The organism is Ensifer sp. GW101-20A05 (genome assembly GCF_059424735.1).
This window is the reverse complement of sequence record NZ_JBWKZT010000020.1, coordinates 1-57,671: the sequence shown is the minus strand read 5'-3', so window position 1 is coordinate 57,671 and position 57,671 is coordinate 1. Positions and strand designations below refer to the sequence as shown.

The 57,671-nt window shown below is 61.6% G+C and carries 46 protein-coding genes and 1 tRNA gene (1 of these 47 running past the window's edge); 21 read left to right on the top strand and 26 right to left on the bottom strand.

Features of this window, described 5'->3' with window-relative positions; all coding sequences use genetic code 11:
- The 4 genes from AC070A_RS30635 to AC070A_RS30620 form a co-directional block, all read right to left on the bottom strand.
- Positions 1-1,701 carry the 5' portion of a GH36-type glycosyl hydrolase domain-containing protein gene (locus AC070A_RS30635; RefSeq protein WP_113479521.1) on the bottom strand. It extends 2,151 nt beyond the left edge of the window, so the window shows 1,701 of its 3,852 coding nt (coding positions 1-1,701); it begins with the start codon at positions 1,699-1,701; its stop codon lies beyond the left edge, outside the window.
- A gap of 22 nt (positions 1,702-1,723) precedes the next feature.
- Entirely contained in the window at positions 1,724-4,186 is a 2,463-nt protein-coding gene (locus AC070A_RS30630) for a phosphoketolase family protein (RefSeq protein WP_113479520.1), read from the bottom strand.
- Between the two features lie 211 nt (positions 4,187-4,397).
- Positions 4,398-5,063, bottom strand: coding sequence for a CBS domain-containing protein (locus tag AC070A_RS30625; protein ID WP_113479519.1), 666 nt, complete (start codon positions 5,061-5,063; stop codon positions 4,398-4,400).
- Positions 5,064-5,272: 209 nt separating this feature from the next.
- Positions 5,273-5,348: transfer RNA gene (locus AC070A_RS30620), tRNA-Ala, on the bottom strand.
- A 464-nt stretch (positions 5,349-5,812) separates the two neighbouring features.
- On the opposite strand from AC070A_RS30620, the gene adhP reads away from it, so the two are divergent.
- Together adhP and AC070A_RS30610 are read left to right on the top strand one after the other, a co-directional pair.
- A complete protein-coding gene (gene adhP / locus AC070A_RS30615; protein ID WP_058328222.1) occupies positions 5,813-6,838 on the top strand; it encodes an alcohol dehydrogenase AdhP in 1,026 nt (341 codons plus the stop codon).
- Between the two features lie 205 nt (positions 6,839-7,043).
- The gene (locus AC070A_RS30610; RefSeq protein ID WP_113479518.1) at positions 7,044-9,392 is read left to right on the top strand and encodes an ethanolamine ammonia-lyase; all 2,349 of its coding nucleotides are present in this window, start codon (positions 7,044-7,046) and stop codon (positions 9,390-9,392) included.
- Positions 9,393-9,637: 245 nt separating this feature from the next.
- On the opposite strand, the gene AC070A_RS30605 is transcribed toward AC070A_RS30610, so the two are convergent.
- The 4 genes from AC070A_RS30605 to uvrA form a co-directional block, all read right to left on the bottom strand.
- Positions 9,638-13,441: a vitamin B12-dependent ribonucleotide reductase gene (locus tag AC070A_RS30605; RefSeq protein WP_218373998.1), complete on the bottom strand. Its 3,804-nt coding sequence runs from the start codon at positions 13,439-13,441 to the stop codon at positions 9,638-9,640.
- Between the two features lie 781 nt (positions 13,442-14,222).
- The gene (locus AC070A_RS30600; RefSeq protein ID WP_113479516.1) at positions 14,223-15,026 is read right to left on the bottom strand and encodes a DUF72 domain-containing protein; all 804 of its coding nucleotides are present in this window, start codon (positions 15,024-15,026) and stop codon (positions 14,223-14,225) included.
- 42 nt (positions 15,027-15,068) lie between these two features.
- The gene (locus AC070A_RS30595; protein ID WP_255571447.1) at positions 15,069-15,524 is read right to left on the bottom strand and encodes a GNAT family N-acetyltransferase; all 456 of its coding nucleotides are present in this window, start codon (positions 15,522-15,524) and stop codon (positions 15,069-15,071) included.
- 42 nt (positions 15,525-15,566) lie between these two features.
- Positions 15,567-18,488, bottom strand: a complete 2,922-nt coding sequence (gene uvrA, locus AC070A_RS30590; protein WP_113479515.1) for an excinuclease ABC subunit UvrA — start codon at positions 18,486-18,488, stop codon at positions 15,567-15,569.
- Positions 18,489-18,767: 279 nt separating this feature from the next.
- Between uvrA and AC070A_RS30585 the strand changes: the two genes are divergently transcribed.
- Positions 18,768-19,334, top strand: a complete 567-nt coding sequence (locus tag AC070A_RS30585) for a single-stranded DNA-binding protein (protein ID WP_112996153.1) — start codon at positions 18,768-18,770, stop codon at positions 19,332-19,334.
- 122 nt (positions 19,335-19,456) lie between these two features.
- Here AC070A_RS30585 and AC070A_RS30580 read toward each other — a convergent pair whose 3' ends face one another.
- Positions 19,457-20,086 (bottom strand): MarC family protein, encoded by a 630-nt coding sequence (locus AC070A_RS30580; RefSeq protein WP_057250268.1) that lies wholly within the window; start codon positions 20,084-20,086, stop codon positions 19,457-19,459.
- 422 nt (positions 20,087-20,508) lie between these two features.
- On the opposite strand from AC070A_RS30580, the gene gyrA reads away from it, so the two are divergent.
- Positions 20,509-23,286, top strand: a complete 2,778-nt coding sequence (gyrA, locus tag AC070A_RS30575; RefSeq protein ID WP_113479513.1) for a DNA gyrase subunit A — start codon at positions 20,509-20,511, stop codon at positions 23,284-23,286.
- 274 nt (positions 23,287-23,560) lie between these two features.
- Complete coding sequence (locus AC070A_RS30570; protein ID WP_112996154.1) at positions 23,561-23,956, top strand: YybH family protein; 396 nt, start codon at positions 23,561-23,563, stop codon at positions 23,954-23,956.
- 8 nt (positions 23,957-23,964) lie between these two features.
- On the opposite strand, the gene AC070A_RS30565 is transcribed toward AC070A_RS30570, so the two are convergent.
- Complete coding sequence (locus AC070A_RS30565) at positions 23,965-24,894, bottom strand: LysR family transcriptional regulator (RefSeq protein WP_113479512.1); 930 nt, start codon at positions 24,892-24,894, stop codon at positions 23,965-23,967.
- A 92-nt stretch (positions 24,895-24,986) separates the two neighbouring features.
- Between AC070A_RS30565 and AC070A_RS30560 the strand changes: the two genes are divergently transcribed.
- Positions 24,987-26,003 carry an NAD(P)H-binding protein gene (locus tag AC070A_RS30560; RefSeq protein WP_255571448.1) on the top strand — a complete coding sequence of 339 codons (1,017 nt, stop codon included), beginning with the start codon at positions 24,987-24,989 and terminating at the stop codon, positions 26,001-26,003.
- A 55-nt stretch (positions 26,004-26,058) separates the two neighbouring features.
- Here AC070A_RS30560 and AC070A_RS30555 read toward each other — a convergent pair whose 3' ends face one another.
- Together AC070A_RS30555 and AC070A_RS30550 are read right to left on the bottom strand one after the other, a co-directional pair.
- Positions 26,059-27,021 (bottom strand): lytic transglycosylase domain-containing protein, encoded by a 963-nt coding sequence (locus AC070A_RS30555; protein WP_162728118.1) that lies wholly within the window; start codon positions 27,019-27,021, stop codon positions 26,059-26,061.
- A gap of 80 nt (positions 27,022-27,101) precedes the next feature.
- Positions 27,102-27,611: a GNAT family N-acetyltransferase gene (locus tag AC070A_RS30550; protein WP_113479510.1), complete on the bottom strand. Its 510-nt coding sequence runs from the start codon at positions 27,609-27,611 to the stop codon at positions 27,102-27,104.
- Between the two features lie 37 nt (positions 27,612-27,648).
- On the opposite strand from AC070A_RS30550, the gene AC070A_RS30545 reads away from it, so the two are divergent.
- Positions 27,649-28,218 (top strand): helix-turn-helix domain-containing protein, encoded by a 570-nt coding sequence (locus tag AC070A_RS30545; protein ID WP_113479509.1) that lies wholly within the window; start codon positions 27,649-27,651, stop codon positions 28,216-28,218.
- 2 nt (positions 28,219-28,220) lie between these two features.
- On the opposite strand, the gene AC070A_RS30540 is transcribed toward AC070A_RS30545, so the two are convergent.
- From AC070A_RS30540 to trxB, 5 genes are all read right to left on the bottom strand, one after another.
- Positions 28,221-29,024: an aminoglycoside phosphotransferase family protein gene (locus AC070A_RS30540; RefSeq protein ID WP_058324175.1), complete on the bottom strand. Its 804-nt coding sequence runs from the start codon at positions 29,022-29,024 to the stop codon at positions 28,221-28,223.
- 65 nt (positions 29,025-29,089) lie between these two features.
- On the bottom strand, positions 29,090-30,211 hold the full coding sequence (locus tag AC070A_RS30535) for an alkene reductase (RefSeq protein ID WP_113479508.1): 1,122 nt from the start codon (positions 30,209-30,211) through the stop codon (positions 29,090-29,092).
- Positions 30,212-30,256: 45 nt separating this feature from the next.
- Positions 30,257-30,547 (bottom strand): ArsR/SmtB family transcription factor, encoded by a 291-nt coding sequence (locus AC070A_RS30530; protein WP_058324177.1) that lies wholly within the window; start codon positions 30,545-30,547, stop codon positions 30,257-30,259.
- Positions 30,548-31,164: 617 nt separating this feature from the next.
- On the bottom strand, positions 31,165-32,061 hold the full coding sequence (locus AC070A_RS30525) for a LysR family transcriptional regulator VtlR (RefSeq protein ID WP_034791460.1): 897 nt from the start codon (positions 32,059-32,061) through the stop codon (positions 31,165-31,167).
- Positions 32,062-32,178: 117 nt separating this feature from the next.
- Positions 32,179-33,153, bottom strand: a complete 975-nt coding sequence (trxB, locus tag AC070A_RS30520) for a thioredoxin-disulfide reductase (RefSeq protein ID WP_057250287.1) — start codon at positions 33,151-33,153, stop codon at positions 32,179-32,181.
- A 658-nt stretch (positions 33,154-33,811) separates the two neighbouring features.
- Between trxB and AC070A_RS30515 the strand changes: the two genes are divergently transcribed.
- Genes AC070A_RS30515 through AC070A_RS30505 form a run of 3 tightly spaced genes read left to right on the top strand, consistent with a single transcriptional unit; the run spans position 33,812 to position 36,143 of the window.
- The gene (locus AC070A_RS30515; protein WP_053247447.1) at positions 33,812-34,282 is read left to right on the top strand and encodes an Lrp/AsnC family transcriptional regulator; all 471 of its coding nucleotides are present in this window, start codon (positions 33,812-33,814) and stop codon (positions 34,280-34,282) included.
- Positions 34,283-34,291: 9 nt separating this feature from the next.
- Positions 34,292-35,113 (top strand): glycosyltransferase family 2 protein, encoded by an 822-nt coding sequence (locus AC070A_RS30510; protein ID WP_113479507.1) that lies wholly within the window; start codon positions 34,292-34,294, stop codon positions 35,111-35,113.
- Between the two features lie 7 nt (positions 35,114-35,120).
- Positions 35,121-36,143, top strand: a complete 1,023-nt coding sequence (locus tag AC070A_RS30505) for a glycosyltransferase (protein WP_093235857.1) — start codon at positions 35,121-35,123, stop codon at positions 36,141-36,143.
- Between the two features lie 41 nt (positions 36,144-36,184).
- On the opposite strand, the gene AC070A_RS30500 is transcribed toward AC070A_RS30505, so the two are convergent.
- Together AC070A_RS30500 and greA are read right to left on the bottom strand one after the other, a co-directional pair.
- Positions 36,185-37,243, bottom strand: a complete 1,059-nt coding sequence (locus tag AC070A_RS30500) for a glycosyltransferase family 4 protein (RefSeq protein WP_113479506.1) — start codon at positions 37,241-37,243, stop codon at positions 36,185-36,187.
- Positions 37,244-37,329: 86 nt separating this feature from the next.
- Positions 37,330-37,806, bottom strand: coding sequence for a transcription elongation factor GreA (gene greA, locus AC070A_RS30495; protein ID WP_058324180.1), 477 nt, complete (start codon positions 37,804-37,806; stop codon positions 37,330-37,332).
- Positions 37,807-38,099: 293 nt separating this feature from the next.
- Here greA and AC070A_RS30490 point away from each other — a divergent pair, with 293 nt between their 5' ends.
- Entirely contained in the window at positions 38,100-39,599 is a 1,500-nt protein-coding gene (locus tag AC070A_RS30490; protein WP_113479505.1) for an MFS transporter, read from the top strand.
- 92 nt (positions 39,600-39,691) lie between these two features.
- Here the strand turns inward: AC070A_RS30490 and AC070A_RS30485 are convergent, their stop codons facing one another.
- The 3 genes from AC070A_RS30485 to AC070A_RS30475 all read right to left on the bottom strand — a co-directional run bounded on the left by AC070A_RS30485 (position 39,692) and on the right by AC070A_RS30475 (position 44,032).
- On the bottom strand, positions 39,692-39,982 hold the full coding sequence (locus AC070A_RS30485) for a DUF6894 family protein (RefSeq protein ID WP_113479504.1): 291 nt from the start codon (positions 39,980-39,982) through the stop codon (positions 39,692-39,694).
- 219 nt (positions 39,983-40,201) lie between these two features.
- Positions 40,202-43,693: a carbamoyl-phosphate synthase large subunit gene (gene carB / locus AC070A_RS30480; protein ID WP_113479503.1), complete on the bottom strand. Its 3,492-nt coding sequence runs from the start codon at positions 43,691-43,693 to the stop codon at positions 40,202-40,204.
- Between the two features lie 84 nt (positions 43,694-43,777).
- Positions 43,778-44,032 carry a hypothetical protein gene (locus AC070A_RS30475; RefSeq protein WP_110878590.1) on the bottom strand — a complete coding sequence of 85 codons (255 nt, stop codon included), beginning with the start codon at positions 44,030-44,032 and terminating at the stop codon, positions 43,778-43,780.
- Between the two features lie 254 nt (positions 44,033-44,286).
- Between AC070A_RS30475 and ypfJ the strand changes: the two genes are divergently transcribed.
- Positions 44,287-45,225: a KPN_02809 family neutral zinc metallopeptidase gene (gene ypfJ / locus AC070A_RS30470; RefSeq protein WP_093235850.1), complete on the top strand. Its 939-nt coding sequence runs from the start codon at positions 44,287-44,289 to the stop codon at positions 45,223-45,225.
- A 61-nt stretch (positions 45,226-45,286) separates the two neighbouring features.
- Here the strand turns inward: ypfJ and AC070A_RS30465 are convergent, their stop codons facing one another.
- Positions 45,287-46,279 carry an aldo/keto reductase gene (locus tag AC070A_RS30465; protein WP_113479502.1) on the bottom strand — a complete coding sequence of 331 codons (993 nt, stop codon included), beginning with the start codon at positions 46,277-46,279 and terminating at the stop codon, positions 45,287-45,289.
- Between the two features lie 119 nt (positions 46,280-46,398).
- On the opposite strand from AC070A_RS30465, the gene AC070A_RS30460 reads away from it, so the two are divergent.
- The 3 genes from AC070A_RS30460 (at position 46,399) to AC070A_RS30450 (ending at position 50,351) form a co-directional block, all read left to right on the top strand.
- Positions 46,399-47,307 carry a LysR family transcriptional regulator gene (locus tag AC070A_RS30460; protein ID WP_113479501.1) on the top strand — a complete coding sequence of 303 codons (909 nt, stop codon included), beginning with the start codon at positions 46,399-46,401 and terminating at the stop codon, positions 47,305-47,307.
- A 166-nt stretch (positions 47,308-47,473) separates the two neighbouring features.
- Positions 47,474-48,796 carry a TCR/Tet family MFS transporter gene (locus AC070A_RS30455; RefSeq protein ID WP_113479500.1) on the top strand — a complete coding sequence of 441 codons (1,323 nt, stop codon included), beginning with the start codon at positions 47,474-47,476 and terminating at the stop codon, positions 48,794-48,796.
- A gap of 142 nt (positions 48,797-48,938) precedes the next feature.
- Entirely contained in the window at positions 48,939-50,351 is a 1,413-nt protein-coding gene (locus AC070A_RS30450) for an MATE family efflux transporter (RefSeq protein WP_492384606.1), read from the top strand.
- Positions 50,352-50,486: 135 nt separating this feature from the next.
- Here AC070A_RS30450 and AC070A_RS30445 read toward each other — a convergent pair whose 3' ends face one another.
- On the bottom strand, positions 50,487-50,615 hold the full coding sequence (locus tag AC070A_RS30445) for a hypothetical protein (protein ID WP_255571450.1): 129 nt from the start codon (positions 50,613-50,615) through the stop codon (positions 50,487-50,489).
- Positions 50,616-50,975: 360 nt separating this feature from the next.
- Between AC070A_RS30445 and coaD the strand changes: the two genes are divergently transcribed.
- From coaD to tgt, 5 genes are all read left to right on the top strand, one after another.
- The gene (gene coaD, locus AC070A_RS30440; RefSeq protein ID WP_058324186.1) at positions 50,976-51,470 is read left to right on the top strand and encodes a pantetheine-phosphate adenylyltransferase; all 495 of its coding nucleotides are present in this window, start codon (positions 50,976-50,978) and stop codon (positions 51,468-51,470) included.
- A gap of 35 nt (positions 51,471-51,505) precedes the next feature.
- Positions 51,506-52,078, top strand: a complete 573-nt coding sequence (locus tag AC070A_RS30435; protein ID WP_057250310.1) for a peptidylprolyl isomerase — start codon at positions 51,506-51,508, stop codon at positions 52,076-52,078.
- A gap of 22 nt (positions 52,079-52,100) precedes the next feature.
- Positions 52,101-52,610 (top strand): peptidylprolyl isomerase, encoded by a 510-nt coding sequence (locus tag AC070A_RS30430; protein WP_057250311.1) that lies wholly within the window; start codon positions 52,101-52,103, stop codon positions 52,608-52,610.
- A 73-nt stretch (positions 52,611-52,683) separates the two neighbouring features.
- Entirely contained in the window at positions 52,684-53,766 is a 1,083-nt protein-coding gene (gene queA, locus AC070A_RS30425; RefSeq protein WP_057250312.1) for a tRNA preQ1(34) S-adenosylmethionine ribosyltransferase-isomerase QueA, read from the top strand.
- Complete coding sequence (gene tgt, locus AC070A_RS30420) at positions 53,767-54,897, top strand: tRNA guanosine(34) transglycosylase Tgt (RefSeq protein WP_057250314.1); 1,131 nt, start codon at positions 53,767-53,769, stop codon at positions 54,895-54,897.
- Positions 54,898-54,930: 33 nt separating this feature from the next.
- On the opposite strand, the gene AC070A_RS30415 is transcribed toward tgt, so the two are convergent.
- Complete coding sequence (locus AC070A_RS30415; RefSeq protein ID WP_112996164.1) at positions 54,931-55,353, bottom strand: DUF4864 domain-containing protein; 423 nt, start codon at positions 55,351-55,353, stop codon at positions 54,931-54,933.
- A 585-nt stretch (positions 55,354-55,938) separates the two neighbouring features.
- On the opposite strand from AC070A_RS30415, the gene AC070A_RS30410 reads away from it, so the two are divergent.
- Positions 55,939-56,667 (top strand): sulfite exporter TauE/SafE family protein, encoded by a 729-nt coding sequence (locus AC070A_RS30410; protein ID WP_058328305.1) that lies wholly within the window; start codon positions 55,939-55,941, stop codon positions 56,665-56,667.
- Positions 56,668-56,789: 122 nt separating this feature from the next.
- On the opposite strand, the gene AC070A_RS30405 is transcribed toward AC070A_RS30410, so the two are convergent.
- A partial coding sequence (locus tag AC070A_RS30405; protein ID WP_494773620.1) for an IS30 family transposase occupies positions 56,790-57,671 on the bottom strand: 882 nt, incomplete at its 5' end.

Genomic DNA, 57,671 nt, shown 5'->3' with positions numbered 1-57,671 from the left:
CTCATCGCGCAAGTAGATAACTTCACTCGGCGGGTCCGAGACCGGGTCGTTAGACCAGGGCGTGAGCCTGTTCAGTTGGCTGTTGCCCGCCCAAGTGTACCCAAGACCGCTGTCGCTCGTCAGGCAGCCAAACGCGCTATTGGCAAGGACGTTACACCACGGCGTTGGCGTCGCATCCGCTCCGATCACATATTCGCGCCCGTCTTTGGTAAACCCTCCACGGCCATTCCAAAAAAGCAGGCTATCCCGTGGTGCCTCGTGACGCCTTTCGCGGGCGGCGGAGACATTCGTCCTGGTCTCCTTCAGCGTCGGAAAAGTGGTGGCCGCTCTCGCCGAAAGTTGAGCTGAAAGGGATCCTTGACTGCAGCAAAGGACGAGGCGCGCGGCGGCCGTGATCGCATTTTCTGCACCGGCCGAAACGCTGGCCCTCGGTGGGAAATGAATACCCCCGGCTTTGCCGAGGGTTTGCTCCACATGGACCGTCGCCTTGGCGCTCAACTGCAAGCTTTCGCTGGCTTCCCTTTCATCAAGGACCGCGAGGTCGAAGGGAAATCCGCGACTGGCAAGGAATGCGTGGGCCTTGATGACATCGTCGACGAGAGCGTCCTCGCCTGTTTTGTCGATACGCAGCAGGAGAATTGGGATGGCTCCCGATAGTCCCGCCGATCCCAAGTCGTCGCGGTTCAGCCGCCTCGTGCCGGGCGTGCTGCCTTCCCTTAAGCCGGGAACAGAAAATGCCAGATGTGCTACGAGCCGATTGTAGACGGCCAACTCTTGAGGAGAGGGTGACCGGGGCGGGCCTTCATTGTTTTTCTCGGCATCCACCAACGTTTGGCGCGCGGCGTCGATATTGGCGAAGCGTCTTGCTATTGCGGCAGCGTCTAAATCACTATCGGCTGCGCCCGTTACGAACGCGATCACCTCCGCTCCGGAGGGTTCCAGATCGACTGTCCGGCGCAGGCTGAAGATGGGGTCGAGCACGGGACCCGTCGTCCCTGATAGACGGCTCCCCGGCACCAGGGCGTCAGGGTTTGAGGCCGTCCGCCGCCGGCCAAGAAATCTGTAGCGGTCCGTTTCATATTCCACCACATGGCCCTGGCGGCTTGACGCAGACACGTGTACCGCCCAGACGGGGCGCTCCGATGCACTGCGCGGCCGGCGCCGTGCGAACAAAGCGGTTGTTTCGGTATCGAACCAGGTTTCGATGAAAAGCTTGGCAAATGCCGGATGTGCGCTATCGGCGCTTCGACCATTCAGGCAGACTTCGGAATAGCTTGTCAGCTCAAGCTTTCTCGCTTTCTCACCCTTATTGCAGAGTTTCAGCAAACGCACCTCGGCATCGCAATCCAGTGCGACCGCCACGTCCCATCGAAGATCGATGTCTCCGAGCAAACAGCGATACTCGGCACGATCACCGTGAAACGTGTGTTCGTAGATCGCATCCGGATGGCAGATCGGCTGCCGGCCAATCGTCCAGACCTCGCCGCTCTCAAGGTCGCGGATGTAGCAGAACTGGCCCCAGCAATCGCGTGTGCCGTCCTCACGCCAACGCGTGATGTCGAGGCCGCGCCAGGTTTCATACCCGGCACCGGCCTCGGTCAGAAGCACGTTGTAGTGCCCATTCGAAAGCAGGATCGTGTCAGGAGGCACGCCTGCCGGACGTGTCGCACTGACGTCAACCTTGCCAGCTGGCCGGACCATCAGACCGATCCTTCATTGCGGGCTACACATTGTCACCCTCGGTCGACGTCCTCGGCTTCGCCTGTTGCGCACCCGGAACGCCCCATTTCCAACCGCTGATCGACGGCATGTCGTCACCATGCTTCTCGATATATTCGCGATGCTCGATCAGCTTGGCTTGAATTGCCTGCTTGAAATAGGCGGCGCGCGCCCCGAGCTGGGGCAGGCGGTCGATGACATCGCCGGCGAGATGGAACCGATCGAGCTCGTTGAGCACCACCATGTCGAACGGCGTCGTCGTCGTACCTTCCTCCTTGTAGCCACGAACATGCAGGTTGCCGTGGTTGGTGCGGCGGTAGGTGAGGCGATGGATCAGCCACGGATAGCCGTGGAAGGCGAAGATGATCGGCTTGTCCCTGGTGAAGATACCATCGAAGTCACGGTCCGTGAGGCCGTGGGGGTGCTCCTCCGCCGGTTGCAGTTTCATCAGGTTGACGACATTGACGACCCGCACCTTCACTTCCGGAAGATGCTCGCGCAGCAATTGCACCGCGGCCAGCGTTTCGAGCGTCGGAACGTCGCCGCAGCAGGCCATGACGACATCCGGTTCGCTGTCGGCATCGTTGCTCGCCCAATCCCAGATGCTGACGCCCATGCTGCAATGGCGCACCGCCTGTTCCATTGTCAACCATTGCGGCCCGGGTTGCTTTCCGGCCACGACGACGTTGATGTAGTTGCGGCTGCGCAAGCAATGGTCAGTGACAGACAGCAGCGTGTTGGCATCCGGCGGCAGGTAGACGCGGATGACGTCAGCCTTCTTGTTGACGACGTGATCGATGAAGCCGGGATCCTGATGGCTGAATCCGTTGTGGTCCTGCCGCCAGACATGGGAACTCAGGAAGTAGTTCAGCGACCCGACGGGCCGGCGCCAGGGAATTTCGTTGCAGACTTTCAGCCACTTGGCATGCTGGTTGAACATCGAATCGATGATGTGGATGAAGGCTTCGTAACAGGAGAAGAAGCCGTGGCGGCCGGTCAGCAGATAGCCTTCGAGCCAGCCCTGGCACTGGTGTTCGCTCAGCACCTCCATGATGCGGCCATCCGGTGAGAGGTGGTCGTCCTCCGGATAGATTTCGGCCATGTAGCAGCGATTGGTGACCTCCAGCACGTCCTGCCAGCGGTTCGAGTTGTTTTCATCCGGACTGAACAGGCGGAAGTTCCTGGCGTCCATGTTGGATTTCATCACGTCGCGCAGGAACTTGCCCATGACGCGGGCCGCTTCCACATTGGTCCCGCCGGGACGGGGAACCTCGACGGCATAGTCGCGGAAGGCCGGCATCTTCAGATCGCGCAGCAACAGGCCGCCATTGGCGTGCGGATTGTCGCTCATGCGGCGATGTCCCGTTGGCGCAAGTGCTGCGATCTCCGGCTTCAGCCGGCCTTGATCGCTGAAAAGCTCCTCGGGGCGATAGCTCTTCATCCATTGCTCGAGGATGCGGATGTGCTCGGGCTTGTCCATCTCGCCCATCGGCACCTGATGCGCCCGCCAGTAGCCCTCGCATTTCTTGCCATCGATCTCCGGGGGGCAGGTCCAGCCCTTCGGCGTGCGGAAGACGATCATCGGCCATGCCGGCCGCTTCAGATTGCCCCTCACGCGGGCATCGTCCCAGATCTGCCGGATCTCGGCCATCGCCGTATCCAGCACAGCGGCGAGTTGCTGATGCACGCTTGCCGGATCATGCCCTTCGACGAAGTAAGGCTTGTAGCCCATGCCCTCGAAGAACTTCTGCAGCTCGTCGCGCGGAATGCGGGCGAGGAAGCACGGATTGGCGATCTTGTAGCCGTTCAGATGCAGGATCGGCAGCACGCAGCCGTCGCGGGCCGGGTTCAGGAACTTGTTGCTCTGCCAGCCGGTCGCAAGCGGCCCGGTCTCGGCCTCGCCATCGCCGACGATGCAGGCGACGACGAGGTCCGGGTTATCGAAGGCGGCGCCATAGGCGTGGCTCAACGCATAACCAAGTTCGCCGCCCTCATGGATGCTGCCGGGCGTTTCCGGCGCCACGTGGCTCGGGATGCCACCTGGAAAGCTGAACTGCTTGAAGAGCCGCTGCATGCCCTCGGCATCTTCACCGATGTTCGGATAGAACTCGGTGTAGGTCCCTTCGAGATAGGCATGCGCCACCAGCGACGGCCCGCCGTGCCCCGGCCCGATGATATAGATCATGTTGAGATCGTCGCGCTTGATCACGCGGTTGAGATGCACATAGAGCATGTTGAGGCCAGGCGAGGTGCCCCAGTGGCCGAGCAGGCGCGGCTTGATGTGTTCGCGTTTCAGCGGCTCGCGCAGGAGCGGATTGTCGAGCAGATAGATCTGGCCGACAGAAAGGTAGTTCGACGCGCGCCAATAGGCGTCCATCAGTCGGAGTTCGTCTGCCGATAATGGCGTTGTTGAATGCGAGCTCCCGGATGCCGTCTCTTTCATCGATACCGTTTCAGGCGAAACCATCTGAACCTCCCGATCATTAGGACATTGCCTGGATTTCTCCGACTTGCAGTCGTGCAAGCCACTGCAGTCTCTTGAATTCGCTACGGTCGTTGCTGTTTGCCGGCGACGGGCAGAATGATGGAACACCTGTCTTCGGACGACAGCGGCTGGGATCGTCTTGCCAACTCGGTGTCGCGAACACCTGCGTGTCGCGGCACAATTAAAAGGGGCGCTATTGCGGATATGGTTCCGAGAAATGCTCGACCACGCCCCGAACGCCGCGGACATTTTCGGCAACGATCCGTGCGGCCCTCCGGCACTCGGCCGTCTCCACGTTGCCCCAGAGATGAACGATGCCATCGGTCACTGCGACCTTCACATCCAGACCTTCGAGGCCGGTGTTCTCGCCGAGGCGCACGAGAATGCTGCGCCGGATCGCTTCATCACCCGCGGCCGTCTCGTCCTGCTTTGCCGACAAAACCGCCTGCAACAGATCGGCGCGGCTGACGATGCCGACCAGTACGCCGTTCCTGAGAACGGGAAGGCGCTTGATGCCACGTTCCTGCATCAGCGCCGCCACCCGCGCGAGCGGCGCATCCTCGTCGATGGTAACGAGATCGGCTGTCATGGCGTCGCCCACCCTCCAAGAGGATCGGCGTATATAGGCGTGGGCCCTGTCGTCAGCCGCAAGCGTCGCGTCCGCCAGCGGCCCGCCGCCACCGAGTTCCGTCCGCCGGATCAAGTCGCCCTCGCTGATCAGCCCAATGAGACGGCCTTCATCGTCAACGACCGGAAGGCCGCTGACGTGGCTGTCGAACATGATCCGGGCTGCCTGTCTGACGCTGTTGTCAGGCGAAAGCCTGACGATCTTTGTCGTCATCACATCTTTGACGCGCATGTCGATCCAACTCCGAAAAGGACCTTGGTACCGTCATTAGCGGGCGTAAGGTAAACCTATCGCGGCGGTTCGACAACCTGTTCGTGGGGGAGATGTTCGAGTTGAGCGCTGGCGCTGGCAGAACCCGTGCTGCAGCTTCTAGTCGAGCGCAAACACTCGTGCACAGCCCGATTGGATTTAACTAGCTCTCGACGCGCGCGGTTGTGTTCTGGTGGAGCCGAAGGGAGTCGAACCCTCGACCTCCGCAGTGCGATTGCGGCGCTCTCCCAACTGAGCTACGGCCCCATAACATCCAGTCAACACGACACGTGCCGAGCATGTCAATACACTTGAGACGACGCGCCTGGTTGGACATCATTGCGCGAAGCGACGCGCTCGATCGGTTCGTCGGGCGATCCGTTTCAAAACCGTTTCTTCGAAAGTAGCGGGCAGACGCGCCATTTCCGCTCGGGGCCCTCATCGACGCGCGCCGCTGTATGTTACAGTAGGTCACGCCCCCAAGCGCGGGGAGCCATTGTCGAACTATGCTCGCGGGTTTACGCTGATGCGTAACGAAAGCACCGCCCGAACCTCGCTGAAATTCTGGCGGTGCGTGTCAACGATGAGATGACGCCCGAATCCCGGCCGCGAACGTCCATGGCGCCCGGATGAATGTGGAATTCTTCTGTATCCGACATGGGCGCCTGCCGGCTCCGCACTTCCCTTAATGGGCCTCTCCGTGGGCCCGGCGATTTGGAGGAGGATTAGCAATGGCCCAGACGATGAAGGCCGCCGTCGTTCGGCAGTTCCGCACGCCCCTTGTGATCGAGGAGGTGGCGGTGCCGACGCCGCAACCTGGGCAGATCCTCGTCAAATATGAAGCAACGGGCGTCTGCCACACCGACCTCCATGCAGCAAATGGAGACTGGCCGGTAAAGCCTAGCCCGCCGTTTATTCCGGGACACGAGGGCGTCGGCTATGTTTCGGCAGTGGGTGCCGGTGTCAAAAGAGTGAAAGAGGGGGACAGGGTCGGCGTTCCCTGGCTTCACAGCGCATGTGGTTACTGCCCGCATTGCCGCACCGGTTGGGAAACACTGTGCGCATCACAGTCGAACACCGGATATTCCGTCGACGGAACATTTGCCGAGTATGGACTGGCGGATCCCGACTTCGTCGGCAGCCTGCCCACCGGGCTGGACTTCGGCCCTGCTGCGCCGGTTCTTTGCGCCGGCGTGACCGTTTACAAGGGATTGAAGGAAACGGAAGTACGGCCCGGCGAATGGGTCGCCGTCTCCGGCATCGGTGGCCTTGGCCACATGGCTGTGCAGTACGCAAAGGCGATGGGCATGCATGTCGTCGCCGCGGACATCTTCGACGACAAGCTGGCACTTGCAAAGCAGCTAGGCGCCGACATTACAGTCAACGGCAAGGCGAAGGATGCCGTAGAGCAGGTAATCAAGGCGACCGGCGGCGTGCATGGGGCGCTCGTAACTGCGGTTTCACCTGCTGCAATGGAACAGGCGTTCGGATTCCTGCGATCGCGGGGCACGATGGCGCTCGTCGGCCTTCCCCCTGGGATGATCTCCGTGCCGGTCTTTGAAACGGTGCTCAAGCGCATAACGCTGCGCGGATCGATCGTCGGCACCCGCCAGGATCTGGAGGAATCGCTGCAGTTTGCCGCTGAAGGCAAGGTCGCGCCGCATTTCTCATGGGACAGCCTCGAGAACATCAATGAGATCTTCCACCGGATGGAGGCCGGCAAGATCGACGGGCGCATCGTCATGAGCCTGCAGTAGCTGGCCCAGCCGTGCCCGTCCGGTCGAGAGGCCCCGCTTCGTTTCCGCCAAAGGAACGGTGCCGCATCGATCGATGGGAATAGCGGGCCCATGCCCGGAGTGGAGAATGTATTGCGCACCCAAACTGCGCGCCTCCTCAAATCGCCGTCCTCACCAGGGCCGTTTGGCGAAATGCCCACAGACCTTCTGCAGAAAGGAAATGGCAATGAGCAAGGGCATGTTCTCGGATCAGCACGGTCTGTCCAGACGAGATCTCCTGCTGGTGGCAGGGACTGCGGCGGCCACGCTCGCCACATACAGCCAGGCTGCCCGGGCAGCACCGGGCGGAGGCACCCTTGTGATCGATGAGGTGAAGCAGGGCGAGGACGTCTTTGCCTATATCAGCAGGATCAAGGGCGCTTTTGACGAGACGACCTATCGGCAGGTGCTGGGGTGTGCGAACGCGTTCAAGGAAGGAGATCAGACGATCGGGGTGGTGGCGGAAAATGACACATCGCGAACGAACGCCCGGACCCTTCTGGCAAGCACGAAGATCGGAGACCTTCACCAGCGCCCGCTGCTTGAGGACGATCTGCAAAGGCTGATCTGGCAGACAACGGACCAGGCCCAGCACGAAAAGGTCAAAGACTGGACCATGGGCCAGCTGAAGGAGTTTCTCCTGACTGCATCGGAAGAAGAGATCAAAGGCATCATGAATGGGCTGACCAGCGATACGATCGGTTGCGTGCCGAAACTGATGAGCAACGAAGAGCTTATCTCCGTCAGCCAAAAGATCTTCAACGTCATGCCCGGCACCAAGTTGGGGGCCAAGGGGTATATGGGCGCGCGTATTCAGCCGAATTCGCCAACCGACCACCCCGACGACATCATGTGGCAGGTCTTCGACGCATTCTCCTATGCGACTGGCGACATCGTCATCGGCACCAACCCGGTGGACAGTACCGTCAACAGCGTCGTCACAGTGGAACGTGCCCTCAAGGATATCGTCGATACCTTCAAGCTGGTTGACGTCATTCCCTGGTGCGTGCTCGCCCACATCGACGTTCAGGCCGAGGTGAGCGAGAGCTTCCCCGGAACGGTATCCACGGTGTTCCAGAGCCTCGCGGGAACGGATGACTGCAACAAGATCTTCGACATCACCAATGAGAAGATCCTGAAATATGCAAGCGCGAAGGCAGGGGAAAGATATGGCCTCTACTTCGAGACCGGGCAGGGCTCGGAATTCACCAACGGCGTGGCAAACGGCGTCGACATGATGGTGCTTGAGTCTCGAAAGTACGGCTTCAGCAGGGCCGTGAGCCTGGAGCTTGCGAAGGTGCAGCCCAAGGGCGCATGGCTCCATGTCAACGATGTTGCCGGCTTCATCGGGCCGGAGGTCTTCAAGAGTCGCGAACAACTCGTACGGTGCTGCCTCGAAGACATGGTCATGGGCAAGCTCCATGGGCTGACCATCGGCCTCGATATCTGCACCACCCTGCATATGACTGTCAGCCTGGACGATCTGGATTGGTGCCAGGACCAGATCATGCCGGCCAATCCGGCCTACCTGATTGCTCTGCCCACCAAAAATGACCCGATGTTGAGCTATCTCACGACCGCGTTTCAGGATCACGTGCGCGTACGGGAGAAATTTGGCTTCAAGGTCAACGATGCGATGTGGGATTTCTACAAACGCATCGGGATCGTCGGCAACGACAACAGCTACACGTCAAACTACGGGGATCCCCTCTGGGTCTATTACCAGTACCGCCTCGCCAAGGGTGACAAGCGGCCAAAGGAAACTGTCTACGCCGAAGGCAGGCAGATGATGATGGAGGTCGAAGCAAGAGGCGTCGACCTGGCGACGGGCCACGGCGAGAAGATCTGGGATCTCAACCCGGCGCTCGCGACGAAAGTAAGAGGTCTGTATGACGACGCCAAACTATCGCTTTGGGCCGAACTTACGCCCGAGTTTATCGCGGCCGTGCCCGGCGTCGTCCCGGTTCGCACCCTGTCCAAGGACCGGAACGACTACATCGCGCACCCGACAACCGGCGAAACGCTGAGCCCGGATTCCATCAAGGAGATTGAGCGGGTAAGGGCTTCGTGGAAGGCCGACATGCCCAAAGGTCAGATCGTCATATCGGACGGTCTCAATGCCAAGGCCATCATGGATGACGGGCATCTAGCGCCTTACCTCGAAGAGATGCGAAGGTTGCTTGGAGACGCCGGTGTCACGGTGAGCGACAAGAACATCCTGGTGACCAGCGGCAGGGTGCGGGCCGGCTACAGGATCGGCGAGATGCTCTTTAAGGATGCCGACCCCAACAGTTTCCGCGGAATTCTCCACATCATCGGCGAGCGGCCCGGAACCATGCACCACGCCTACTCGGTCTATATCACCGTCGCCAAAGGCAAGCGTTGGGCTGAGAAGGACATCGATCACGACATGACGAAACTGGTCAGCAACGTCGCCGATACCGCGCTCGCACCTAAAGAGGCGGCGAGGGAGACCCTGACCATCATCCGGGAGATCATCGGCAAGGATGTGAACGGCAGCCGACGATATGGATGATCGCGCATCGTGCTGCAGGACAGCAGAGCGGTATCTGCCCTGGGAGCGGCAACAGCGGCGTCAGCTTTGCACACAAGCACGACAGGACGCGCTGACTGACCGAGTCACGTCCCATCCACGAAAAAACCCAGGGGCACGGCTCAAACGCCCCTGGGCAAAATTCTGGTCGGGGGACAGTCACGCGTTCCATGAAAACCGCGTGACTGATTGAACCGTCACCACAACCACCATCTCGGTGGAGCAGGTTAGCTGCAGCCGCTCGTCGCACCGCAGGTGTCGCACTTCTCGCAGGTGCCGTTGCGCACCATCGTGAAGTTCTGGCACTCGGTGCACATGTTGCCGGTGTAGCCCTGCATGATCGAGCGGGCGCGGCGCTCGGCCTCCACCTTTTTGGCGTCCGTCTTGGCCGATGCCGCTTCGGCGGCTGCCTTGTCGGAGAAGAGAGCCGTCACTTCCGTAACCGTCTCAGCCGTTTCCTCGGCAATCTCTTCGGCCAATTCCGCCGCACGTTCTTCGTAATCGCGCTTGAAGGCGACGATTTCGGAGGTCGCGATGGCTGTTGTCGTCTCGATCTTGCGCACCGTGTTGCCGGCGATCGCCGTTACGGTTGCGCCAGAAGAGGCGCGGGCAGGAGCAGCCGTTGCCGAGCCCTTCGGTTCACCGGCGCGTTCGGCCGTGCCACCGACGATGGTCGGCTTGTAGCCACGGGTCCAGCCTGTCGAAATCAGGTTGGTCTTGCCTTCCTGGATCCCCTTGCCGAGCGCCGTGTTGCTGAAATCGGACGTGTCGACATGGGCGAGGTCGTGGCGGCCGAGATAGGAGACGGCGAGTTCGCGGAAGACGTAGTCGAGGATCGACGTCGCGTTCTTGATCGCATCGTTGCCCTGGACCATGCCGGCCGGCTCGAACTTGGTGAAGGTGAAGGCCTCCACATATTCTTCGAGCGGCACGCCATATTGCAGGCCGAGCGAGATGGCGATGGCGAAGTTGTTCATCATCGCACGGAAGGCAGCGCCTTCCTTGTGCATGTCGATGAAGATCTCGCCGAGGCGGCCATCACCGAACTCGCCGGTGCGCAGGTAGACCTTGTGCCCACCGACGACAGCCTTCTGGGTGTAGCCCTGGCGGCGGTTCGGCAGCTTTTCGCGGGCGCGGATCACCTTCTCGATGACGCGCTCGACGATCTTTTCCGTGATGGTCACGGCCTGGGCGGCGGCCGGCGCCTGGATCAGTTCCTCCAGCGCATCCTCGTCCTTGTCGTCCTCGATCAGCGAGGCGTTCAGCGGCTGCGACAGCTTGGAACCATCGCGGTAAAGGGCGTTCGCCTTCAGCGCCAGCTTCCAGGAAAGCATGTAGGCGTTCTTGCAGTCCTCGACGGTCGCCTCGTTCGGCATGTTGATCGTCTTGGAGATGGCGCCCGAGATGAACGGCTGGGCAGCCGCCATCATGCGGATGTGGCTTTCGACCGAGAGGTAGCGCTTGCCGATCTTGCCGCAGGGGTTAGCGCAATCGAAGACCGGCAGGTGCTCGTTCTTCAGGAACGGCGCGCCTTCAAGCGTCATCGCGCCGCAAACGTGGATGTTGGCTGCTTCGATGTCCTTCTTCGAGAAGCCCATATGGTCGAGGAGGTTGAAGTCCATCGCGCCGAGCTGCTCGTCGGTGACCTTCAGCGTGCCCTTGAGGAAGTCGGCGCCCAGCGTCCACTGGTTGAAGACGAACTTGATGTCGAAGGCACTCTTCAACGCGGCGTTGACCGCTTCGACCTTCTCGTCGGTGAAGCCCTTGGCCTTCAGCGTCGACGGGTTGATTGCCGGCGCCTGGTTCAGGTTGCCATGGCCGACGGCGTAAGCCTCGATCTCGGCGATCTGGCTTTCGCTATAACCGAGCGAGCGCAGCGCTTCCGGTACGGCACGGTTGATGATCTTGAAGTAGCCGCCGCCGGCGAGCTTCTTGAATTTCACCAGCGCGAAGTCGGGCTCGATGCCGGTCGTATCGCAGTCCATGACGAGGCCGATCGTGCCGGTCGGCGCGATGACGGTTGCCTGGGCGTTGCGGTAGCCGTGCTTTTCGCCGAGTTCCAGCGCCTTGTCCCAGGCGCTCATGGCGTGGATGACGAGGTCCTGGTCCGGATTGTCGCCATGGATGAGGGCGACCGGGTTGACCGAGAGCGCCTCGTAGCCGGTCGTCTCGCCATAGGCGGCGCGGCGATGGTTGCGGATGACGCGCAGCATGTTGTCGCGGTTCGGGGCAAAGCCCGGGAACGGACCCAGCTTCTCGGCCATTTCGGCCGAGGTGGCGTAGGAAACACCAGTCATGATCGCCGTCAGCGCGCCGGCGATGGCGCGGCCTTCGGCGCTGTCATAGGGAATGCCCGAGGACATCAGCAGGCCGCCGATGTTGGCATAACCGAGGCCGAGCGTGCGGTATTCGTAGGAGAGTTCGGCAATCTCGCGGGACGGGAACTGCGCCATCATGACCGAGACTTCAAGGACGACGGTCCACAGGCGGACGGCGTGCTCGTAGTCGGTGATGTTGATGCGCTTGGTCGCCGCATCCTTGAACATCATCAGGTTCAGCGAGGCGAGGTTGCAGGCGGTGTCGTCGAGGAACATGTACTCCGAGCACGGGTTCGACGCGCGGATCGGGCCGGCGGCCGGGCTCGTGTGCCAGTCGTTCATCGTCGTGTTGAAGTGCAGGCCCGGATCGGCGGACGCCCAGGCGGCGTAGGAGATCGACTCCCAGAGGTCACGGGCCTTCAGCGTCTTCATCACGCGGCCGTCCTTGCGGGCGGTCAGGTGCCAGTCGCCGTCTGCTTCAACGGCGCGCAGGAAGTCGTCCTTGATCGAGACGGAATTGTTGGAGTTCTGGCCGGAAACCGTCAGATAGGCTTCCGAATCCCAGTCGGTGTCATAGGTCTTGAACTCGAGGTCCTTGTAACCCTGCTTTGCAAACTGGATGACGCGCTGGACGTAGTTTTCCGGAACCAGCGCCTGCTTGGCGGCGCGGATCTCGCGCTTCAGCGCCGGGTTCTGCTTCGGGTCGTAGCAGGCGTCGTCGGTACCGTCGCAGTTGACGCAGGCCTTCATGATCGCCTTCAGGTGCTTGGCGACGACCTTGGAACCGGTGACGAGGGCAGCAACCTTCTGCTCTTCCTTGACCTTCCAGTTGATGTATTCCTCGATATCCGGATGGTCGATATCGACAACAACCATCTTGGCGGCGCGGCGGGTGGTGCCACCCGACTTGATGGCGCCGGCGGCGCGGTCGCCGATCTTCAGGAACGACATCAGGCCGGAGGACTTGCCGCCGCCCGAGAGCTTTTCGCCTTCGCTGCGCAGATGCGAGAAGTTGGAGCCGGTGCCCGAGCCATACTTGAACAGGCGCGCTTCACGCACCCAGAGATCCATGATGCCGCCTTCGTTGACGAGATCGTCAGCGACCGACTGGATAAAGCAGGCATGCGGCTGCGGATGCTCGTAGGCCGACTTCGACTTGGTCAGCTTGCCGGTGAAGGGATCGACATAGAAGTGGCCCTGGCCGGGGCCATCGATGCCATAGGCCCAGTGCAGGCCGGTGTTGAACCATTGCGGCGAGTTCGGCGCGACGCGCTGGGTGGCGAGCATGTAGGCGAGTTCGTCCTGGAAGGCGGAGGCGTCTTCTTCCGTGTCGAAGTAGCCGCCCTTCCAGCCCCAATAGGCCCAGGTGCCGGCCAGGCGATCGAAAACCTGGCGGGCATCGGTCTCGGAACCGTAGTGTTCTTCCTTGGGCAGAGCCTTCAGCGCATCCGTGTCAGGGACCGACCGCCAGAGGAAGGAGGGGACATCGTTCTCCTCGACGCGCTTCATCTTGGCCGGAACGCCGGCCTTGCGGAAATACTTCTGGGCGAGAATGTCGGCCGCGACCTGGCTGAACTCGGCCGGCACGTCGATATCGGCAAGGCGGAAGACGATCGAACCATCGGGGTTCTTGATCTCACTCGTAGCCTTGCGGAATTCGATCTCCGCATAGGCGGATTGCCCGGCCTTGGTGAAACGACGTTCGATCTTCATTGTCCCTGGTCCTTCGTGTTGCCTAGCGCCCGCCACAGGCGCAATTGTCCCCGCCCGGCCGCGAGGGTCATCCCGCAGCCAGTCTCAGCTTCCGTCCTTGGAGAGAAACCCATAACTGGGTGACCCTGTATCTTGTGAGATAGGCTGGCTGCAAGCACTAAATATAGTGTTAACAGCATCTTTATGCCAGCCAAATATTGCCCCAGCAGGCCCAAAAAATCGCACAGAAATCCTCACGGCGACCGCATGGTGAAATCCATGACTGCCGCCTGTCAGAACCGACGATTTGGTGAGATGAACCGGGCGCTAAACAATCCGGTCCGCCGCCGTCGCAACGTGAAATCCATTAACCGTGAATCGTCCGGGGGCGTCAAGGGGTGGTTTGTGACGGAAGTTTGAGCGCTAGATGTTGTGTGGACCGACTGTGGAAAACGGGGACATCGGCCAACCCCATGAAAATCAGGCACTTCCAGAGGTTGCCTGTGAGACTAACGCAACGGTCAGCACCAAATCAAAAAATTGACGGGTAAAAAACCGCATAAAAACCATCCCCAACGGTACCCTCGGTTGCGCTCAGGAAAACGATATGGGGTGGCCGTGGTGATTCGCGCCTTACGCCTTGAGGCCGCTCGCCTTTTGGGTCGCGAACGTAGTATCGGCACTACCTATAGTGCTCTACACCATCCCGCTCCCGGCCGACGACACTGGCGCAGGTGCAAAGACTGGCAGGTTCGTGAGGGGTGAGCGGGATCAGCGGCACGCACCGATCCCGCCTTGGAACTCAATCGACGCGCTTCTGCAACTCGCGGGCACCATTCGGCGCATTCACCTTGCCCTCGGTGATGAAGTAGGCAAACACATCGCGCGGCTCTTTCCTGGCCTTGCGGTCCGGAGCGCTCTTTTCGAGCCCACTCGGTTCGTCACCACTGGAAAAGCTCTTGGCGCGCTCGGCCCAGAGGTCGAGCTTGTCGGCCGCATAGCAGGTCTCGATATCGTCGCTGCCCTTCTGCAGACGCAGATAGACGAAATCGGCGGTGACATCGGCGATCATCGGATAATCCGCATGTTCGGCGAGCACCACGGCAACGCCGTATTTCTCCAGCAGCGCCACGAACTCCGGAACCTGGAAGGTGGGATTGCGGACCTCGACCACATGGCGGAGCGGCAGCCCATCCTGCTTTTCTGGCAGAAGTTTCAGAAAACCCTCGAAGTCGTCAGGCTCGAACTTCTTCGTCGGCGCGAACTGCCAGAGGATCGGTCCGAGATGAGGCCCAAGCTCGGTCAAGCCCTGCGTCAGGAATCGCTCCATGGATTCACCGGCTTCCGAGAGAACCTTGCGGTTGGTGACGAAGCGGCTCGCCTTCAACGAAAAGATGAAATCCTCGGGCACTTCGGAGGCCCACTTGGCGAAGGTCTCGGGCTTCTGCGACGAATAATAGGTGCCGTTCACCTCGATCGCACGAAGCTCTTTGCCGGCGAATTCGAGCTGGCGCTTCTTTGCCAGCGTGCTCGGATAGAAGGTGCCCTCCCAGGGCTCGAAGGTCCAGCCGCCGATACCAACGCGGATCTTTCCGGATTTTGCCATGCCATCCTCCTCAACAACGGTCGTCGGTTGACCGCGTGCTTTTCAGTCTTTGATCGATTTCGTCATGTCCACGAGTGTCCACCCTGGACGATAGGGATTGGGTCGGCGACCCGTTTCTTGAAATCCATAGGCGCGATAGAGCGCGATATTTCGCTCCATGCGTGAATTGGTATAGAGCCGCACCTCCGGCAAGCCCCACTCGGCCGCCTTGCCGTCCAGAAATTTCAGCAGCTCGATGCCGAGCCCCTGGCCCTGACAGGCTGGGACAACGGCGATGCTGAAAATCAGCAGGTGATCGGCGTGCCGCTCGAAAACGGCAAGCGCCGCAACAACTTCATCTTGCTCCCGAAGCCAAACCTCGCTGCGAAGAATGCGAGGCGCGTAGTCTTCGGTTACCGGGAGCGGCGGCCCGCCAAGGAGCGCCCGATAGGGCTCGTAGGCCGCCGCCGTCACGCTTTGCACCGCAGCCAGGTCTTCCAGACGAGCAGGCCGCATCATGCCGCGATCACTCCTTCCGGTCGCCGATCGGCGTCGAGGCGTTCACTCCGCCGCCTCGACCTTTTTCATCGGCCGGCGATCGAGAAGCTCCTTCAGGAACTGGCCGGTATAGGAGCGCCTCTCCTTGACCACCTCTTCGGGCGTGCCCTTGGCGATGACCTCGCCGCCACCATCGCCGCCCTCGGGACCGAAGTCGATGACCCAGTCGGCTGTCTTGATGACTTCGAGATTGTGCTCGATGACGACGACGGAATTGCCCTGGTTGACGAGCTCATGCAGAACTTCAAGAAGCTTGGCTACGTCGTGGAAATGCAAGCCGGTCGTCGGTTCGTCGAGGATATAAAGCGTACGCCCTGTCGAACGTTTCGACAGTTCCTTCGCGAGCTTGACGCGCTGGGCTTCACCGCCTGAGAGCGTGTTTGCCTGCTGACCGACCTTGATATAGCCGAGGCCGACCTGGTTGAGCGTCACCAGCTTGTCGCGCACGGCCGGGACGGCGGCAAAGAACTCGACGCCTTCCTCGACCGTCATGTCGAGCACGTCGGCAATGGACTTGCCCTTGAAGTGCACGTCGAGCGTTTCGCGGTTGTAGCGCTTGCCGTGGCAGACGTCGCAGGTGACGTAGACATCCGGCAGGAAGTGCATTTCGATCTTGATGACGCCGTCGCCCTGGCAGGCCTCGCAGCGGCCGCCCTTGACGTTGAAGGAGAAGCGGCCCGGCTGGTAGCCGCGCGTCTTTGCCTCCGGCAGACCGGCGAACCAGTCGCGGATCGGCGTGAAGGCGCCGGTATAGGTCGCCGGGTTCGAACGCGGCGTGCGGCCGATCGGCGACTGGTCGATGTCGATCACCTTGTCGATATGCTCGAAGCCGTCGATACGGTCATGCTCGGCCGGGTTCTCACGCGCCCCCATGATGCGGCGGGCGGCGGCCTTGTAGAGCGTTTCGATCAGGAAGGTCGACTTGCCGCCACCGGAAACGCCGGTCACGGCGGTGAAGACGCCAAGCGGGATCGAGGCGGTGACATTCTTCAGGTTGTTGGCGCGCGCGCCGACGACGGTGATTTCCTTTTTCTTCTTGAGCTTGCGGCGCTCGCTCGGAACCGCAACCGCAAGCTCGCCGGAGAGATACTTTCCGGTCAGCGATTTCGGGTTGGCCATGACGTCGGCAGGCGCCCCTTGCGCAATGACCTCACCGCCATGGATGCCGGCGGCCGGACCGATATCGACGACATAGTCGGCCGTCAGGATCGCATCCTCGTCATGTTCGACGACGATCACGGTGTTGCCGATGTCGCGCAGGTGGCGAAGGGTCTCGAGCAGGCGGGCGTTGTCGCGCTGATGCAGGCCAATCGACGGCTCGTCGAGCACGTAGAGCACGCCGGTCAAGCCGGAGCCGATCTGAGAAGCCAGGCGAATGCGCTGGCTTTCGCCACCCGAGAGCGTTCCGGAGTTGCGCGAAAGGCTGAGATATTCGAGACCGACATCGTTGAGGAAGCGCAGGCGGTCGCGAATTTCCTTGAGGATGCGGACGGCGATTTCGTTCTGCTTGGTGTTGAGATGCGCCGGCAGCGCTTCGAACCAGTCGCGCGCGATGCGGATCGACATCTCGGTGACCTGGCCGATGTGCAGCTTGTCGATCTTGACCGCAAGCGCCTCAGGCTTCAGCCGGAAACCGGCGCAGGCCGGGCAGGGCGCCGCCGACATGTAGCGCTCGATCTCCTCGCGCGCCCAGGCGCTGTCGGTTTCCTTCCAGCGCCGCTCGAGATTGGGCACGATGCCCTCGAAATTCTTGGTCGTGTTGTAGGAACGAGCGCCGTCCTCGTAGTGGAAGACGATCTTCTCTTCCGTCCCGTGCAGGATCGCATTCTGCGCTGCGGAGGACAGTTCGTTCCAGCGATTGCCGAGCTTGAAACCGAAGGCCTTGCCGAGCGCTTCGAGCGTCTGGTTGTAGTAAGGCGAGGAGGACTTGGCCCAGGGCGCAATCGCGCCGTCGCGCAGCGTCCGGTGCTCCTCGGGCACGATCAACGCCACGTCGATCTTCTGCTGGCTGCCGAGACCGTCACAGGTCGGGCAGGCGCCAAAGGGATTGTTGAAGGAGAACAGACGCGGCTCGATCTCGGAGATCGTGAAGCCGGAGACCGGGCAGGCGAATTTTTCCGAAAACAGCACGCGCTCATGAGTCTCGTTGAGCGACTTGTTGGCCGAGCCGCCGGCGGCCGTTTCTTCCGGCGGCAGCGGCTTGTCGGCAAACTCGGCCACGGCAAGCCCATCGGCCAGCGTCAGGCAGGTCTCCAGGCTGTCGGCGAGGCGCGAGGCAAGGTCCGGCCGGACGACGACACGATCGACCACCACATCGATGTCGTGCTTGTATTTCTTGTCGAGCGCCGGAACCTCTGCGATCTCGTAGAAGGTGCCGTCGACCTTGACGCGCTGAAAGCCCTTCTTCATCAGCTCGGCGAGTTCCTTCTTGTATTCGCCCTTGCGGCCGCGAACGAGCGGCGCAAGAATGTAAAGGCGCGTGCCTTCGCCGAATTCCAGCACGCGGTCGACCATCTGGCTGACCGTCTGGCTCTCGATCGGAAGGCCCGTCGCCGGCGAATAGGGCACGCCGACGCGCGCGAAGAGCAGGCGCATATAGTCGTAGATTTCGGTGACCGTGCCGACCGTCGAGCGCGGGTTGCGCGAGGTCGTCTTCTGTTCGATCGAGATCGCCGGCGACAGGCCGTCGATCTGGTCGACATCCGGCTTCTGCATCATCTCGAGGAACTGACGCGCATAGGCCGACAGGCTCTCGACATAGCGGCGCTGCCCTTCGGCATAGATCGTATCGAAGGCGAGCGAGGACTTGCCGGAGCCGGAAAGTCCGGTCATCACGATCAGCTTGTTGCGCGGCAGATCGAGGTCGATGCCTTTCAGATTGTGCTCGCGCGCACCACGAATGGAGATGGTCTTGAGTTCACTCATCGGAAGCCAGCTTTTGCATGTCGGTTGAAAGCCCCCTATGTAATGACGCTAACGCCCATGTCGAGGCGCAATCGGCAAAACAGGCGGCCAATTCGAGTCGGTTGACAGGATCATAGCCAAATACTAGAACAAAGAAAGAACAAATCGCCCATAAAACGACCAAATCTGTTGTGGATTATGTGCGAGGCGGGGCGTATCGGCGGCATCGGACCGCTAAGATGCGCGCTCTTGAAATTCCAAGCTGGGCCGGCGGCCCGGTGAAACCACGGGAAAAGCAACATGGCTGGAAGCGTCAACAAGGTAATCTTGATCGGAAATGTCGGGGCAGACCCGGAAATCCGGCGCACGCAGGACGGCCGGCCGATTGCCAACCTGCGCATCGCAACCTCGGAATCCTGGCGCGACCGCAACAGCGGCGAGCGCAAGGAAAAGACCGAATGGCACACGGTCGTCGTCTTCAACGAGGGCCTCTGCAAGGTCGTCGAACAATATGTGAAGAAGGGCGCCAAGCTCTATATCGAAGGCGCGCTGCAGACGCGCAAGTGGCAGGACCAGAACGGCAACGACCGTTATTCGACCGAAATCGTGCTGCAGGGCTTCAACTCGACGCTGACGATGCTGGACGGTCGCGGCGAGGGCGGCGGCTCCGGCGTCAGCCGCGGTGGCGGCGGCGACTTTGGCGGCAGCAACTACGGCGGTGGTGGCGGCGGTGGTTACGACGACTACGACCAGTCGCGCCAGTCTTCCGGTGGCGGCCGTTCGGGCGGTGGCCAGGGCGGTCAAGGCGGCCAGGGCGGCCAGGGCGGTGGCTTTTCGCGCGACATGGACGACGACATTCCGTTCTGATCGGCCATCGATCAGTGTCGATCAGTATTGACGCAAAACGCCATGTCCTCTGGGACATGGCGTTTTTTGTTGTCCGTTCTCTTTGTCGCTCGTTCGGCGACGAAAGGCGATCAGCCGCGGCTCTAAAGCGCCATTGCCGATTTGACGCCGTCGACAACGAACTGCACCGCCAGCGCCGCCAGGATGACGCCGAGCAGGCGCGTCAGGATGGCGCGGCCGGTGACACCGAGAAACCGGTCGATGCGCTCGGCGATGACGAGCGCAAGGAACAGGCTGAGCATAGACAGCGCGATGACGATCAAGAGTTGCGTGCGCTCGACCGCCGTCGGGAACGAGCCGGCGAGCAGGATCGTCGCGGAGATCGCGCCTGGCCCGGCAATCAGGGGAAGCGCGAGGGGAAAGACCGCGATGTTATGGATGTGATCCTTGGTGGTCGCGTTCTCGCCGGTCTTTTCCTTGCGTTCCTGCCGCTTCTCGAAAATCATCTCGAAAGAGATCCAGAACAGTAGAAGACCGCCGGCGATGCGGAAGGCGCCGATCGAGATGCCGAGCAGCCCGAGGATGCCGTTGCCGAACACGGCGAAGGCGGCAAGGATGAAGAAGGCGATCAGCGAGCCGCGCGTGGCCACCTGAAAGCGCTCCTGTCGGCTGAGACCGACCGTCAGACTTAGGAAGATCGGCGCGAGGCCGGGCGGATCGAGCGTGACGAGAAGCGTGGTGAGTGCATTGACCAGGAGGTCGACATTGAACATCCGTTTCCCCTTCCGGATTTCGCCCCGGGTTTTCCCGGTGGCATGAAGGCATTGTTAGGCAAGCGGCACGGGCTTGGGAAGAGGGCGGCAAACAAAGTCTCAGCAATGACTTAATGAGCAATCCCTTGCGGCAATCGGACCGCAAATGCGCGGCGTCGCGGCGATTGGCGGCAGGGGTCTTCCGATTTCCCGCGCGATGCCCTAGAAAAGCCTGCTCCGGCGGCAAAAGACTGTTCACAACTGCCGCATGGCTCTTCGGCTCCTGATCTGGACTGTCGAACGAATCATGCAGCGAATCAAAGCGTTACAGTGACATCTTCACAGGCTGGCGGGTGAACGGCGCGAAGGGCCGCAAATTGGCGCTTCCCGTGGCAATCCGCTATAAATATCCGACTGATTCTGAACAAAGATCGTGATCACCATTGACTGAGCAAAGCACTCCCGGCGGCGGAAAAACTCCGCCAGGCATCGAGCCGATTTCCATCATCGAGGAAATGCAGCGGTCCTATCTCGATTACGCGATGAGCGTCATCGTCAGCCGCGCGCTTCCCGACGTGCGTGACGGTCTGAAACCCGTGCACCGCCGCATCCTCTACGGGATGAGCGAGCTCGGCATCGACTGGAACAAGAAATACGTCAAATGCGCCCGCGTCACCGGGGACGTGATGGGTAAGTATCACCCACACGGCAACGCAGCGATCTACGATGCACTGGCGCGTATGGCGCAGGACTGGTCTCTCCGCCTGCCGCTGATCGACGGCCAGGGCAACTTCGGTTCGGTCGACGGCGACCCGCCGGCAGCCGAGCGCTACACCGAATGCCGCCTGCAGAAGGCGGCCCATACGCTGCTCGACGATCTCGACAAGGAAACCGTCGATTTCCGCGACAACTATGATGGCACGCTGAGCGAGCCGTCCGTCGTCCCCGCGAAGTTCCCCAACCTGCTCGTCAATGGCGCCGGCGGTATCGCCGTCGGCATGGCGACGAACATCCCGCCGCATAACCTGGTCGAAGTCATCGACGGCTGCATGGCGCTCATCGACAATCCGGCGATCGAACTGCCGGAATTGATGGAGATCATCCCGGGCCCGGACTTCCCGACCGGCGCATTGATCCTCGGCCGCTCCGGCATCCGTTCGGCCTACGAGACCGGCCGCGGTTCGGTCATCATGCGTGGCCGTGCGCATGTCGAGCCGATGCGCGGCGACCGCGAGCAGATCATCATCACCGAGATCCCCTTCCAGGTGAACAAGGCAACGATGATCGAGAAGATGGCCGAACTGGTGCGCGAGAAGCGCATCGAGGGCATCTCGGATCTGCGCGACGAATCGGACCGTCAAGGCTATCGCGTCGTCATCGAACTGAAGCGCGACGCCAATGCCGACGTCATCCTGAACCAGCTCTACCGCTACACGCCGCTGCAGACCTCCTTCGGCTGCAACATGGTGGCGCTGAACGGCGGCAAGCCGGAACAGATGACGCTGCTCGATATGCTGCGTGCTTTCGTCTCCTTCCGCGAGGAAGTCGTTAGCCGGAGAACGAAATACCTGCTGCGCAAGGCGCGTGACCGCGCCCACGTCCTGGTCGGTCTCGCAATTGCCGTTGCCAACATCGACGAAGTGATCAAGCTGATCCGGCATGCGCCCGATCCGCAGACCGCACGCGAACAGTTGATGGAACGCCGCTGGCCCGCCCATGACGTCGACAGCCTCATCCGGCTGATCGACGATCCGCGCCACCGGATCAATGAAGACAACACCTACAACCTGTCGGAAGAACAGGCGCGCGCCATCCTCGACCTGCGCCTGCAGCGCCTGACCGCGCTCGGCCGCGACGAAATCGGCGACGAACTCAACAAGATCGGCGAGGAAATCAAGGATTACCTCGACATCCTGTCCTCGCGCCTGCGCATCATGAGCATCGTCAAGAACGAGCTCATCGCCATCCGTGACGAATTCGGCACCCAGCGCCGAAGCGAGATCATGGAAGGCGGCCCTGACATGGACGATGAGGACCTCATCGCCCGTGAAGATATGGTCGTGACCGTCTCGCATCTCGGCTACATCAAGCGCGTGCCGCTGACGACCTACCGGGCGCAGCGCCGCGGCGGCAAGGGCCGCTCGGGCATGGCGACCCGGGACGAGGATTTCGTTACCCGGCTATTCGTCGCCAATACCCATACGCCTGTTCTGTTCTTCTCCTCGCGTGGCATCGTCTACAAGGAGAAGGTCTGGCGCCTGCCGATCGGCACGCCGCAATCGCGCGGCAAGGCGCTGATCAACATGCTGCCGCTGGAACCCGGCGAACGCATCACCACGATCATGCCGCTGCCCGAGGACGAGGCGACCTGGGAAAACCTCGACGTCATGTTCTCGACGACCCGCGGCACGGTTCGCCGCAACAAGCTGTCGGACTTCGTCCAGGTCAACCGCAACGGCAAGATCGCGATGAAGCTCGAGGAGGAGGGCGACGAGATCCTCTCCGTCGACACCTGCACGGAGCATGACGACGTCATGCTGACCACGGCGCTCGGCCAGTGCATCCGCTTCCCGGTCGACGACGTGCGCGTCTTTGCCGGCCGCAACTCGATCGGCGTTCGTGGCATCAACCTCGGCGACGGCGACCGCATCATCTCGATGGCGATCCTTGGCCATGTCGATGCCGAGCCGTGGGAACGGGCAGCCTATCTGAAGCGTGCAGCCGCCGAGCGGCGCACGACGAACGGCGAAGAGGAAGAAATCGCTCTGGTCGGCGAGGAAGTCACCGACGGCGGCGAACTCAGCAACGAACGCTTCGAAGAACTAAAGGCACGCGAACAGTTCGTGCTGACGGTCTCGGAGAAGGGCTTCGGCAAGCGCTCGTCGTCCTACGATTTCCGCACCTCGGGCCGCGGCGGCAAGGGCATCCGCGCCACCGACACCTCGAAGACGGCGGAAATCGGCGTACTCGTTGCAGCCTTCCCGATCGAAGACAACGACCAGATCATGCTCGTCTCCGATGGTGGCCAATTGATCCGCGTGCCGATCAATGGCGTCCGGCTTGCGAGCCGCGCGACCAAGGGCGTCACCATCTTCTCGACCGCCAAGGACGAGAAGGTCGTTTCGGTCGAGCGCATCAGCGAGCCTGAGGGCGACGAGGAAGGCGAGGAGGCGGCTGTCGAGAACGGAGCGCCGGAAACGCCAGCCGAATCCGAGGGTTAACTGCCCACGCGATAGTAGCGCCAAGGATTTTGAAGCCCGCCATCTTGGCGGGCTTTTCTATTGGCGGCGCACGCGTCCCTTTGCGGCAACGCAACTTGCCCACGAGATCGAAGCGTGTTACGCGCGAACCATGGAAAATGTCGGCAACGTCAACGCTTCGATTATTCGCACCATTCATCGAATGGTGGGTTGACGCGCGCTCCTTTTCCGAAAGCAGCAACCCGCCGCAAGGCGGGTTTTGTCTATCCGTCTTGCGCAAACCCAAGAGACGGACATGTCAGATCACGAACTGAAACAGGTTATCCAAGCTGCCGACCGTGCAATCACGGCAGAAGATTTTGAGAGCCTGATGGACTTCTACGCCGACGACGCGACGCTGGTCGTCAAACCCGGTCTCTACGCGACCGGAAAGCCCCAGATCCAAAGAGCGTTCGTGGCGATCGCCGCCCATTTCAAGAACCAGATGAAAGTCCGCCAGGGCGAGATGAAAGTGATCGAAGGAGGCGACACCGCGCTCGTCATCATGGAAACGGTACTCGATACGGTGGACGCGGAGGGCGCCGATGTCTCCATCGTGAGGCGGGCAACCTACGTCTTCCGCAAGACGGATGCCGGCAAATGGCTTTGCGTCATCGACAATTCCTACGGCACAACGCTGCTTGATGGGTAGTCGCCGCGCTAAGTGGAAGCATCACCGTCCTGGGCTGCAGGTGCGACACTGCGAATGTAGTCGCGCAGCCCCTTGGCGAGCGCATCGAAAGTGACGCGGCAGCGCGGCGCCGTTTTCAGGTTCTCGTGCATCACCAGCCAGGTATCGAGCTTCATCTCGAAGAGACCAGGCAGCACCGGGAGAAGGTCGGGGTCGCGCGCTGCCAGCCCGTTCTGGCAGATGCCGATGCCGAAGCCGGCGCGGATCGCTGCGAGCTGGGCAAGGTTGCTGTCGGCCTTGAGCGCAAACCGTGCCGTCGGCAGTTCGGGCGACCGGGCGATGATCGCCCGGATCGCGGCGGTTTCCCGGTCGTAGCCGATCAGGCTGTGATCGGCGAGATCGGTCAGTGCCTGCGGCATGCCGCGCCGCGCGATGTAGCTGCGGTGGGCGTGAAAACTGATGGGGACGACGCCGAGGTGGCGGGCGATCAATGCATCCTGCGCGGGCGCGACCATACGCACAGCGATATCGGCCTCCTGACGCAGCAGGTCCTCCACGGTGTCGGAGGCGGAGAGTTCGATCATCAGCTCCGGATAGGCCTCGTGCAGCTTCGCCAGGATCGGCGGCAGGACCTCGATGCCGATGACCTCGCTGGCGCTGATGCGCACAGTACCGCTGACGGCATCACGCTGGCTGGACGCGGCACGCAAGAGTGCCGCAGATGTCGCGGAGAGCGTCTCGGCATAGGGCCGGAGCGCCAGCGCGGCATCGGTCGGCAGCAGGCCATGCGGGGAGCGCACGAAGAGCGGATAGCCAAGTGCCGCTTCCATGGCGTCCACGTGCCGGCCGACGGTCGGCTGCGTCAAGCCAAGCTCGCGGGCGGCCGCCGATAGCGACCCCTCCCGCAGCACAGCGAGAAACGTTCTGTAGAAATCCCAGCTCAAATCTATTCTGCTCATATATTTCAGTATATCTGATCAAGATTTTTCGGCAATTCCGTTTAGCTCTGCTTTGCGTGATCCTGTCTTCATCGAAACGGATGGAGCGAGACATGGCCGAGATGCAGGAAAGAACAAAGAGCGCGCTGGTGCTCGGCGCGACGGGCGGTATTGGCAGCGCCGTGGCACGCGGGCTCAGCAGGCGCGCCTGGCAGGTGCGCGCCTTGAACCGAAACGCCGAGAGGGCAGCGCAGGCGGAGCCGGCGTTCGACTGGCGGCAAGGCGATGCCATGGACGCACGCGACGTTCGCGCTGCGGCGGAAGGGGTCGATCTGATCGTGCATGCCGTCAATCCGCCCGGCTACCGCAACTGGGGAACCCTGGTGCTGCCGATGCTCGACAACACCATCGCGGCTGCGAAAGCCTCGGGCGCGCGCATCCTCCTGCCGGGAACGATCTATAATTTCGGCCGGGATGCCTTTCCCATTCTGACCGAGGACGCCCCGCAGAACCCTGACACCGACAAGGGCCTGATCCGCAAGGAGATGGAGCGTCGCCTGAAGGGCGCGTCCGAGGCAGGCATCGGCGTCATCATCGTTCGGGCAGGAGACTTCTTCGGCCCGGGAGCCGCCAACAACTGGTTTTCGCAAGGGTTGGTAAAGCCCGGAAAACCGGTGACGGCGATTTCCTATCCCGGCCGTGAAGGCACCTCCCACCAGTGGGCCTATCTGCCCGATGTCGCGGAAACCATGCTCCGCCTCGTGGAGCGTGCCGAAAGCCTGCCGCGCTTTGCCGTCTATCATATGCGCGGCTTCCTCGACCGGAACGGAACGGAGATGGTGGCGGCGATCCGCCGCGTCGTCGGCAAGCCGGAGCTACCCGTCAGGGCTTTTCCCTGGTGGCTGATCGGCCTTGTCTCGCCTTTCGTCCCGCTGTTCAGGGAACTGCGCAAGATGCGCTACGTTTGGCGCGAACCTCTGAGAATGCCGAACGAGCGGCTCCTGGCGGTTCTCGGCGAAGAACCGCATACGCCAATCGACGAGGCGGTCGCAACGACGCTCAGGGGACTTGGTTGCATGCCTATAGAGGCAGAGGCCAGAACGGCCACTGGTGACCGCGTTCTCGCGTAGTGGAATTGCCTGGCGAAGCCGTTACGGCTAGCGGCACGGGTGGCGCGTCGAACCGTCAGTTCCTGAAGACAAGGCAGGCGCCACCGCTCTTGCGAATGGTGGCGCAGAGCTTGTTTGCTTCCGCCTGGGTCTCGCGGCCGATGCGTGCGGCGTAGCGGATCCTGAGGCCAAAGCTGGCATTGCGCTCCCTGAGCAGGAGGGCCTTCTCGCTGCGGATCGGTTCCGGCAGGCGCTTGGCAGCACGCACAAACAATCGCTGCGCCACCGACTTCTGGAAGTGCGCGGCGAGTTGCACGCCCCAGGGCGCCCATTCAGCTTCGTCGATCACCTCGATATCGCGAAGGTTGCGGGTGCTGGCGAGCGCCACGCAACCATCGAGAAAGGTCTTGCCCTTGTCGAGCGTCAGGTCGAGCGTCTTCGGTGGATTGTCGCGCCAGTCCTCGACGCTGTAGGCGGTGATCGCCAGGACGTAGTTGCGCGTCTCAGTCGGCAGCCAATCGACCTCGAGAAAACGCTCCAGCCCGTTTTCTCCGGCATTGTAGGCGGCGGCGGCAAAGCCGAGATTGCCGTAGCGCGACTTGAGCTCGTTCAGATATTCCGCGGACTTGCCCAGCGCTTCGACGACATCGAAGCTGTTGTTGAGCCCCCGCATCTTCGCCGTTCCAGGCATGAACTGCGCGATCCCTTCGGCCCCCTTGGGGCTGACCGCATTCGGCCGGAACAGGCTTTCACGCCAGATCAGGCGGGCGAAGAAGGCCGCGGGCAGGTCGTTCACCGTCGCGTAATGGTCGATCACGCCGCAAACATCGCGGGCGAAGTTCTCCTTGCTGATGCAGAGCGCCTTCGCGGGATCGATGACAGACCGCCCTGAATAGACGCATTTCGGTTGGGGGAGGAGCTCATCGATACGAGCGGCCGCGGGGACCGCTCTGTATGCCGGAAGGCTGACAAGCAGCGCCAGCGCCGCTCTCGCGACCCGTGCCCAAGCGCCCGCTCTCACCTTCCGCCGAAGACCCACGTTTAAGTGTTTCCAGAAACAGTCCTTGCGCGTTCATAGCATCTAAGACCGCCTCGACAAACGGTCATTGTCGAGACGGTCTAGCGCGGCGAACCTGTCGGGAGCACCAATTGCATGAATGTCAGATCGAGCCAGCGGCCGAATTTCGTGCCGACTTCGCGCATGCGGCCGGTGTCGACAAAGCCCAGTTGGGCATGAAGGCGGATCGAGGCCGTGTTTTCCGATTCGATGCCCGCGATCATCACGTGTTTGCCCAGCCGCTCAGCCTCGGCGATCAGCGCGACCATAAGCTTGCGGCCAATGCCACCGCCGCGCCGATCCTTGTGAACATAGACGGAGTGCTCGACCGTGTGGCGATAACCGTCGAAGGCGCGCCAATCGCCAAAGGACGCATAACCGACGACGTCGCCTTCATCGGAGACGGCCACCAGCACCGGATAGCCCGCGTCCACGCGCGCCTTCAGCCAGGCCGTCCGATTGGCGACGTCGACCAAGGTCTCGTTCCAGATCGCCGTCGTGTTTGCCACGGCGTCGTTGTAGATCTCGCAGATGACTGACAGATCGTCTTGGATGGCCGCTCGGATCAGCATGCTTGCTCCTCACATTCGTTCACTATATGACTACGATATGGATACTAAAGTAGACAGCCTGGATCAACGGCTCAGTGAACGAATTCGGCTCGAAAGAGAAGCGCGCGGCTGGTCGCTGAGCGAGCTTTCGGAGCGCTCGGGTGTCTCGCGCGCAATGATCCACAAGGTCGAGCGGGGCGACAGCAGCCCGACGGCAACATTGCTCGCCAAGCTTGCGGGCGCGTTCGGGCTCTCCATGTCCAGCCTGATCGCGCGCGCAGAAATGAGCCAGGGCAGGCTGTCGCGACGCCGGGACCAATCGGTCTGGCGCGATCCACAAACAGGATATCTCCGGCGCCACGTGTCACCGATGTCGGAGCTGCCGCTCGAACTGGTCGAGATCGAGCTTCCGGCAGGCGCCGACGTGTCGATCCCGGCATCCGCCTATGCGCTTCATCGTCGATGGATATGGGTGAAGCAGGGCAGCCTGACCTTTGTGGAAGGCCTCGATACCCATGTTCTCGGCGAGGGGGATTGCCTGGAGCTTGGCCCGCCGCAGGATTGCGTTTTCCGCAACGCCAGCGGCGAGACCTGTATCTACGCCGTCGTCCTGTTGAGGACCGGCTGAACTTAACGGTCGAGCTCGGCGATTGCGATCTGCGCCATCGCCAGGTCGCTCTCCACGCCGAAGTCGTCACCATCCTCCAGGAACCAGGCGGCGGAAAGCCCGGCATAGGCCAACACCCAATTCAGGATGCGGCGCGGGTGAAGGCCGGTCTCCTCGGCGACGATGGGCAGGTGCCGCTGCAGCCGGCCCGGCGCGGTGACCAGGGGCAGCTCCGGATTGCAGAACAGGTTGGCATAGTCGTAGCCGCGATCGCCAAGGACGCGCTTCGGGTCGATTGCCAGCCAGCCGCGGTCGCCGAAATCAAGAATGTTGGCGTGATGCACGTCGCCATGCAGCACGACAGGTGGTTCCGGATCGGCAAACAGGCCTTTCGCCGCCTCGAGCGCACGGACAAAAAAGCCGCCTTGAGCAGGAGCGGCCGCCTCAAGTGAAGCGAACCATTTGTCGAGCGGCACGAGATCCTGGGGAACGGGTGTCGAACGCGGAGCATGAAGCTCGGCAACGGTGCGGCAGATGATGCGCGTCACGTCTTCATCGCTTCCCGTCATCGCCATGTGAAAGAGGTTGCGCTGGCTGTCCGTGCGCTCCATCAGGACGGCATCGCCATCGGACTCATAGACTTTTGCCGCACCGTGCCCGTTCCAGTAGAGCATCGGCAGGCGACCGAACTTTTCCTCGGGATCCTGCGCGACTTTCAGCATCGCCGACTGGTTGCGGTAGCGGACGGGTTGAAGATGGCTGGAAGGCGTGACGATAATTTCGCCGTCAGGCTGCAATGACCATTTTTCAAAATATCTAGAAAACATGAGGAGTTAATTTCCCAATGGACAAATGCCCCGTCGGGTGACGGGGCATCGGCCATGTGGGAGCGTCAGGCAACCTGTTCAAGGGCCGGATAGTCGGTGTAGCCCATGGCGCCGCCACCATAGAAGGTCGTCTGATCCGGCGTATTGAGCGGCGCGTCGCGCTTCAGCCGCTCGACGAGATCCGGATTGGCAATAAACGATTTGCCGAAAGCGACGAGATCGGCTTCGCCGTCCTTGATCGTCTTCACCGCCAGCGCCCTGTCATAGCCGTTGTTCGTCATCCAGGCAGCCTTGCCGCCCGCCGCGACATAGGTGGAACGCAGCGCGTCATAATCGAATGGCCGGTCGCCCTGCTGATGGTCACGTGGACCACCCGTCGCGCCTTCGATGATGTGGATGTAGGCGAGGGGATAGCGAGCGAGGTTCTTGACCGCATAGCCGAAGAGCGTGTGCGGCTCCGGATCGAAAACGTCGTTGGCCGGCGTGACGGGCGAAAGGCGGATGCCGACGCGTCCGGCGCCGATTTCCTTCGTCACGGCATCCATGACCTCAAACAGGAAGCGGGCACGGTTCTCGATCGAACCGCCGTAGGCATCCGTGCGGTGGTTCGAGCCGGAACGCAGGAACTGGTCGATGAGATAGCCGTTGGCCGCATGGATCTCGATGCCATCGAAGCCGGCGTCGATCGCAGCGCGCGCAGCCTTGCGGTAGTCCTCGACGATACCTCCGATCTCGGCGACATCAAGCGCGTGCGGTTCGGAGGTTTCGGCAAAGGAACCGGTACCGTCAGAATTGATCAGATAGGTCTTGGACTTGGCACGGATTGCAGAGGGCGCAACCGGCTTCAAACCATCCGGCTGCAGCGAATTGTGCGAGATACGGCCGACATGCCACATCTGGACGACGATCCGGCCACCCTTCGCATGCACCGCATCCGTCACCTTGCGCCAGCCTTCCAGTGCCTCCGGCGTATAGAGACCGGGCACGTCGGCATAGCCCTGGCCCTGCTGGGTGATCGCCGTTCCCTCGGTGATCAGCAAGCCGGCCGTCGCGCGCTGCTCGTAATAGGTGACGTTCAGTGTGTTCGGAACGGCGCCGGGAGAACGATTGCGTGTCAACGGCGCCATGACGATGCGGTTCTTCAGCGCGATGTCGCCGATGGTGATGGGGTCGAAAAGCGAGGCCATGGGAGGTCCTTTCATGGAGGTCTGCTTGGGAGGAGCTGTTTGCTTTTAGAGATCGCCGATGCTTTTGAGGAAGGCGGCAATCGTCTCTTCATCGCGGCGGTAGAAGATCCACTGGCCAACCCGGCGCGTCGTCACGAGGCCGGCGCGCTGAAGCACTGCGAGATGCGAGGAAACGGTCGACTGCGACAGGCCGCAGCGTTCGAACTGACCGGCGCATACGCCGAGATCGAGCGGATGTTCCTGTGTTGGGAAATGGAGCTGAGGCTCCTTCAGCCAGGCGAGGATGTTCACCCGCACTGGATGGGCAAGCGCCTTCAATATCTCGTCTCGATCCATTGTATATCGCCATATCGTGTTTTATCGATAGATGTATCGCCAAAACTCGATATTCAAATCACAAGACCGTGAACACCATGACGGCAAAAAAAGAGGGCCTCAAGAAAACTTGGGCCCTTGTAGTTGTGAAGGTAATAAGAACCTCCAGAGGGGAACAGCTAATGCGGTGGCGGGGGAGGAGGAGCCACCAAGAATGCATCAGCTGCATTTTGATATGGGAAGCGAAGTATCGGCTTTCAATAGCCGACTGTGATTTTCGTCACGGCTCGCTCGTCTTCAAACAGTAGACAAAAAAAGAGGGCCACAAGATGACTTGGGCCCTTATAAGTTGTGAAGGTAATTAAACCTCCAGAGGGGAACAGCTGCTGCGGTGGCACTGGGAGGAGAAGCCACCAAAGATGCATCAGCTGAGTTTGGTATGCTGCTTTTTTGGGCGGGCAGCAATCATTTAATATGCATGACAGCCATGCCATGTGCGCATCCCTGCCTATTTCTGCATCGCACAATGAAAATGCGCCGCATAAAATAGAGGGCGCATTCAAAATATCAAATTAAAAACATATAGTTACGGGAACAGCCAAGAAATGCTCACAAAAAGAGCATTTGCCGATTGAACGTCAGAAGTTCCAGTTCCGGGCCTTGGCGACGATGTAATCGCGGAAGACCTTGAGCTTGGCGGCATTCTTCATCTCGTCCGGATAGCAGAAATAGGTATCGAACGAGGGGATGTCGGCGCTGATCGGAAGCTGTATGAGGCCCGGATCGCGGCCAACGATATAGTCAGGCAGCATCGCAACGCCGATGCCCAGGAGGCAGGCCCGCTTGATCGAGGTCTGGCTGTTGATCTGCAGGTGCGACACGCGCGGATTGTCGGAATCGCGGCCGGCGATTTCGAGCCAGTTGACGTCGAGCAGATAGTTCGGCGCCGGCTCACCGAAGGTGATGATGCGGTGATTGTCGAGATCCTCGACCGACTGCGGCTCGCCGTATTTGTTGATATAGGAGGGTGCTGCATAGACGTGCATGTGCACCGTGAACAGCTTGCGCTGAATGAGGTCCGACTGCTGCGGCTGGCGCAGGCGGATGGCGCAGTCCGCATGGCGCATGTTCACGTCGAGCTCTTCATTGTCGAGGATGAGCTGGACCTGCACGTCCGGGTGCAGCGACATGAACTCCTGGATCTTGTCGGTGAGCCAGCCCTGGCCGAGGCCGACGGTCGTGGTGATGCGCAGCTTGCCGCTTGGCTTGTCCGTGGTTTCGCTCAGCTGGACCTTGACGCTTTCGAGCTTCATCAGCACTTCGTGCGCCGTCCGGTAGAGGATCTCGCCCTGTTCGGTGAGGATCAGGCCGCGCGCATGGCGGTGGAACAGCTTGATGCCGACATCCTGCTCAAGAGAGCTCACCTGCCGGCTGATCGCCGATTGCGAAAGATGGAGCTTGTCTGCCGCATGCGTGAATGACCCAGCCTCGGCCGCCGCGTGAAAAATGCGCAGTTTGTCCCAGTCCAGCGACATGAAGTCCCCCATAAGAAACCACTCCGGAAGACGGGGTCCTGTCTTCCGGATGTGGCTGATGCGTCTGTTCCCACACGGGGCGAGGTGCCTCAGCGGCACCACCCCGATTCGCAGCTTCTATTCGGCTGCAATTGCGACGGGCATATGACCCGCCAGGTATTTCTCGGTCTCGAGCGCTGCCATGCAGCCCATGCCGGCCGCCGTCACCGCCTGACGATAGATGTCGTCCGTCACGTCGCCTGCGGCAAAAACGCCGGGCACGTCGGTCGCCGTCGAATCGGCCGCGGTCCACAGATAGCCGTTGGACTTTTGCCGAAGCTTGCCTTTGAAAAGTTCGACCGCCGGGGCGTGACCAATCGCGACGAACACCCCGTCGGTGACCATGTCGGAGGTTTCGCCGGTCTTGGTGTTGCGCAGCTTCACGCCGTCGACCGAGGCGGGCATCGGCGGCTTGGCCGGTGCGCCCAGATATTCGACGACCTCATGGTCCCAGATCACCTTGACGTTCGGCTTGGCGAACAGGCGCTCCTGCAGGATTTTCTCGGCGCGGAAGGAATCGCGGCGGTGCACGACGGTGACGGTCTTGGCAAGGTTCGACAGGTAAAGCGCTTCTTCAACGGCCGAGTTGCCACCGCCAACGACGATGACATCCTTGTTGCGGTAGAAGAAACCGTCGCAGGTGGCGCAGGCCGAGACGCCGAAGCCCATGAAGGTCGGCTCGGTCTCGATCCCAAGCCATTTCGCCTTGGCGCCGGTGGCGATGATCAGGGCGTCCGCCGTCCAGTCGGTGCCGCTATCGGTCTTGATGCGGAACGGGCGCACGGACAGATCGACGTCAGTCACGAGATCGTTGACGATCTCGGCACCGACATGGGTCGCCTGCTTCAGCATCTGCTCCATCATCCACGGGCCCTGGACCGGGTCGGCATAGCCCGGATAATTCTCCACGTCGGTGGTGATCATCAACTGGCCGCCCTGTTCCAGGCCGGCGATCAGCACCGGCTCGAGCAGGGCGCGCGCCGTATAGATGGCGGCCGTATAACCGGCCGGGCCGGAGCCGATGATCAGCACTTTCACGTGACGGGCAGTCATAGTCTTGTCCTTCGTTCACGGGGAGAGAGAGAACGCTCTCGTCCGATTCCATTGCGTCAATGGGAAATAGTTCCATAGTTTAGGTATTCCCTACCATGACTTTCAAGGGCGTCGGCCCTGATACACACAAGTGCTTGAGCGCCAAGCCTAGTTTTGCCACCAGATGACGCGTTTGTGCACCAGGTTCGGCCATCCGATCCGTCTTTACCGAGCCATGCGCCGGGAGCAGTGCGGCAGCGGAATGAATGCCGCATCCGGCCAAGAGGATGCCGCTTCGGACGGTGGCGGCCCATTTTTGCGGTAAGACCGGTGTCAGCCATGCCATTTTCCCGCGAATAGTCGGCGGGACTGCTTGTTGTCCAGCGGGTTTGGCGATATTTCACGCGGATTCACTTTGCTGGAGAAGCATATGGGGTTGAATGCCGGCCGTGCTTGGTTCCATCGCGCTGCGCTCGGCCACGCACCGACTCGAGACGACCTCGCCCTCCTGGAGCGCGCCTTGCCGAGAATCTCGACCGAGATGATCGCGGCTGCGCCGGGATAGGGGACGCACCAGTCAACTTCGCCGGCCATCGGGGCCAGCTCAACCGTCAGCAAATACAAAGTTTTTGACTTTGCCCTCGCGCAAAATGTCACCACGCAAAAAGGACGAACGTTCATGACGAAACAAGTCGAGCTCGACGCAATCGATCTCAAGATCCTTCGCGAGCTCCAGCGTGATGGCCGGATGACCAATGTCGATCTCGCCCAAAGGGTCGGCATCTCTGCGCCGCCGTGCCTCAGGCGCGTGCGCAAGCTCGAGGAAACCGGCGTCATCAAGGGCTATCACGCGCTCCTGAACGCACCGGCACTCGGCTTCGATCTCGTCGCTTTCTGTATGGTGGGTCTGAAGCGCCAGTCGGAAGCTGACCTGAAGGCTTTTGCCGCGGCAACGGCCGAATGGCAGATCGTCCGCCAAGCCTGGACAGTTTCCGGCGAAAGCGACTTTTTGCTGCATTGTGTCGCCGAGAATCTGACGGCTTTCCAGGATTTCGTCATCGAAGTGCTGACGGCCAACGAACGGGTAGACACGGTGCGCACGATGCTGACCATTCGCCAGGTCAAGGATATCGGCCTCGTTCAGATCTAAGGCCCGCCCATGAGCAAGCTTCCGCTTTCCGCCTTCATCATCTGCCAGAACGAAGAAGCCTACCTCGGCAATTGCATCGAGAGCCTCGAGCAATGCGCGGAAATCGTCATCGTCGATTCCGGTTCGACCGATGGCACGCCGGCACTCGTGCAGTCCTATATCGACAAGGGTTGGCCGATCCGCTTCCTGCATGAGCCCTGGCGAGGGTATGCCGGCCAGAAGCAGTTCGCCCTCGATCAGTGCACGCAGCCGTGGTGCCTCAACATCGATTCCGACGAGCGCCTGGACGAGCCACTGAAGGCGCTGCTGCCATCGCTGCTCGATGCACCGGCGGAGACGGTCGGCTGGCGCGTCGCCCGCAGGCCCTATCTGATCGGTTACGGCTACACGCCCGAACGGGTGCACGAGCGGCGGAACCTCCGGCTGATCCGCCAGGGCAGGGGACGCTACGACCTCAATCAGAAGGTCCATGAGGGGATCGTTCCGGACGGTGCCGTCAGTGCCGCACGCAAGGGAAGCCTGCTGCATTACCGGCCGCTGATCATCGACGAGCAGATCCTCAAGGAAAACAAATATTCGACGCTGAAGGCAGACCAGCAGTTTGCGGCCGGAAAGTCCGCGCGACCCTACAAGATGCTGTTCAGCCCACCGCTCTATTTCTACCGGCTCTATTTCCGCAATGGCCTTTGGCGCTGCGGCTTTCCGGGTTTCATCGAAGCGACGACGGGGGCGGTCTACGCCTTCCTGACCGCAGCCAAGATCTATCAGAGGCACGCGCTGAAGCGCCGTCCGAACCATGACGACATGGATCGGCGCCAGACCAGCCCGTGAGGTTCCCATGAAAATCATGCACTTTCATTTCGGCAAGGACGGCGGCGCAGAGCGCTTCTTCGTTCATCTGGTGAATGCGCTTGGCGAGCGCGGCGTCGAGCAGACCTCGGTCATCCGGCCCGGACGCATCTGGCGGAAGGATATCGAAGGTGCAACGCGCATCATCGAAAGCAATTTCCGCAACCTGTCGCTCGACCGGATCCTTTTGCCGATGAAGGTCAGCAGCATGGCGCGCCGCGAGAAGCCGGACGCGCTCTTTGCCTGGATGCCGCGCGCCAGCCGCCTCATGCCGAACTACAAGGGCTGCATCAAGATTTCCCGCCTCGGCGACTATCCGCTGCGTCTCGACTATTTCCGCAATACCGATTGTCTCGTCTGCAACACGCCCGGAATTGCCGAGCATGTGCGCAAGATCGGCTGGAAACGCGACGTCGAGGTGATCTCCAACTTCACCGGGACGGAACGCGTCGCGCCAGTCAGTCGCGCCACGCTCGACACGCCGGAGAATGTGCCGGTCGTCATGTCGATGGGGCGGTTCGTGCCGCGCAAGGGCTTCCACACGCTGATACAAGCCATCGCCAAGGTGCCGGACGCCTATCTCTGGCTGGTCGGCGACGGCGAGGAGCGGGAAAACCTCGAGAAGCTTGCGGCCGACCTCGGGGTGGCGAAGCGCGTACGCTTTGCCGGCTGGCAGAAGGATACGCGGCCTTTCCTCGCTGCCTCGGACATTTTCGTCATGGCCTCGAGCCATGAACCGCTCGGCAATGTCATCCTCGAGGCCTGGGCCCAGGGCACGCCGGTTGTCTCCAGCCGTTCGGAAGGGCCGCAATGGTTCATGCGCGACGGCGAGAACGGCTTGATGGTCGATATCGGCGATGCCGACGGTTTCGCGCAAGCGATCGACCGCATCGCGAGCGACGCGTCACTGGGCGAACGCCTCGCCGAACGCGGCCACGAGACCTTGATGAACCAGTTCTCAAAACAGGCGATCACTGACGCCTACTTGAAGCTCTTCGCTTCAAAACGCTGAGCTAATTTCGCTCGCGCGGCTGCCACACGAATGGCAGCCGATCAGGAACGCATCAGCCGTTCGTAGACGGCGTTGATCGCACGGGCCTCGCCCTCGATCGCGAAGGAGGCGCAGGTCAGCCCCAGGCCGTTGGCGCCTGCCATCGTGCGGCGGCGATCATCGTCCATGAAGCCGGCAGTCGCTTCAACCATCGCCTGCAGATCGTTTGCCGCAATGACCGTACCGGTTTCCTGCTCGCCGACGACGACCAGTTCCGAAAACGCACCGACATCGGTCGCAATAACCGGCACACCGGTTGCCATGGCTTCGAGCGGCGTCAGGCCAAAACCTTCCCAGCGCTGCGGCGCGATGAAGAGATCAAGCGCGCGATACCAATCGGGAATGTTGGTGTGCTCGCCGACGAAACGGATGCGGTCCGTCAGCCCGGCCTTTGCGACCCGTTCCTTCAACTCGTTCTCGAACGCCACATGCGGGCCGGTCGCGCGCCCCGCGACGATGGCGCTCCAGCCCGGCCGGCAGGGGAGCAACGCGATCATGCTATCAACGAAGAGGTCGGTTCCCTTCTGCTTACGCACCCGTCCGAAGCAGCCGACATATTTCTGCGCCGGATCGAGCCCGAGCGCAGACTTGGCGGCGACTGTATCCGCCGGCGGCTGGAAGCGTTTCGTGTCGATGCCGTGCAGGATGACCGTGTTCGGCACTTCGAGATAGGCGGCGGTCTTGCCGCTCGTCGCGATCACCGCATCCATCCTGGAGATCAGGAACTTGCTCCAGCCAGTGTGGCGCCGCTGCGAAGCCGAGGTGAAGACGATCTTCAGCTTCATGCCGAGCAGATCGCGCAGCACGATCGCCGGCAGCATCTCGACGTTACGGCGTGCATGCCAGACCCGGCAGGGCCGACCATCCGGTGCGCTCCACAAGCGCAGGAGATCGCGGAATCGGATCGAGGGCAGGGTGTCCGGCAGCCCCGGGCCAAGCACGGCGACCTTTTCGCCAAGCGTGCGCTGGATCGGAACCAACTGGATAATGGTGGACGTCACGCCCGAGAGGCGGCGCTTGAAATTGGGAGCGATGACCTCGACGTTCCGGATATCGGCCACGAAAGCGCACTCCTTGCGCGAGCAACGATCGTCTTTTGGAAAGAGAGAAATGGGGCGAAGGGAGGCTTCGCCCCTGCCGGGGCTGATCAGCCCCAGTTGACCGCGAGAATTTCGTAGGCCTTGGAGCCGCCGGGGGCGTTCACTTCGATGGAATCGCCGACTTCCTTGCCGATCAGGGCGCGCGCGATCGGCGACGAGATCGAGATGCGGCCAGCCTTCACGTCGGCTTCCTGGTCGCCGACGATCTGATAGGTCTTTTCCTCTTCGGTGTCCTCGTCAACGAGCTTGACCTTGGCGCCGAATTTGATCTTGGAGCCGGACATCTTCGAGAGATCAATGACTTCCGCGCGGGCGATCAAGTCTTCGAGCTCAGTGACGCGGCCTTCGTTATGGCTCTGCGCCTCCTTGGCGGCATGGTATTCGGCATTTTCCGACAGGTCGCCATGTGCACGGGCTTCGGCGATCGCCTCGATGATTCGTGGTCGTTCTTCCTGCTGGCGCCAGCGCAGCTCCTCCTGCAGGTTGACGAATCCACCCTGTGTCATCGGCACTTTTTCGACCATTTCATTGTCCTTCATCAAGCACGAGGCGCCGCCCTTTGGGCGGCGCCAACGCAAAAGAAAACGGTCTCCGGCGCGTAAACACCGGAACCGTCCGAAACTTCGAACCTTCGTTATAGCAGAAACGGAAGCGCGAAAGCCAGATATTTCGCCACCATCCACCGAAGCCAACAAACCATCCGCAACTTGTAGACGAAGGAAACCGGTGGCAAGTTTTGCAGAAACAGCTTTACCTCAACTGCGGTTGAGGTCGTATCAGAACTGCTCCTGCAGAATATCACGAGGAAGCATGGCGCATGGATCTGGCCAAGGATCACCACATCAAGACAGGCCCGAACGCGGAGCCGCAAGCGGATGGCCGCTGGAGCGAACTGCTCCGGCCCGACTATCTGGCGGCAACGGTCACACTTTGCCTTGGGGTCGCACTCTTTGCGTTCAATGAATTTTTCATTTCGACGGCGCTACCGACGGCTGTCGCGCAGATCGGCGGCGCCACGCTGCTTTCCTGGGCGGTTACGCTCTATCTCGTCTTTGCGATTCTCGGCGGCGCGCTTGCTGCCAATCTGAAGGCGAGGTTCGGCGCACGTGGCACGCTGATTGCTGCCGCCGTCGTATTTGTCGCCGGAACCATGATCGCGACGACCGCGAGCAGCATGCCGCAGGTGCTTGCCGGACGGGTGTTCCAGGGATTCGGCGAAGGTATCATCGCCGCGGTCTGCTACGCACTGATCCCGGAACTCTTCCCGCCGCGGCTGGTGCCGAAGATCTTCGGAGCCGAAGCCATCGTCTGGGCAATGGCCGCCTTCGGCGGTCCGCTCGTCTCCGGATTCCTGACGGAGCATTGGTCCTGGCGGGCGGCCTTCGGCGTCAATATACCGGCAGCAGCAATCTTCGTGGTGCTCGTCCTCGCCATCGTCCCTGCACAGAAGATACCAGCCACGAAATCACGTCCGATTCCGCTCCTGCGGTTGGTCATCGTCGGAACCGGCATCCTGCTGATATCGGTATCGACCACGGCCAGAAGCGTCCCCTTGATGGTCGCGGCGCTGGCGACAGCGCTGACGATCCTCTGGGCGGTGGTCCAGACCGACCGGCGCGCAGAACATGCGATCCTGCCTGCCGGCGCTTTCGCGCTCGCGAAGCCGCTCGGCACCGGCCTTTGGGTGGTGCTGCTGATGCCGCTAGCGCAGGCATCCGGCTCGATCTACCTCATCTATGGCCTGCAGCATGTATGGAACTTCAGCCCGACGGCTGCCGGCTTTTCCGGCGCGCTTATGGCGATCTCCTGGAGCCTGACCGCAATTCTCGTTGCGAGCCTGCGCTCACATGATGTGCGCGTGAAGCTGATCCAGGCCGGGCCGGCACTTCTCAGCCTCGGACTGGCCGGCCTGACGATCGCGGTCGCCATCGACGAATTCCGCCTGGTCTTTCCGAGCCAGATCGCGATTGGCGCCGGCTTCGGCATCTCCTGGGGCACGCTCAGCCAGTTGATGATGGATGTGTCGCCGCATAAGGAACGCGACAAGACGTCAGCCTTTTTGCCGACGCTGCAATCGGCCGGCTACGCCATCGGTGCTGCAATCTGCGGGCTTACCGCAAATCTCCGCGGCTTTGACGAGAAGGCAAGCGTCGCGACGATGCATGGGGCGCTGTTCACCGTCTTCGTGGTCGCATCCGTGATATCGACGGCATCGCTCTATTTCGGCGTCAGAACCGTGCGGCTTGCAGCCAAACGATCGCGGCACGCTCAAGGAGGAGCAGCGCTCGGGGCGCTCGCCGTGCGTTCAGACAGATGACGTTCTACAGCGCCGCGCGTCTTATCAGACGCGCAAAGGTCGCTGTAGCACTTTGATTTTCTGCATGTCTTTGTCCTTAAATCGAGGTCGATTTAAGGAGACATGCAGTAGGCAGCCGCGTGGAGCGGCGTACCGACGTGACGGCGCCCAAGCAGCGCCCGTTGCTCGCCGCCGCGCCCGATCGACGGAACGATCGTCGCCAGCGGCCTGCGATTGCTGGAGAAAACTTCGACCTTCAGCGATCCATAGTCCGCGTCGCGGCCGATCTTGTCGGCGATGCGCTGACCATAATAGAGGGCCGAACCCTCGTCGAAATGGATGATGCCGTCCTCGTCGACGAAGTGCTCGTCGCCGCAATGCAGATCGAAGAAATAGAGTTGCACGATCTTGCCCCATATCGCGCCATGCCGGAGGTTTCTCCGATCCCGAAGTGCGCAGGCGTATAAGAGCATGGTGCGGAAGAATGCAGGCTGAACCGCTCGTTCATCGGGCATTCAGCCGGAGGTGCCGGACAAAGGTCGCGCCATACGGCATCCCACACGGACGATCGTTTCGCGGGGAGCGAAAACGGCGCGCGAGATTGTCGCGCGCCGCTCGTCGTATCAGGCCTTGAAATAGCTCTGCAGCGGACGCACTTCGAGGCTGCCGGCCTTCAGCGCCTTGATCGCATGGGCTGCCGCTTCCGCGCCGGCCATGGTGGTGTAGTAGGGCACCTTCTGCATCAGCGTCGCGCGGCGAAGCGACTTGGAGTCCGAGATCGCCTTGTTGCCGTCGGTCGTGTTGATGACGAGCTGGACGTGACGGTTGCGGATCGCGTCTTCGACGTGCGGCCGGCCTTCCTGGACCTTGTTGACCTTGGTGGCGGCAATGCCGTTTTCACCGAGGAAACGCGCGGTGCCGGCCGTGGCCATGACCTTGAAGCCGATATCGACGAGAATGCGGATCGCCGGAAGAACCCGGGTCTTGTCCTCGTCGCGCACCGAAACGAACACCGTTCCATCGCGCGGCAGGTCGACGCCGGCGCCGAGCTGCGACTTGGCGAAGGCCAGCGCATAGTCGGTGTCGAGACCGATGACTTCGCCGGTCGAGCGCATTTCCGGACCGAGCAGCGTGTCGACGCCGGGGAAGCGGGCGAAGGGGAAGACCGCTTCCTTCACCGCAATGTGCTTCAGGTTGCGCGGATCCGGCTTCTCGCCATAGGCGGCGATCGCGACGTCGAGCGTTTCGCCGGCCATCACGCGGGCTGCGATCTTGGCGATCGGCGCGCCGATCGTCTTCGCGACGAAGGGCACGGTACGCGATGCGCGCGGGTTGACTTCAAGCACGTAGATCGTGCCGTCCTTGATGGCGAACTGCACGTTCATCAGGCCGCCGACATTGAGCGCCTTGGCAAGCGCTGCCGTCTGGCGTTCGAGTTCGTCGACCATGGCCGTGTCGAGCGTATGCACCGGCAGCGAGCAGGCGCTGTCGCCCGAGTGGATGCCGGCTTCCTCGATGTGCTCCATGATGCCCGAGACGAAAACGTCCTTTCCGTCGCACAGGCAGTCGACGTCCACTTCCGTGGCATTCGTCAGATAGCTGTCGAACAGCAGCGGGTTCTTGCCGAGCAGCGTGTTGATCTGGCCGGTCTTGTCGTTCGGGTAGCGCTGCTTGATGTCTTCCGGAACCAGGCCCGGAACCGTGTCGAGCAGGTAGGACTGCAGCATGCTTTCCGAATGGATGATCTGCATGGCGCGGCCGCCAAGAACGTAGGACGGGCGCACGACCAGCGGGAAGCCAATCTCGGCAGCGACGAGGCGGGCCTGCTCGACCGAGTAGGCGATGCCGTTGCGCGGCTGGTTGAGGTCGAGCTTCATCAGCAACTTCTGGAAGCGGTCGCGGTCCTCGGCAAGGTCGATCATGTCGGGTGCTGTGCCGAGGATCGGGATACCGTTCTTTTCCAGCGCTTCGGCGAGCTTCAGCGGCGTCTGGCCGCCGAACTGCACGATGACGCCGACAAGTTCGCCCTTTTCCTGTTCGGCGCGCATGATCTCGATCACGTCTTCGGCCGTCAGCGGCTCGAAATAGAGGCGATCGGAGGTGTCGTAGTCGGTCGAAACCGTCTCCGGGTTGCAGTTGATCATGATCGCTTCGTAGCCGGCATCCTTCAGCGCGAAGGCCGCGTGGCAGCAGCAGTAGTCGAACTCGATGCCCTGGCCGATACGGTTCGGACCACCACCAAGGATAACGACCTTCTTGCGGTCGGAAACCCCAGCTTCCGACCGGGCGGCACCGACGAAGGGCGTTTCGTAGGTCGAGTACATGTAAGCGGTCGGCGAGGCGAATTCGGCGGCGCAGGTATCGATGCGCTTGTAGACCGGGCGAACATTCAGCGCGTTGCGCAGTTCGGCCACTTCCTTCGGGCGCTTGCCGCCGAGCGTGGCGAGGCGCGCATCGGAGAAGCCCATGGCCTTCAGCATGCGCAGGTTCTCGGCATCCTGGGGCAGGCCGTGCTCGCGGATGCGTGCCTCCATGTCGACGATCGCCTTGAACTGGGCGATGAACCACGGATCGATCTTGCTCGCCTCGTGAACATCCGCCTCGCTCATGCCGAGGCGGAGCGCCTGGGCGACCATACGCAGCCGGTCCGGCGTCGGCGTGCCGATCGCGGCGCGGATGGCGTTGCGGCCATCGCCGTTGTCGTCCATGTCGGGGATTTCGATTTCGTCGAGGCCGGTGAGGCCGGTCTCAAGGCCACGCAGCGCCTTCTGCAGCGATTCGGCAAAGGTGCGGCCGATCGCCATGACTTCGCCGACCGACTTCATCGCGGTGGTCAGGACCGGCGAGGCGCCCGGGAACTTCTCGAAGGCGAAGCGCGGGATTTTGGTGACGACGTAGTCGATCGAGGGCTCGAAGGAGGCCGGCGTCGCGCCGCCGGTGATGTCGTTGTCGAGTTCGTCCAGCGTGTAGCCGATGGCGAGCTTCGCCGCGATCTTTGCGATCGGGAAGCCGGTCGCCTTGGAGGCGAGCGCCGAGGAGCGCGATACGCGCGGGTTCATTTCGATGACGACGAGACGGCCGTCCTTCGGGTTGACGGCAAACTGCACGTTCGAGCCGCCGGTCTCGACGCCGATCTCGCGCAGAACCGCGATCGAGGCGTTGCGCATGATCTGGTATTCCTTGTCGGTCAGCGTCAGCGCCGGCGCGACGGTGATCGAATCACCGGTGTGCACGCCCATCGGGTCGATGTTTTCGATCGAGCAGATGATGATGCAGTTGTCCGCCGTGTCGCGGACCACTTCCATCTCGTATTCCTTCCAGCCGAGAACCGATTCTTCGATCAGCACTTCGGTGGTGGGCGACGCGTCGAGGCCACTGCCGACGATGTCGAAGAATTCCGTGCGGTTATAGGCGATACCGCCACCGGTGCCGCCGAGCGTGAAGGACGGGCGGATGATCGCGGGCAGGCCGACATCGTCGAGCGCCTGCGCGGCGATCGCCATCGCATGGTTCAGATAGCGCTGCTTGCGGTCGCCTTCACCGAGGTTCCACTGGTTCTCCAGCTCGTCGAGCGCCTTGTCGAGGTCCGGGCCGGACAGTCGGCCCTTCAGTTCGGCGCGCTCGGCCTCATGAACCTTGCGGTCGTGGTCCTTGATGTCGGTGGCGTTCGCCAGCCGCGACTTCGGCGTCTCCAGGCCGATCTTCGCCATCGCCTCGCGGAAGAGTGCACGGTCCTCGGCCTTGTCGATCGCGTCGGGCTTGGCGCCGATCATCTCGACATTGTAGCGGTCGAGAACACCCATGCGGCGCAGCGACAGTGCGGTGTTGAGCGCGGTCTGGCCGCCCATGGTCGGGAGCAGCGCATCCGGGCGCTCCTTGGCGATGATCTTGGCGACGACTTCCGGGGTGATCGGCTCGACATAGGTCGCGTCGGCGAGGCCCGGATCGGTCATGATCGTCGCCGGGTTGGAGTTGACGAGGATGACGCGGTAGCCTTCCTCCTTCAGCGCCTTACAGGCCTGGGTGCCGGAATAGTCGAATTCGCATGCCTGACCGATGACGATCGGCCCCGCGCCGATGATAAGAATGGACTTGATATCTTGGCGCTTCGGCATGGTCGGTCATCCGTTTCTAGCTGCGCGAAAAACCGGCCAAAGTGGGAGGTCACCGGCCGGGCACGCATTGATGGTCTTTTCAGGCTAGAAGCGGCTTATAGGCAAATGTATCTGCAAGCGAAACCCCGAAAATACCGGAATCGACAAGAAGCCGGCATATTTGCGCGTCCTCTGCTTTATCGCTCGCTCGGCGGCACTAAAACCGCGCCAAAGCGTTAGGCGCCGACGGCGCGCACTGGCGGCTTCGACCCGGACGAGCAGGTCGTGCGGATCGGGCAGGGGTTTGTGCACTTCTTCCACGCCGAGGCGACCGATTCCTTCAAGCCGCAACGCCTTCACGAAGGCTCCGCCTCGTCCCGCTCTGCGGGTGGCTTAGGAGCGGCAAAGCGGCTTTACGTCAAGGAGAGCGGAGCAGACTTCAGCCGGCGGAGTTTTCGCTGCCGATATCCGTAGCGGGAGCTAGCAGCCGCAGCAAAAAGTTTGGCCAGATCGCGAACTTACGGGCGGCGATTGCGTTTTACAACGACGTTGGGCGCATCTTATAAAAGAGCAAACCGACAACGCCCTTTTTACAGAGGCTGGGAGGACAGATCATGGAATGGAAAGGCCGCCGCCAATCCGAAAACATCGAAGACCAGCGCGGCGCGAGCCCGGGTGGCGGCAATCCGTTCGGGCGCGGCGGTGGTTTCCGCATGCCGGGCGGCGGAGGCGGTATGCGGCGCGCCGGCGGCGGCATGAGCTTCGGAACGATCATCTTCCTCGTCATCCTCTACTTTATCCTCAAGGCCATGGGCATCGACATGCTGCAGGTGCTGGAAGGTGGCGGCGGTCAGGTACAGTTGCCCGGTTTCGAGCAGAGTGACGGCTCGCCGGCACCGCGCGGTTCGGCCCAGGAAGAGGAAATGAAGTCTTTCATGGCGACCGTGCTCGCCGAGACCGAGGATACCTGGAACGGCATTTTCCAGGCGAGCGGCAAACAGTACGAAGAGCCCAAGATGGTGCTCTTCCGCGGCCAGGTGCGCTCCGCCTGCGGCTTCGCGTCTGCCGCCTCCGGACCGTTCTATTGCCCGGGAGACCACAAGGTCTATCTCGACATGAGCTTCTTCGATGAACTCGCCCAGAAGTTCGATGCATCCGGCGACTTCGCCCAGGCCTATGTGGTTGCGCACGAGGTCGGCCACCACGTCCAGAACCTGATCGGCGTCTTGCCGAAATTCAACCAGATGCGCCAGTCGATGAGCGAAACCGAAGCCAATCAGATGTCGGTTCGTGTCGAACTGCAGGCCGATTGCTTCGCCGGCGTCTGGGGCAAATTTACCGAGCAGAAGGGCCTGCTCTCGCAAGGCGACCTCGAAGAGGCGCTGAACGCCGCCACCCAGATCGGCGACGACACGCTGCAGAAGCGGATGCAGGGCTACGTCGTTCCGGAGAGCTTCAACCACGGCACCTCCGAACAGCGCATGCGCTGGTTCAAGCGTGGCTTCGACAGCGGCAAGATGTCGGCCTGCGATACTTTCTCGGGCGCCGTCTAGCCGCTTCTATACAAGAAAACCGTCAGGGCCGGCACGATTGCCGGCCCTTTCGTTTGTCGGGTCAGCGTTCGCTGTCCATATGGGCGAGTTGGGCCTCGGGATAGCGGGCGCCCGCGGCGGCATCTTTCGGAACCGCCTGTTCGATCACCGCCAGATCGCCGGCACTGAGATCGACATCGCGCGACGCGAGGGCTTCCGCCAAGCGGTCGCGCCGGCGTGCACCGATCAACGGCACGATGTCCTTGCCCTGGGCGGCTACCCAGGCAATCGCGATCTGCGCCACCGAAACGCCCTTCTCTTCAGCGACCTGCCTCAGCGCTTCGACGAGGGCGAGGTTCTTGTCGATGTTGCCCTCCTGGAACCGCGGGCTCATGGCGCGGAAATCGCCCTTGCCGGCCGCGCCTTTCTGCCAGTGGCCACTGATCAGGCCGCGTGACAGCACGCCATAGGCGGTGACGCCGATACCGAGAGCGCGGCAGGTCGGCAGGATCTCGCTCTCTATGCCGCGTGAAATCAGCGAATACTCGATCTGCAGATCCGAGATCGGGTGGACGGCAGCGGCGCGGCGGATGGTCTCGGGCCCAACCTCGGAGAGGCCGATATGGCGGACATATCCAGCCTTCACCATGTCAGCGATCGCACCAATGGTATCTTCGATCGGAACGTCGGGATCGAGCCTTGAGGGACGATAGATGTCGATATGATCGACGCCAAGCCGCTGCAGCGTATAGGCGAGAAAGTTGCGAACCGCCTTCGGCCGGCAATCATAGCCAGCCCAGTTGCCCGCAGCATCGCGCAATGCGCCGAACTTCACACTCAACAGCGCCTTGTCGCGCCTACCGCCCTTCAGCGCCTCGCCGATCAGCATCTCGTTGTGGCCCATACCATAGAAGTCACCGGTATCGAGCAGCGTGATGCCGGCCTCCAGCGCGGCGTGGATGGTGGCGATGCTTTCGGCACGGTCGGCCGGGCCGTACATGCCGGACATGCCCATGCAGCCGAGTCCGAGCGCCGACACCGAGGGGCCGGTCTTTCCGAGTGAAACGTAATCCATTCTCGTTCTCCTTCGACATGGCCGAAATCCGCCGGCCGTTGATCGGTCTCTTGTTTACTTCCTTTGGCGTCGTGCGATAATCCGACCTCAATCGAACGACTTGTACGAAATTCCGCACAATGAACGACCTGCCGCTTGCAGATCTCGATGCCTTTACCGCCGTTGCCGCGACGCGCAGCTTCCGCGCCGCTGCCAAGAAGCGCGGCGTTTCCGCGTCGTCGCTGAGCGAGGCGCTGCGACGGCTCGAAGCCAAGCTGCAAGTGCGCCTGCTCAACCGCACGACCCGCAGCGTGACACTGACGGAGGCGGGCATGCGGTTGCTCGATCGGCTGACACCGGCGCTCGGCGAGATTGCCGGCGCGCTCGATCAGGTCAACGAAATGCGCGACAGCCCGGCGGGAACGCTGAAACTGAATGTCCCGACCATCGTTGCCCGCGAAATATTACCATCGATCGTCGGCCGCTTCCTGCGCGAGCATCCGGCAATCTCCTTGGAAGTGACGGCGGAAGATGGGTTCGTCGACGTTCTGGCGGCCGGATTCGACGCCGGCGTTCGCTATGAGGAACGGGTCGAGCGCGACATGATCGCCATACCGATCGGGCCAAGCCGGCAACGCTATGTCACCGCCGCGGCACCGGATTATCTCGCCAGGCACGGCGTGCCCCAACATCCACGCGATCTGCTTGACCATGGCTGTATTCGCCACCGTTTCGCCAGCGGCATTTCTCTTCCCTGGGAGTTCGGCGAAGGCGACGTGGCGCTGACGATCGCACCGCCTGCCGTTGTGACAGCCAATACGATCGACCTCGAGCTCGGCGCTGCCCTTGACGGGCTTGGCATCATCCGGACCTTCGAGGAATTCGTCGCCCCCGCGATTGCGGCAGGGCGGCTCGTGCCCATTCTTGAAGACTGGACGACGAGTTTTTCCGGACCGTTTCTGTACTATGCGAGCCGCAGGCATATGCCGACGCCGCTGCGCGCCTTCGTGGATTTCTTGAAGCTTGAACAGCGGCGGGACAACGGGTGAAGACGGCTGCACGTCACCCGTCACATCAACCATTGCGATAGTCCCATCAGATAATTTGAGACGTTCACGGATTGTTTCGCGCGAAATGATCCGTTACACCTAAATTGGTAGCGTTGTTCACGTTCTGTCCCGATTCCAGGGGGAGGCCGCCTGGGGGAGGGATCGCATGCGCGACGAGAAGTTTGTGCGACGCGGTCTGTTCCTCGTTTTTCTCATCCTGTTCCTCGATATCATCGGCATTGCGATCATCGTTCCGGTGCTGCCGACCTATCTGGAGGAACTGACCGGCTCCGATATCAGCGAAGCGGCAATCGACGGTGGTTGGCTGCTGCTCGTCTATGCGGCGATGCAGTTTCTCTTCGCCCCGCTGATCGGCAACCTCAGCGACCGATTCGGCCGCCGTCCGGTGCTGCTCGCATCGGTCTTCACCTTCGCACTCGACAATCTGATCTGTGCGCTCGCCACCAGCTATTGGATGCTGTTCATCGGCCGTGTGCTCGCCGGCATCAGCGGTGCAAGTTTCGGCACCGCATCGGCCTATATCGCCGACATCAGCCATGACGGAAACCGCGCCAAGAATTTTGGGCTGATCGGCATCGCCTTCGGGACCGGCTTCGCCCTCGGCCCGGTGCTTGGCGGTCTGCTCGGCGAATTGGGGCCACGCGTGCCGTTCTACGGTGCCGCGGCGCTCTCCTTCGTCAATTTCATTCTCGGCGTATTTCTGCTGCCCGAGACGCTGGATCGCGCCAATCGCCGTCGCTTCGAGTGGAAGCGCGCCAATCCGCTCGGCGCCCTCAAGCAGATGCGCAACTACCCAGGCATCGGCTGGGTTGGGCTCGTCTTCTTTCTCTTCTGGCTCGCCCACTCCGTCTATCCGGCGGTCTGGTCCTTCGTATCCAACTACCGCTATGGCTGGAGCGAGGGGCAGATCGGGCTATCTCTCGGTATCTTCGGCATCGGCGGCGCGTTCGTCATGGCCGTCATCCTGCCGCGCGTCGTGCCACGGCTTGGCGAGTGGCGGACGGCGGTGCTGGGACTGACCTTCACCACCCTTGGCGCCATTGGCTATGCCGGTGCCTGGCAGGGGTGGATGATCTATGCGGTGATCATCGCAACCGCGCTCGAAAGCCTCGCAGATCCGCCCTTGCGCAGTATCGCTGCCGCCCACGTGCCGCCATCGGCACAGGGAGAGCTTCAGGGCGCGCTGACCAGCATCGGCAGCATCACCACGATCATCGGCCCGCTGATCTTCACCCAGGCATTCGGCTATTTCACCAGCCCCAGCGCTCCCGTCGCCTTCGCCGGTGCGCCCTATGCGCTCGCGAGTTGCTTCCTCGTCGGCGCGCTCGTCGTGTTCCTGTTGAAGATACCCAGAAGCAGGGCGGTAGGACCGCAAGGGCTGGAGGAGGCTATCGAGCCGGCTGCGGCTGCGGTTGCAGCAGCGGAAGAGGCTGAAGGGATCGAACAGCCAAGAATGCACGGAAATTGATCAATTTTCGTGATCTATCGATGAAAGTTTGAGCAACCTCGCCCTTGCGGCTGGCTCTTTGCCCGGGGGTATTCTATCTCCGGTTTTCCTCCCTCCGACCTTTAGTTGCGGCCGAGGCCGCATCGACCGCCAGGAATCTGCCATGCTGACCGCGAATGCGAGCCCGAAGCCGTTGACGACCGACAACTCCTGGCGGATGCATTATCGCGCGAGCTTCTATCTCGGCGTGCCCTTTATCGGCGCCCAGCTCGCCCAGCTCGCGATCAACACGACGGACGTCCTGATGGTGGGCAAGCTCGGCGCCACCGAACTCGCGGCGATCATTCTTGCGACGCAGATGTATTTCACCGTCTATGTTTTCGGGAACGGCTTTGCCAACGCGGTGGTTCCGATGGCAGCCCAAGCCGTTGGTCGAGGCGACAAGGTTTCGGTGCGCCGCTCCGTGCGCATGGGCATGTGGGTCGTGCTGCTCTACGGGGTGCTGACGGCGCCGGTGCTCTGGATGGCCGAACCGATCCTGCTTTTCGCCGGTCAGCAACCCGAGGTCGCAGCCCTTGCAGGGGAATACATCCGCATCGCCCAGTGGGCGATCTTTCCCGGCCTGATTTTCATGGTGCTCAGAGCCTTCTTGAGCGGCCTCGAGCGGGCAGGAATCATTCTCTGCGTGACGCTGGCGACTCTCGTACTCAATGCCGCTCTTTGTTACGTGCTGATCTTCGGCCATTTCGGCTTCCCGCAGCTCGGCATCTTCGGTGCAGCGGTAGCGGCGCTCGGCGTTGCGTTGCTCGGCGCGGCGCTGACGATCGGCTACATCAAGAGCAAGCCTGAGCTCAACCAGTACGAACTGTTCGTCCGATTCTGGCGGCCTGACTGGACGGCGTTCTGGGAGGTCGTGTCTCTCGGCATTCCGATCTCGCTGACGATCCTTGCCGAAGTGAGCCTCTTCACCGTCGCTTCGCTGCTGATGGGCACGATCGGCACGATTGAACTTGCCGCGCACGGCATCGCCCTGCAGTTCGCCTCACTCGCCTTCATGATCCCGCTCGGGCTCGCGCAAGCCGCCACGGTGCGTGTCGGCCTTGCCTACGGCCGAAACGACATGCTGGGCGTCCGGCGCGCGGCGGTTGCATCACTCGTGCTCGGTGCGGGCTTTGCCGTCGTCGGGAGCGCGATCTTTGCCCTGTTCCCGAGCCATCTCGCCGCCCTTTATCTCGACACCAACCGCCCGGATGCCGCGGCAGTACTGGCCTTCGCCGCGCCGCTCATCGTCATTGCCGGCGCCTTCCAGCTCGTCGACGGCATGCAGGCGATCGCCGCCGGCATGCTGCGCGGGTTGAAGGACACAAAGGTGCCGATGCTGCTGGCGTTGATCTCCTATTGGCCGATCGGCTTCGTCTGCGCCTGGGCCTTCGCCTTTCCGTTCAACTTCGGCGGCATGGGCGTCTGGTTCGGCTTCGTCCTCGGGCTCGCGGCAGCCGCCGTGCTTTTGAACTGGCGCTTCTTCCGGATGATCGGCGCGATTTCGACCACGCCCCCGAGGCACACCGCGATTTAGCGATAGGCTCCAGGCTGCGGGCAAAGAAAAAGCCGGACGGGCAGGGGATGCCGTCCGGCTTACAATGGCGACCGCCTCAGGGGAAGGGAACGGCGTCGCCTACTACCAAGCTTCGATTCCGAAGCCTCGAAACCGCTAAACGTTGAAACCGTCAAGCCGCTCCGAACCCTGGCGATCGCGCTGGAGGTCGCGTATCGTCCGGGCAAAATCGATCAAAAAAACGAAACTGATGACCGCTGCCGCGATCATGAACAGGGTGGCCATGACGCCCTCCATCAACGGAAGATCTTCTGGGTCACGAATTGCTCGCGCCGGGCACGGGACTCATTGCGAAGTCCATGTATCGTCGCAAACAGCATCGCGAAAAACATCGCCATCGAAAACAGAGCAAGTCCCATAGCCGTAATCCTTTCGCATCCTAAACGGCAGTACGTTCGAAAAGTTCCGTTGTTTACTGCGCTTACACTAGCGTTCCGCGTGTGAAGCACCGTTGAACATGGCATTCATTTAGCATTCATTCTTTCTGTCCCGCTGTTTCCCAGGGAACAGCTCTAGCCATCGGCACAACTCTTGCGATCCGTCGCCGTCCGTGACAAAAGGCTTCACCAAACGGAAACAGGTGCGATGACCACGGCATTTTATCCCGGCTCCTTCGATCCGATGACGAACGGCCACCTCGACGTACTCGTGCAGGCGCTGAATGTGGCGGCGAAGGTCATCGTCGCAATCGGCATCCACCCGGGGAAGGCGCCGCTGTTTACCTTTGACGAACGCGCCGAACTCATCCGTCGCTCGCTTCAGGAATTCCTGCCCGACCGGGTCGGCGATATCGACGTCGTCGCCTTCGACAATCTGGTCGTCGACGCGGCGCGCGAGCGCGGCGCGAAACTGCTTGTGCGCGGGCTTCGCGACGGCACGGACCTCGACTACGAGATGCAGATGGCCGGCATGAACCGGCAGATGGCCCCCGACATCCAGACGCTATTCTTGCCCGCAGGCACGGCATCGCGGCCCATTACGGCCACATTGGTCCGCCAGATCGCCGCCATGGGCGGTGACGTCAGCGCCTTCGTGCCCGCGGCAGTTTACCAAGCACTGCAGGCCAAACGCCGCGCTTGAGGCGCGGCCCTCTTTACACCACGCAGGGAGAAACCATGAAAATCCTCCACCTCGCTTTTGCCGGCGCCCTTGCGCTTGCCTCCTGGACGGGAACGGCGATCGCACAATCGGCCGACAACTTCATCACGATCACGCTCAAGGATGGGCCGGTCGTCGTTGAACTGCGTCCGGACATTGCCCCGAAGCATGTCGAGCAGATCAAGGCGCTTGCCGCCGCCGGCGAGTATGACAACGTTGCCTTCCATCGCGTAATCAAGGGCTTCATGGCCCAGACCGGCGACGTGCAGTATGGCGATATGGAAAACGGCTACCAGCCACAGGCTGCCGGCACCGGCGGCTCGTCGAAGCCGGATCTGCCGGCCGAGTTCTCCGACGTTCCGTTCGAACGCGGCACGGTCGGCATGGCGCGCTCGCAGGATCCGAACAGCGCCAACTCGCAGTTCTTCATCATGTTCGCACCGGGCGACTTCCTGAACGGCCAATACACGGTCGTCGGCAAGGTCGTTTCGGGTATGGAGAACGTCGACAAGATCAAGCTCGGCGACGATGCCAACAACGGCTCCGTCACCGATCCCGACCGCATGATCAACGTCAAGGTCGGCAAGTAAAGTCAACAGAAGGAGAAAACCCATGGCCGAGATCAAGGATCCGGAAAACACGATCATCATGGAGACCACCAAGGGCAAGATCGTCATCGAGCTTCTGCCTGACGTCGCTCCGGGTCATGTCGCCCGCATCAAGGAACTGGCTCGCGAAGGTGCCTATGACGGCGTGGTATTCCACCGCGTGATCGAGGACTTCATGGCGCAGACCGGCGACGTTCAGTACGGCAAGACCGGCGGCGAGCACTTCAACCCGGCGCGTGCCGGCATGGGCGGCTCCTCCAAGCCGGATCTGAAGGCCGAATTCTCGAACGTCAGCCACGTTCGCGGCACCTGCTCGATGGCCCGCAGCCAGATGCCGAACTCGGCAAACTCGCAGTTCTTCATCTGCTTCACCGATGCCCCCTGGCTCAACAAGCAGTACTCCGTTTGGGGCCAGGTCATCGAAGGCATGGACAATGTCGACAAGATCAAGCGCGGCGAACCGGTGCGCGATCCCGACTCGATCGTCACGATGCGGGTTGCCGCAGACGCCTGATTTGCGCTAATGCACGGACCCGCCCCGGTCGCCAACTGCGCCGGGGCGGGTTTGCTTTTGTCTGAAGATAAAAATGCGCGTAGACCTGTTCGACTTCGACCTTCCGGAAACCTCGATTGCGCTTCGGCCCGCAAGCCCGCGCGACAGCGCCCGCATGCTTGTCGTTCGCCCTGATGGCGCGGAAGTTCTGTCCGACAAGGGTGTGCTCGATCTGCCGTCGTTCCTCAGGGAAGGCGACGCACTGGTCTTCAACGACACCAAGGTGATCCCGGCGCAACTGGAAGGCATCCGCCGCCGCGGCGAGGAGATCACCACACCGGTTTCGCTGACGCTGCACATGCGCACGGCACCCGATTGCTGGAAGGCTTTTGCCCGCCCGGCGCGGCGCCTCAAGGTCGGCGACCGCATCGCCTTCGGCCATGGCGGTTCGAGTTGCCTGCTGGGCACACTCGACGCGACGGTCGAGGAAAAGGGCGATGCCGGCGAGGTGACGCTGCGCTTCGACCTCTCGGGCCCGTCGCTCGACGAGGCGATCATGGCGGTCGGCCACATTCCCCTGCCGCCCTACATCGCCTCCAAGCGCGCCGAGGACGCCCAGGATCGCGCCGATTACCAGACGATGTATGCCCGGGAGGAGGGCGCCGTAGCCGCGCCCACCGCCGGACTGCACTTCACCGACCGTCTCTTCACCAAGCTCGACGAGGCCGGCATCGAACGGCATTTTGTGACGCTGCATGTCGGGGCGGGCACGTTCCTGCCGGTCAAGGCCGACGACACCGACGACCATGTGATGCACCAGGAGATCGGCCACGTCGACGCCCGCACCGCCGAGCGGCTGAACGCCGTGAAGGCGAGGGGTGGCCGCATCGTCTGCGTCGGCACGACTTCGCTCCGGCTGATCGAAAGCGCGACCTCGGCAGAGGGTATCGTCAAGCCGTGGTCCGGGCCGACCGGCATCTTCATCACGCCCGGCTACCGCTTTCGCGCCGTCGACATGCTGATGACCAATTTCCATCTGCCGAAATCGACGCTGTTCATGCTGGTTTCGGCCTTCTCAGGCCTGGAAACTATGCGCGCGGCTTACGCACATGCGATCGAAACCGGCTACCGCTTCTATTCCTATGGCGACGCCAGCCTGCTTTTCCGGAAAGACTAGATGACCGAGACCTTCCAGTTCAAGCTTCACAAGACCGACGGCAAGGCCCGTCGCGGCGAAGTGTCCATGCCGCGCGGCACGATCCGCACGCCGGCCTTCATGCCGGTTGGCACGGTCGGCACGGTCAAGGCGATGTATCTCGACCAGGTGAAGGATCTCGGCGCCGACATCATTCTCGGCAATACCTACCACCTGATGCTACGCCCCGGCGCCGAGCGCGTCGCACGGCTCGGCGGTCTGCACGGCCTGATCCGTTGGCAGGGACCGATCCTCACAGACAGCGGCGGCTTCCAGGTCATGTCGCTTGCGGGCCTTCGCAAGCTCGACGAGCAGGGCGTCACTTTCAAGAGCCATGTCGACGGCGCGCTCTTCCACATGTCGCCGGAACGCTCGATCGAGATCCAGGGCCTGCTCGACAGCGATATCCAGATGCAGCTCGACGAATGCGTGGCGCTGCCGGCCGAGCCCAAGGAAATCGAGCGCGCGATGGAAATGTCGCTGCGCTGGGCAGAGCGTTGCAAGGTGGCCTTCGGCGACCAGCCAGGCAAGGCGATGTTCGGTATCGTGCAGGGCGGCGACATTCCAAAGCTGCGCGAACGCTCGGCCGAGGCGCTGAAGGGGCTCGATCTCAAGGGCTACGCTGTCGGCGGTCTGGCCGTCGGCGAGCCGCAGGAAGTGATGCTGCGCATGCTCGACATTACCTGCCCGATCATGCCGGTGGACAAGCCGCGTTACCTCATGGGGGTCGGCACGCCCGATGATATCCTGCGGTCGGTGGCCGAGGGCATCGACATGTTCGACTGCGTGATGCCGACCCGCTCGGGGCGCCATGGCCTCGCGTTCACGCGTCATGGCCGCATCAACCTGCGCAATGCGCGGCACGCCGAAGACATGCGCCCACTCGACGAAGAATCCTCGTGCCCGGCGGCGCGCGACTATTCGCGCGCCTATCTGCATCACTTGATCCGTTCGAACGAGTCGCTCGGCGGCATGCTCTTGAGCTGGAATAACCTGGCCTATTACCAGGAGCTCATGGCCGGCATCCGTCTGGCGATCGACGAAGGTCGCTTCGCCGACTTCATGGCGGAAACCCAGGAAACCTGGCGGCGAGGGGACCTTCCGCCGGTCTGACGGTTGGAGGACGCTTGGCGCTTTGTGCAGGGCCTAGATCGCCGGCCCCGGTGCTGCCTGCAGCATCATGACGCCGTTGATCTTGTAGCTCCCGTCCGGTTGCTTCACCAGTTGGTAGATTGCCGTCCAGTCCTTGCCATCAGGGGCCGAGATCAACACCTCCTGCAGGACCTGATCGCCGACGACCTTCGACCGGCCAAAGGCGAAGTTGCCGGGCCGGTAGACGGGCCGGTAGCCGCGCTTGACCATGTCGAAAAAGGCGGCCTTGTCCGGAAACTTGCCGCGGATCTCGGGTGAGGCGAAGGAATAGGCGGTTTCTGCATCATCATGCAGAAAGGCCGCGATCTGCTCCTGAATGATCGCGCGTGCGGTATCGACAGGTTCATCGGCGCGAGAGGCACATGCAGTGAAAAGTTGGGTCGTCAGTCCGAGGGCAATGGCAAAGGTCCTGAACATCGCGTTCTCTCCATCCAAGCCAGCTAAGATGAGCATAGGATGGCCGAGCGCTTTGGAAATGGTCGTGCCCGCCAGGCATGCGCCATTCAATCCAAATTCCGTTCGGTATTTACAATGAAAATCAATTGATTAAAAAGCATTTCGAATAATATACTTTATATACCATAAGTTGGTGATATGCAGCATTGGCTGATCGGGCAGGGCTGCCCGATCACCAAAATGGCGTTGGAAGTGGCGCAAGCTTTAAGGCCTCAGGTCGTCGGCTTCTGCACTATGCTGCCGATATCGGCGGGTCTTGCGGAAGTCGATGCCGTTTTCATAGCGGCGCGCCGCAATGGCTGGCGTGAACACGCTGTGCGTCACACCCGGTGGCCATGCAGTTTCCTTCTATCGCGCTCTCGGCTTTCAGCATGCGGGAAAGGTGGCGACTGAGTTCGGGTCTGCTGAGCGCCTCACCAAGAAACTGGAATGACAGCAACGCAGAGCAGCCCGCCGCCAGGCATTCTGCAAACCACCGGCGAGGGTGGCGTTCGCGCTTTTCAGAATCAGGAAACTCGGATTCTATCCGCGATGGGTCGGAAACTGATGGAGCCTGAATTGCTTCTTGTCCTCATCGTTGGTCTTGTTGCCGGGGTCATTAGTGGCATCATCGGGACGGGATCCTCGATCATGCTTTTGCCAATCTTGACGTACGTCTATGGCCCGAAGGAAGCGATCCCGATCATGGCGGTGGCGGCGGTGATGGCAAATGTCTCGCGCATTCTTGTATGGTCGCGCTCCGTCGATTGGCGCGCGGTTGCGGCCTATGCAGCAACCGGGATACCGGCGGCGGCATTGGGCGCGCGGACCATGCTTGTTCTGCCTCCACACGTGGTGGATGCAACCATTGGAATTTTCTTCCTGGCCATGATCCCGATGCGTCGACGGTGTGCCGCATATTTGCGGCAACTGAGCTTGCGGCACCTGGCCTTTGCCGGAGCCATCATCGGCTTCCTGACGGGTATCGTTGTTTCTACCGGCCCCATATCCGTTCCGGTGTTCCTGGGGTATGGATTGACGAAGGGGAGCTTCATTGGCACCGAAGCCGCAGCCTCGCTGACGATCTACATCACCAAGACGCTCACATTCCAGAGTTTCGGCGCGCTGCCGTTTGCCACGCTGGCAAAGGGATTGACGGTCGGCGGATCGTTGATGGTTGGTTCGCTGCTGGCCAAGCCGTTTCTTCTTCGCCTCACACCTGAAACGTTCAGGCACGTTATGGACGCGCTTTTGCTTGGCACGGGCGCAAGCCTGCTATGGGGCGCCGCAAGCTGAAATCTCCCAGGTCATCAAAACCCCGGGGAGAGTGACATTCCAACCTTGCAGGATCAGGACACTTTAACTTTGCGGGGGAGATCCTAACTGAAGTGCAACACGCCGATTTTCAGGGTAGGGGTTCAGCCTCCCTCTTGCAAATGTGCCCGGAACACTTCGGCCGGTGTTCTGTAGTCGAGGCACTTTCGCGGCTGGTCGTTGAGATGGCGAGCAAGCTGGATGAGCTTGCGTTGCGACACGCCTGCAAGGTCGGTATCGCCTGGCATGAAGCGGCGGATGCGCTTGTTGGCGTTCTCCACCGCGCCTTTCTGCCACGGCGCGCTGGGGTCGCAGAACCAGCTGCGCGCGCCGATGCCATCTTCCAAAGCCCTGAAGCCGGCGAACTCCGTGCCGCGATCAAAGGTGAAGCTCTGCCGGGCAAAGGCTGGCAAGGGAGAGAACGTTTCGATGATCTTGTCCATGATCGGTCGTGAGTGCCGGCTGGGGTTCTTGATCATGACGGTGTAGCGGCTCTTGCGCTCAACCAAGGACGTGACGTTGGCGTTGCCCAAGTCACGTTGGAAGATCAACAAGTCGCCTTCCCAATGCCCGAACTGCGAACGATCACCAATGAAATCAGGACGTTGCGATATCCTGCAAGCAGCAGGAAAAGTGCCGTCGCGGGGTTTCCTCGAGCCGCGGGAGCGGCGTTTGCGGCGACCTTCCGCCAGATGCTGATAGAGCTCCAGCGCCTGATCTTCCTTGCCGTAGATGAAGCGATAGATCGTCTCGGTGCAGACCCGCACGGCGCTCACGCCATCGGCGAGCAGACGACCGGCGATCTGTTCCGGGGACCACAGCGCCTTCAACTGCTCGATCACCAGTTCGCGCAATTGCGGGTGCCGCACAAGCTTCCTCAAACGCTGCCGCCGCTCCTTGCGGATCTCGTCAGCAACCGTTGGGAAGTAGCCGCTATAGTCGGGCAGCTCGCGATCGTGGAAGGTGTTGCGCCGGATCTCACGATA

Excerpts from the sequence above, each read along its gene's own strand:
- AC070A_RS30580 (WP_057250268.1), bottom strand. The coding sequence starts at position 20,086 with ATGTTCAATGTCGACCTCCTGGTCAATGCACTCACCACGCTTCTCGTC.
- AC070A_RS30630 (WP_113479520.1), bottom strand. The coding sequence starts at position 4,186 with ATGGTTTCGCCTGAAACGGTATCGATGAAAGAGACGGCATCCGGGAGC.
- AC070A_RS30560 (WP_255571448.1), top strand. The coding sequence starts at position 24,987 with ATGGCCGAGATGCAGGAAAGAACAAAGAGCGCGCTGGTGCTCGGCGCG.
- AC070A_RS30565 (WP_113479512.1), bottom strand. The coding sequence starts at position 24,894 with ATGAGCAGAATAGATTTGAGCTGGGATTTCTACAGAACGTTTCTCGCT.
- AC070A_RS30435 (WP_057250310.1), top strand. The coding sequence starts at position 51,506 with ATGAAAATCCTCCACCTCGCTTTTGCCGGCGCCCTTGCGCTTGCCTCC.
- coaD (WP_058324186.1), top strand. The coding sequence starts at position 50,976 with ATGACCACGGCATTTTATCCCGGCTCCTTCGATCCGATGACGAACGGC.
- AC070A_RS30595 (WP_255571447.1), bottom strand. The coding sequence starts at position 15,524 with ATGATGCGGCCTGCTCGTCTGGAAGACCTGGCTGCGGTGCAAAGCGTG.
- AC070A_RS30540 (WP_058324175.1), bottom strand. The coding sequence starts at position 29,024 with ATGTTTTCTAGATATTTTGAAAAATGGTCATTGCAGCCTGACGGCGAA.
- AC070A_RS30410 (WP_058328305.1), top strand. The coding sequence starts at position 55,939 with ATGGAGCCTGAATTGCTTCTTGTCCTCATCGTTGGTCTTGTTGCCGGG.
- AC070A_RS30610 (WP_113479518.1), top strand. The coding sequence starts at position 7,044 with ATGAGCAAGGGCATGTTCTCGGATCAGCACGGTCTGTCCAGACGAGAT.
- AC070A_RS30445 (WP_255571450.1), bottom strand. The coding sequence starts at position 50,615 with ATGGCCACCCTGTTCATGATCGCGGCAGCGGTCATCAGTTTCGTTTTT.
- AC070A_RS30625 (WP_113479519.1), bottom strand. The coding sequence starts at position 5,063 with ATGCGCGTCAAAGATGTGATGACGACAAAGATCGTCAGGCTTTCGCCT.
- AC070A_RS30600 (WP_113479516.1), bottom strand. The coding sequence starts at position 15,026 with ATGGCAAAATCCGGAAAGATCCGCGTTGGTATCGGCGGCTGGACCTTC.
- AC070A_RS30545 (WP_113479509.1), top strand. The coding sequence starts at position 27,649 with ATGGATACTAAAGTAGACAGCCTGGATCAACGGCTCAGTGAACGAATT.
- queA (WP_057250312.1), top strand. The coding sequence starts at position 52,684 with ATGCGCGTAGACCTGTTCGACTTCGACCTTCCGGAAACCTCGATTGCG.
- AC070A_RS30535 (WP_113479508.1), bottom strand. The coding sequence starts at position 30,211 with ATGGCCTCGCTTTTCGACCCCATCACCATCGGCGACATCGCGCTGAAG.
- AC070A_RS30570 (WP_112996154.1), top strand. The coding sequence starts at position 23,561 with ATGTCAGATCACGAACTGAAACAGGTTATCCAAGCTGCCGACCGTGCA.
- greA (WP_058324180.1), bottom strand. The coding sequence starts at position 37,806 with ATGGTCGAAAAAGTGCCGATGACACAGGGTGGATTCGTCAACCTGCAG.
- AC070A_RS30430 (WP_057250311.1), top strand. The coding sequence starts at position 52,101 with ATGGCCGAGATCAAGGATCCGGAAAACACGATCATCATGGAGACCACC.
- AC070A_RS30450 (WP_492384606.1), top strand. The coding sequence starts at position 48,939 with ATGCTGACCGCGAATGCGAGCCCGAAGCCGTTGACGACCGACAACTCC.
- ypfJ (WP_093235850.1), top strand. The coding sequence starts at position 44,287 with ATGGAATGGAAAGGCCGCCGCCAATCCGAAAACATCGAAGACCAGCGC.
- AC070A_RS30585 (WP_112996153.1), top strand. The coding sequence starts at position 18,768 with ATGGCTGGAAGCGTCAACAAGGTAATCTTGATCGGAAATGTCGGGGCA.
- AC070A_RS30465 (WP_113479502.1), bottom strand. The coding sequence starts at position 46,279 with ATGGATTACGTTTCACTCGGAAAGACCGGCCCCTCGGTGTCGGCGCTC.
- AC070A_RS30550 (WP_113479510.1), bottom strand. The coding sequence starts at position 27,611 with ATGCTGATCCGAGCGGCCATCCAAGACGATCTGTCAGTCATCTGCGAG.
- uvrA (WP_113479515.1), bottom strand. The coding sequence starts at position 18,488 with ATGAGTGAACTCAAGACCATCTCCATTCGTGGTGCGCGCGAGCACAAT.
- AC070A_RS30515 (WP_053247447.1), top strand. The coding sequence starts at position 33,812 with ATGACGAAACAAGTCGAGCTCGACGCAATCGATCTCAAGATCCTTCGC.
- AC070A_RS30415 (WP_112996164.1), bottom strand. The coding sequence starts at position 55,353 with ATGTTCAGGACCTTTGCCATTGCCCTCGGACTGACGACCCAACTTTTC.
- AC070A_RS30605 (WP_218373998.1), bottom strand. The coding sequence starts at position 13,441 with ATGAAGATCGAACGTCGTTTCACCAAGGCCGGGCAATCCGCCTATGCG.
- AC070A_RS30525 (WP_034791460.1), bottom strand. The coding sequence starts at position 32,061 with ATGTCGCTGGACTGGGACAAACTGCGCATTTTTCACGCGGCGGCCGAG.
- AC070A_RS30505 (WP_093235857.1), top strand. The coding sequence starts at position 35,121 with ATGAAAATCATGCACTTTCATTTCGGCAAGGACGGCGGCGCAGAGCGC.
- AC070A_RS30490 (WP_113479505.1), top strand. The coding sequence starts at position 38,100 with ATGGATCTGGCCAAGGATCACCACATCAAGACAGGCCCGAACGCGGAG.
- AC070A_RS30455 (WP_113479500.1), top strand. The coding sequence starts at position 47,474 with ATGCGCGACGAGAAGTTTGTGCGACGCGGTCTGTTCCTCGTTTTTCTC.
- adhP (WP_058328222.1), top strand. The coding sequence starts at position 5,813 with ATGGCCCAGACGATGAAGGCCGCCGTCGTTCGGCAGTTCCGCACGCCC.
- AC070A_RS30530 (WP_058324177.1), bottom strand. The coding sequence starts at position 30,547 with ATGGATCGAGACGAGATATTGAAGGCGCTTGCCCATCCAGTGCGGGTG.
- AC070A_RS30510 (WP_113479507.1), top strand. The coding sequence starts at position 34,292 with ATGAGCAAGCTTCCGCTTTCCGCCTTCATCATCTGCCAGAACGAAGAA.
- tgt (WP_057250314.1), top strand. The coding sequence starts at position 53,767 with ATGACCGAGACCTTCCAGTTCAAGCTTCACAAGACCGACGGCAAGGCC.
- trxB (WP_057250287.1), bottom strand. The coding sequence starts at position 33,153 with ATGACTGCCCGTCACGTGAAAGTGCTGATCATCGGCTCCGGCCCGGCC.
- AC070A_RS30460 (WP_113479501.1), top strand. The coding sequence starts at position 46,399 with ATGAACGACCTGCCGCTTGCAGATCTCGATGCCTTTACCGCCGTTGCC.
- carB (WP_113479503.1), bottom strand. The coding sequence starts at position 43,693 with ATGCCGAAGCGCCAAGATATCAAGTCCATTCTTATCATCGGCGCGGGG.